The organism is Calidifontibacter indicus, assembly GCF_003386865.1.
Lineage (GTDB): Bacteria > Actinomycetota > Actinomycetes > Actinomycetales > Dermatophilaceae > Yimella > Yimella indica.
This window is the reverse complement of sequence record NZ_QTUA01000001.1, coordinates 1,301,845-1,359,515: the sequence shown is the minus strand read 5'-3', so window position 1 is coordinate 1,359,515 and position 57,671 is coordinate 1,301,845. Positions and strand designations below refer to the sequence as shown.

48 protein-coding genes, 1 tRNA gene and 3 rRNA genes (2 of these 52 only partly in view) are annotated in these 57,671 nt (G+C 67.6%); 16 read left to right on the top strand and 36 right to left on the bottom strand.

From position 1 onward, the window contains the following. Positions 1-704 carry the 3' portion of a glycoside hydrolase family 3 N-terminal domain-containing protein gene (locus DFJ65_RS06510; protein ID WP_245950059.1) on the top strand. It extends 322 nt beyond the left edge of the window, so only the last 704 of its 1,026 coding nucleotides appear in the window; its start codon lies beyond the left edge, outside the window; it ends in the stop codon at positions 702-704. A 5-nt stretch (positions 705-709) separates the two neighbouring features. Here DFJ65_RS06510 and tsaD read toward each other — a convergent pair whose 3' ends face one another. From tsaD to glmS, 9 genes are read right to left on the bottom strand one after another with little or no spacing between them, the layout of a single operon-like run. Then, a complete protein-coding gene (tsaD, locus tag DFJ65_RS06505; protein ID WP_115922324.1) occupies positions 710-1,762 on the bottom strand; it encodes a tRNA (adenosine(37)-N6)-threonylcarbamoyltransferase complex transferase subunit TsaD in 1,053 nt (350 codons plus the stop codon). Further along, complete coding sequence (gene rimI, locus DFJ65_RS06500) at positions 1,759-2,217, bottom strand: ribosomal protein S18-alanine N-acetyltransferase (protein ID WP_245950058.1); 459 nt, start codon at positions 2,215-2,217, stop codon at positions 1,759-1,761. The genes tsaD and rimI overlap by 4 nt, the downstream gene beginning before the upstream one ends. After that, the gene (gene tsaB / locus DFJ65_RS06495) at positions 2,214-2,906 is read right to left on the bottom strand and encodes a tRNA (adenosine(37)-N6)-threonylcarbamoyltransferase complex dimerization subunit type 1 TsaB (RefSeq protein ID WP_211308379.1); all 693 of its coding nucleotides are present in this window, start codon (positions 2,904-2,906) and stop codon (positions 2,214-2,216) included. Before tsaB ends, rimI begins: the two co-directional genes overlap by 4 nt. Continuing rightward, the gene (gene tsaE / locus DFJ65_RS06490) at positions 2,903-3,370 is read right to left on the bottom strand and encodes a tRNA (adenosine(37)-N6)-threonylcarbamoyltransferase complex ATPase subunit type 1 TsaE (RefSeq protein ID WP_115922323.1); all 468 of its coding nucleotides are present in this window, start codon (positions 3,368-3,370) and stop codon (positions 2,903-2,905) included. Before tsaE ends, tsaB begins: the two co-directional genes overlap by 4 nt. Then, positions 3,367-4,518, bottom strand: a complete 1,152-nt coding sequence (locus tag DFJ65_RS06485) for an alpha/beta fold hydrolase (protein WP_147301330.1) — start codon at positions 4,516-4,518, stop codon at positions 3,367-3,369. The genes tsaE and DFJ65_RS06485 overlap by 4 nt, the downstream gene beginning before the upstream one ends. Beyond that, the gene (gene alr, locus DFJ65_RS06480; RefSeq protein WP_115922321.1) at positions 4,508-5,668 is read right to left on the bottom strand and encodes an alanine racemase; all 1,161 of its coding nucleotides are present in this window, start codon (positions 5,666-5,668) and stop codon (positions 4,508-4,510) included. The genes DFJ65_RS06485 and alr overlap by 11 nt, the downstream gene beginning before the upstream one ends. A 32-nt stretch (positions 5,669-5,700) precedes the next feature. Further along, complete coding sequence (locus DFJ65_RS06475) at positions 5,701-7,185, bottom strand: bifunctional ADP-dependent NAD(P)H-hydrate dehydratase/NAD(P)H-hydrate epimerase (protein ID WP_115922319.1); 1,485 nt, start codon at positions 7,183-7,185, stop codon at positions 5,701-5,703. Positions 7,186-7,194: 9 nt separating this feature from the next. Beyond that, complete coding sequence (locus DFJ65_RS06470; RefSeq protein ID WP_115922318.1) at positions 7,195-7,605, bottom strand: holo-ACP synthase; 411 nt, start codon at positions 7,603-7,605, stop codon at positions 7,195-7,197. Positions 7,606-7,647: 42 nt separating this feature from the next. After that, on the bottom strand, positions 7,648-9,501 hold the full coding sequence (gene glmS, locus DFJ65_RS06465; protein WP_115922317.1) for a glutamine--fructose-6-phosphate transaminase (isomerizing): 1,854 nt from the start codon (positions 9,499-9,501) through the stop codon (positions 7,648-7,650). Between the two features lie 56 nt (positions 9,502-9,557). Between glmS and coaA the strand changes: the two genes are divergently transcribed. Beyond that, positions 9,558-10,520, top strand: a complete 963-nt coding sequence (coaA, locus tag DFJ65_RS06460) for a type I pantothenate kinase (protein WP_115922316.1) — start codon at positions 9,558-9,560, stop codon at positions 10,518-10,520. A gap of 18 nt (positions 10,521-10,538) precedes the next feature. Here coaA and DFJ65_RS06455 read toward each other — a convergent pair whose 3' ends face one another. The 4 genes from DFJ65_RS06455 to DFJ65_RS06440 form a co-directional block, all read right to left on the bottom strand. After that, positions 10,539-11,039 (bottom strand): hypothetical protein, encoded by a 501-nt coding sequence (locus DFJ65_RS06455; RefSeq protein ID WP_115922315.1) that lies wholly within the window; start codon positions 11,037-11,039, stop codon positions 10,539-10,541. Positions 11,040-11,107: 68 nt separating this feature from the next. Further along, positions 11,108-11,890, bottom strand: a complete 783-nt coding sequence (locus DFJ65_RS06450; protein ID WP_147301329.1) for an aggregation-promoting factor C-terminal-like domain-containing protein — start codon at positions 11,888-11,890, stop codon at positions 11,108-11,110. A 135-nt stretch (positions 11,891-12,025) separates the two neighbouring features. Further along, the gene (phoH2, locus tag DFJ65_RS06445) at positions 12,026-13,327 is read right to left on the bottom strand and encodes an RNA 5'-3' helicase PhoH2 (RefSeq protein WP_115922313.1); all 1,302 of its coding nucleotides are present in this window, start codon (positions 13,325-13,327) and stop codon (positions 12,026-12,028) included. A 287-nt stretch (positions 13,328-13,614) separates the two neighbouring features. Further along, positions 13,615-14,379 carry an isoprenyl transferase gene (locus DFJ65_RS06440; RefSeq protein WP_115922312.1) on the bottom strand — a complete coding sequence of 255 codons (765 nt, stop codon included), beginning with the start codon at positions 14,377-14,379 and terminating at the stop codon, positions 13,615-13,617. 179 nt (positions 14,380-14,558) lie between these two features. Here DFJ65_RS06440 and trhA point away from each other — a divergent pair, with 179 nt between their 5' ends. Further along, positions 14,559-15,260, top strand: coding sequence for a PAQR family membrane homeostasis protein TrhA (trhA, locus tag DFJ65_RS06435; RefSeq protein ID WP_115924146.1), 702 nt, complete (start codon positions 14,559-14,561; stop codon positions 15,258-15,260). 16 nt (positions 15,261-15,276) lie between these two features. Here trhA and DFJ65_RS06430 read toward each other — a convergent pair whose 3' ends face one another. Further along, positions 15,277-15,516: a hypothetical protein gene (locus tag DFJ65_RS06430; RefSeq protein ID WP_115922311.1), complete on the bottom strand. Its 240-nt coding sequence runs from the start codon at positions 15,514-15,516 to the stop codon at positions 15,277-15,279. After that, a complete protein-coding gene (gene mca, locus DFJ65_RS06425) occupies positions 15,513-16,457 on the bottom strand; it encodes a mycothiol conjugate amidase Mca (protein ID WP_115922310.1) in 945 nt (314 codons plus the stop codon). Before mca ends, DFJ65_RS06430 begins: the two co-directional genes overlap by 4 nt. Before the next feature lie 52 nt (positions 16,458-16,509). Here mca and DFJ65_RS06420 point away from each other — a divergent pair, with 52 nt between their 5' ends. Further along, a complete protein-coding gene (locus tag DFJ65_RS06420) occupies positions 16,510-16,947 on the top strand; it encodes a DUF4307 domain-containing protein (protein WP_115922309.1) in 438 nt (145 codons plus the stop codon). Positions 16,948-17,113: 166 nt separating this feature from the next. Then, positions 17,114-17,608, top strand: a complete 495-nt coding sequence (gene greA, locus DFJ65_RS06415) for a transcription elongation factor GreA (protein WP_115924145.1) — start codon at positions 17,114-17,116, stop codon at positions 17,606-17,608. 155 nt (positions 17,609-17,763) lie between these two features. Here the strand turns inward: greA and DFJ65_RS06410 are convergent, their stop codons facing one another. From DFJ65_RS06410 to DFJ65_RS06395, 4 genes are all read right to left on the bottom strand, one after another. Then, on the bottom strand, positions 17,764-18,597 hold the full coding sequence (locus DFJ65_RS06410) for an ABC transporter permease (RefSeq protein ID WP_115922308.1): 834 nt from the start codon (positions 18,595-18,597) through the stop codon (positions 17,764-17,766). Beyond that, the gene (locus DFJ65_RS06405) at positions 18,594-19,574 is read right to left on the bottom strand and encodes an ATP-binding cassette domain-containing protein (protein ID WP_115922307.1); all 981 of its coding nucleotides are present in this window, start codon (positions 19,572-19,574) and stop codon (positions 18,594-18,596) included. Before DFJ65_RS06405 ends, DFJ65_RS06410 begins: the two co-directional genes overlap by 4 nt. A 76-nt stretch (positions 19,575-19,650) precedes the next feature. Then, positions 19,651-19,965 carry a hypothetical protein gene (locus DFJ65_RS06400; RefSeq protein ID WP_115922306.1) on the bottom strand — a complete coding sequence of 105 codons (315 nt, stop codon included), beginning with the start codon at positions 19,963-19,965 and terminating at the stop codon, positions 19,651-19,653. Then, the gene (locus tag DFJ65_RS06395; protein WP_115922305.1) at positions 19,965-21,122 is read right to left on the bottom strand and encodes a cystathionine gamma-synthase; all 1,158 of its coding nucleotides are present in this window, start codon (positions 21,120-21,122) and stop codon (positions 19,965-19,967) included. Before DFJ65_RS06395 ends, DFJ65_RS06400 begins: the two co-directional genes overlap by 1 nt. A gap of 107 nt (positions 21,123-21,229) precedes the next feature. Between DFJ65_RS06395 and DFJ65_RS06390 the strand changes: the two genes are divergently transcribed. After that, positions 21,230-21,466, top strand: a complete 237-nt coding sequence (locus tag DFJ65_RS06390) for a hypothetical protein (RefSeq protein WP_147301328.1) — start codon at positions 21,230-21,232, stop codon at positions 21,464-21,466. Between the two features lie 69 nt (positions 21,467-21,535). Here DFJ65_RS06390 and DFJ65_RS06385 read toward each other — a convergent pair whose 3' ends face one another. Both DFJ65_RS06385 and DFJ65_RS06380 read right to left on the bottom strand, forming a co-directional pair. Next, entirely contained in the window at positions 21,536-24,556 is a 3,021-nt protein-coding gene (locus DFJ65_RS06385) for a glycine--tRNA ligase (protein ID WP_115922303.1), read from the bottom strand. 104 nt (positions 24,557-24,660) lie between these two features. Beyond that, complete coding sequence (locus tag DFJ65_RS06380) at positions 24,661-25,668, bottom strand: GNAT family N-acetyltransferase (RefSeq protein ID WP_115922302.1); 1,008 nt, start codon at positions 25,666-25,668, stop codon at positions 24,661-24,663. Positions 25,669-25,755: 87 nt separating this feature from the next. Between DFJ65_RS06380 and msrA the strand changes: the two genes are divergently transcribed. From msrA to DFJ65_RS06365, 3 genes are all read left to right on the top strand, one after another. Continuing rightward, positions 25,756-26,454 carry a peptide-methionine (S)-S-oxide reductase MsrA gene (msrA, locus tag DFJ65_RS06375; RefSeq protein ID WP_245950057.1) on the top strand — a complete coding sequence of 233 codons (699 nt, stop codon included), beginning with the start codon at positions 25,756-25,758 and terminating at the stop codon, positions 26,452-26,454. A gap of 171 nt (positions 26,455-26,625) precedes the next feature. Next, positions 26,626-27,186, top strand: a complete 561-nt coding sequence (locus DFJ65_RS06370) for an AMIN-like domain-containing (lipo)protein (protein ID WP_115922301.1) — start codon at positions 26,626-26,628, stop codon at positions 27,184-27,186. Positions 27,187-27,320: 134 nt separating this feature from the next. Beyond that, positions 27,321-27,830, top strand: coding sequence for a ferritin (locus DFJ65_RS06365; RefSeq protein ID WP_115922300.1), 510 nt, complete (start codon positions 27,321-27,323; stop codon positions 27,828-27,830). A 57-nt stretch (positions 27,831-27,887) separates the two neighbouring features. On the opposite strand, the gene DFJ65_RS06360 is transcribed toward DFJ65_RS06365, so the two are convergent. Next, the gene (locus DFJ65_RS06360; RefSeq protein WP_115924143.1) at positions 27,888-28,382 is read right to left on the bottom strand and encodes a phosphoribosyltransferase; all 495 of its coding nucleotides are present in this window, start codon (positions 28,380-28,382) and stop codon (positions 27,888-27,890) included. Between the two features lie 133 nt (positions 28,383-28,515). On the opposite strand from DFJ65_RS06360, the gene DFJ65_RS06355 reads away from it, so the two are divergent. From DFJ65_RS06355 to DFJ65_RS06345, 3 genes are read left to right on the top strand one after another with little or no spacing between them, the layout of a single operon-like run. After that, entirely contained in the window at positions 28,516-29,133 is a 618-nt protein-coding gene (locus DFJ65_RS06355; RefSeq protein ID WP_115922299.1) for a hypothetical protein, read from the top strand. A gap of 31 nt (positions 29,134-29,164) precedes the next feature. Beyond that, positions 29,165-30,751 (top strand): DNA polymerase Y family protein, encoded by a 1,587-nt coding sequence (locus tag DFJ65_RS06350; RefSeq protein ID WP_115922298.1) that lies wholly within the window; start codon positions 29,165-29,167, stop codon positions 30,749-30,751. Then, positions 30,751-34,164 (top strand): error-prone DNA polymerase, encoded by a 3,414-nt coding sequence (locus DFJ65_RS06345; protein ID WP_115922297.1) that lies wholly within the window; start codon positions 30,751-30,753, stop codon positions 34,162-34,164. Before DFJ65_RS06350 ends, DFJ65_RS06345 begins: the two co-directional genes overlap by 1 nt. Position 34,165: 1 nt before the next feature. On the opposite strand, the gene lysX is transcribed toward DFJ65_RS06345, so the two are convergent. The 5 genes from lysX to DFJ65_RS06320 all read right to left on the bottom strand — a co-directional run bounded on the left by lysX (position 34,166) and on the right by DFJ65_RS06320 (position 44,865). Next, positions 34,166-37,591: a bifunctional lysylphosphatidylglycerol synthetase/lysine--tRNA ligase LysX gene (lysX, locus tag DFJ65_RS06340; protein WP_245950056.1), complete on the bottom strand. Its 3,426-nt coding sequence runs from the start codon at positions 37,589-37,591 to the stop codon at positions 34,166-34,168. Positions 37,592-37,811: 220 nt separating this feature from the next. After that, positions 37,812-37,929: ribosomal RNA gene (rrf, locus tag DFJ65_RS06335) — 5S ribosomal RNA — on the bottom strand. 119 nt (positions 37,930-38,048) lie between these two features. Then, positions 38,049-41,161: ribosomal RNA gene (locus DFJ65_RS06330) — 23S ribosomal RNA — on the bottom strand. 335 nt (positions 41,162-41,496) lie between these two features. Continuing rightward, a 16S ribosomal RNA gene (locus DFJ65_RS06325) occupies positions 41,497-43,019 on the bottom strand. Together the 16S, 23S and 5S rRNA genes form the textbook arrangement of a ribosomal RNA operon. A 469-nt stretch (positions 43,020-43,488) precedes the next feature. Continuing rightward, positions 43,489-44,865: a cystathionine beta-synthase gene (locus tag DFJ65_RS06320; RefSeq protein ID WP_115922296.1), complete on the bottom strand. Its 1,377-nt coding sequence runs from the start codon at positions 44,863-44,865 to the stop codon at positions 43,489-43,491. A gap of 140 nt (positions 44,866-45,005) precedes the next feature. On the opposite strand from DFJ65_RS06320, the gene DFJ65_RS06315 reads away from it, so the two are divergent. From DFJ65_RS06315 to DFJ65_RS06300, 4 genes are all read left to right on the top strand, one after another. Then, positions 45,006-46,091, top strand: coding sequence for an SGNH/GDSL hydrolase family protein (locus DFJ65_RS06315; protein WP_115922295.1), 1,086 nt, complete (start codon positions 45,006-45,008; stop codon positions 46,089-46,091). A 66-nt stretch (positions 46,092-46,157) separates the two neighbouring features. Further along, a complete protein-coding gene (locus DFJ65_RS06310; RefSeq protein ID WP_115922294.1) occupies positions 46,158-47,381 on the top strand; it encodes an acetyl-CoA C-acetyltransferase in 1,224 nt (407 codons plus the stop codon). Between the two features lie 10 nt (positions 47,382-47,391). Beyond that, the gene (locus DFJ65_RS06305) at positions 47,392-47,676 is read left to right on the top strand and encodes a hypothetical protein (RefSeq protein ID WP_115922293.1); all 285 of its coding nucleotides are present in this window, start codon (positions 47,392-47,394) and stop codon (positions 47,674-47,676) included. 101 nt (positions 47,677-47,777) lie between these two features. Further along, positions 47,778-48,632, top strand: a complete 855-nt coding sequence (locus DFJ65_RS06300; protein ID WP_115922292.1) for an undecaprenyl-diphosphate phosphatase — start codon at positions 47,778-47,780, stop codon at positions 48,630-48,632. Between the two features lie 184 nt (positions 48,633-48,816). Here the strand turns inward: DFJ65_RS06300 and DFJ65_RS06295 are convergent, their stop codons facing one another. The 9 genes from DFJ65_RS06295 to mfd all read right to left on the bottom strand — a co-directional run. Beyond that, on the bottom strand, positions 48,817-49,743 hold the full coding sequence (locus tag DFJ65_RS06295; protein ID WP_115922291.1) for a Bax inhibitor-1/YccA family protein: 927 nt from the start codon (positions 49,741-49,743) through the stop codon (positions 48,817-48,819). A 95-nt stretch (positions 49,744-49,838) separates the two neighbouring features. Beyond that, positions 49,839-49,911, bottom strand: a tRNA-Leu gene (locus DFJ65_RS06290). 71 nt (positions 49,912-49,982) lie between these two features. Then, positions 49,983-50,939 carry a Ppx/GppA phosphatase family protein gene (locus DFJ65_RS06285; protein WP_115922290.1) on the bottom strand — a complete coding sequence of 319 codons (957 nt, stop codon included), beginning with the start codon at positions 50,937-50,939 and terminating at the stop codon, positions 49,983-49,985. Beyond that, positions 50,936-51,466: a DUF501 domain-containing protein gene (locus DFJ65_RS06280; RefSeq protein WP_115922289.1), complete on the bottom strand. Its 531-nt coding sequence runs from the start codon at positions 51,464-51,466 to the stop codon at positions 50,936-50,938. Before DFJ65_RS06280 ends, DFJ65_RS06285 begins: the two co-directional genes overlap by 4 nt. Continuing rightward, complete coding sequence (locus DFJ65_RS06275) at positions 51,463-52,008, bottom strand: FtsB family cell division protein (RefSeq protein WP_115922288.1); 546 nt, start codon at positions 52,006-52,008, stop codon at positions 51,463-51,465. Before DFJ65_RS06275 ends, DFJ65_RS06280 begins: the two co-directional genes overlap by 4 nt. Before the next feature lie 61 nt (positions 52,009-52,069). Further along, a complete protein-coding gene (gene eno, locus DFJ65_RS06270) occupies positions 52,070-53,353 on the bottom strand; it encodes a phosphopyruvate hydratase (protein ID WP_115922287.1) in 1,284 nt (427 codons plus the stop codon). Between the two features lie 114 nt (positions 53,354-53,467). Continuing rightward, positions 53,468-54,445, bottom strand: a complete 978-nt coding sequence (locus DFJ65_RS06265; RefSeq protein WP_115922286.1) for a nucleoside triphosphate pyrophosphohydrolase — start codon at positions 54,443-54,445, stop codon at positions 53,468-53,470. Positions 54,446-54,458: 13 nt separating this feature from the next. Then, positions 54,459-54,971 (bottom strand): hypothetical protein, encoded by a 513-nt coding sequence (locus DFJ65_RS06260; RefSeq protein WP_147301327.1) that lies wholly within the window; start codon positions 54,969-54,971, stop codon positions 54,459-54,461. A 68-nt stretch (positions 54,972-55,039) separates the two neighbouring features. Beyond that, a protein-coding gene (gene mfd / locus DFJ65_RS06255) for a transcription-repair coupling factor (protein WP_115922284.1) crosses the window boundary here: on the bottom strand, positions 55,040-57,671 show its 3' portion. 941 nt of this gene lie beyond the right edge of the window; only the last 2,632 of its 3,573 coding nucleotides appear in the window; its start codon lies beyond the right edge, outside the window — the gene reads right to left on this strand; its stop codon occupies positions 55,040-55,042.

The window sequence follows — 57,671 nt, the reverse complement described above, 5'->3', positions numbered from 1 at the left end:
TCGCCGCGACGATCGCCACCGAACTCAAGGCGGTCGGCGTCAACCTCGACCTCGCGCCGGTGGCCGACACGGTGCCGCCCGACAACCCCCGCTCCAACGAGCCGATCGGACGATGGGGCCGGCAGTACGCGAACGACCCGACCAAGGCGGCCACCGCGGTCTCCGAGGTCGTCCGCACCATGCAGGCCGGTGGCCTGCAGACCGCGCTGAAACACTTCCCGGGCCTCGGCCGGGTGACCGGCAACACCGACTTCACCTCCGCAGGCATCGTCGACTCGACGACGACCGCCGACGACCAGTACCTCGACCCGTTCGCTGCCGGCATCGCGTCCGGCAGCGGCGTGGTGATGATGTCGTCGGCGTACTACTCGCGGATGGACCCCGCGAACCAGGCCGTCTACTCCCCCACGATCATCGGCACCGTGCTGCGCGGCAAGCTCGGCTTCAGCGGTGTCGTCGTCAGTGACGACCTGAATGCCGTTGCGGTGCGGGGCGTCCCGGCCGGCGAGCGGGCGGTGCGTTTCGTGCGGGCGGGCGGCGACATCGCGCTCACCGGTCTCGCGTCGGCCGCACCCGTGATGGCCCGGGCTCTGGTCACGCAGGCCGCGAACGATCCCGCGTTCGCGGCGAAGGTCGACGCGTCGGTGAAGCGCGTGCTCACCATCAAGACCCGGGCCGGCCTGACGTCCTGCTCGGCGGGCTGACCGGGTCAGCGCGCCGGCACGTGCACCTGGGAGACCGGCAGTGAGGAGTCGGTGCCGAGCCGCAGGTCGGACGGCGCGAGGCCCCGGTCGACGACCTGCGCGCCGAGGGCGGCAACCATCGCACCGTTGTCGGTGCACAGTCGCACCTGCGGCACGCGCAGGCTGATTCCCGCTTCGGCACAACGCTCCCCAGCCATCTCGCGCAGCTGGGTGTTGGCCGTCACCCCGCCGCCGATCTGAAGGTCGTTGATGCCGTACTCCTGGCACGCGTCGATGGCCTTGGCGGTCAGCACGTCGGCCACGGCCGCCGAGAAGCTCGCCGCCACGTCGTTCAGCGGCACGTCGAGGCCGTCCTGCTGGCGCTGCTGCACCCAACGGACGACCGCCGTCTTCAGTCCGGAGAAGGAGAAGTCGAACCGGTGCTTGTCCATGTCCCGTGCCGAGGTGAGCCCGCGCGGGAAGCGGATGGCCGTCGGATCTCCTTGTTGGGCAAGCAGATCGAGGTGTTTGCCGCCCGGGTAGGGCAGACCGAGCACGCGGGCCACCTTGTCGTAGGCCTCACCCGCGGCGTCGTCGATGGTGCGGCCGAGGGCCGTGACATCGGTGGCGATGTCACGCACCAGCAACAGGTCGGTGTGTCCACCGGAGACGAGCAACGCGATGGTCGGCTCCGGCAACGGCCCGTGATCGAGCACGTCGGCGCACACGTGCGCGCACAGGTGGTTGACGCCGTACAGCGGCTTGTCGAGCGCCCACGCCACGGCCTTGGCGGCCGACACCCCGACCATCAGCGCTCCGGCGAGACCGGGCCCGCTGGTCACCGAGACCGCGTCGACGTCGCTCAGCCCGAGACCGGCGTCGTCGAGCGCGCGTTCGATGGTCGGGATGATCGCTTCGAGGTGGGCCCTGCTGGCCACCTCGGGCACCACCCCACCGAAGCGCACGTGCTCGTCGACGCTGCTGGCCAGGCTGTCGCCGAGCAGGGTCGTGCCACGCACCAGCGCCACACCGGTCTCGTCGCAGGAACTCTCGATGCCGAGCACCACGGGCTGGCTCATTGCGACTCCTCCTGCAACCTGGCACGCATGATCAGGGCGTCGACTCCCTCGGGTTGGTAGTAACCGCGACGCACACTAATCTGCTCGAAACCGTTGCGTTCGTAGAGTTTTCGGGCCGGGATGTTGTCGTCGCGCACCTCGAGCAGAAGCGCCTCCGCGCCCGCGTCGACGGCCTCCGCGCGCATCCAGCGCAGCAGTTGCCCGGCCAGTCCGGTGCCGCGCCCGCGGGGTTGGACGGCGATCGTCATGACGTCGGCGACGTCGCCCGGGCAGTCGACCCCGGCGTAGCCGAGGATGCCCTCGTCGTCGGTGACGACCCGGTAGCGGCGTTGTGGGCGCCCGGCGAGCTCGGACCACCAGGTGGCCTCGCTCCAGGCTTCGTGTCCGAACAGTTCGACATCGATGCGGGCCAACTCGGCGATATCGGTCCAGCGCATCTCGCGGGTCGCGCTCACGGGCGGCCCCGTCGCTTCCCCTGCAAGGACGTGAGGGCCGACTTCTGACCGGTCGACGGCACCGCGTCGGGCTGGCGCAGGTAGAGCGGTTGGAGCGGCAGCATCGCCTCGCCCGCGGTCAATCCGGCGGCGACGGCCAGACCGAGTTGGGCCGCGTCGACGTCGAGGGTGCCGAGAGCAGGCCCGAAGCTGTCCGGGTAGAGCTGCGCGCCACGTCCGGCGACGGGCAGGCCGCGCACCTCCTCGGGCAGGTCGGCGGGCTTGTGCACGGTGGGGCCGTCGATGCGGCGTCCGCCGGTGTAGCGCGCCCAGTAGACCTCCTTGCGCCGTGCATCCGTCGCAACGACGAAGTCGTCCGGGGCCTCGGCCCCTGCCATCACCTCGTGGGCGATGGCGTCCAGGCTGCACAGACCGTGGGCCGGCCGGCCGAGCACCAGTGCCAGGGTCTCGGCGGTGGCGATGCCGACCCGCAGCCCGGTGAAGGGGCCCGGCCCGACGCCGACCGCGAGGGCGTCGACATCGGAGCGGGCGGCGCCGGTCTCGTCGAAGAGCTCGGCGATGATCGGCATGAGGATCTCGGTGTGTCGGCGCGCATCGACCACCGAACGCGACGCCACCACCCGGTCACCGTCGACGAGGGCAGCCGTCACCGCGCTCGTGGCGGTGTCCATGGCGAGCAGCAGGCTCATCGAGTGACCTCACGGACGATCTCGTGCGCACGTGCTCCGTTGGCCATCAGGGTGATTCGACGCTCCTCGGTCTTCTGGTCGACGTCGATCAGGAGTTCCAGTCGGTCGTCGGTGAGTTCCTCGGCGAGCCCTGCACCCCACTCGACGATCGTCACGGCCGACTCGAGGTCGGAGTCGAGGTCGAGGTCGTCGAGCTCCAGGGCGCCGTCGAGCCGGTAGGCGTCGACGTGCACGAGTTCGGGACCCCCCACCAGCGAGGGATGCACCCGGGCGATGACGAACGTCGGCGAGGTGATCGGCCCGCGCACCTGCAGGCCGTCGGCGATGCCCTGGGTGAGCGTCGTCTTGCCCGCGCCGAGTCCACCGGTCAGGAGCAGCAGGTCACCCGCGCGCAGCAGCGAGCCGAGCCTGCGCCCCCAGTCCTGGGTCTCCTCGCGGGTGCGCAGCAGCACCGACTCGTTCACCGGGCCGCCTTCTGCCGCTCCAGCGGTCCACGCCTGCGCACCCGGAAGTCGGTGACCGTGCGCGGCACCGTCCGCCGCCGCTTCTTCGGCTCCTCGACCGCCCGGCAGGCGCGCTCGGCGAGCGCAACCACCTCGGTGTTGACGATCTCGGGGTGCTCGATCGGCAGCATGTGGCCGGCGTTCTCGACCACGAGGTACTCGGCGTGCGGCATCTTCGCGACCATCACGTCGGCGTGCTCACGCGGCACGATGCGGTCTTGCTCGCCGTGCATGACGAGGGTCTCGATGCCGTCGAAGTCGGCCAGCACGTCGGTGCGCTCGTGGCTGAGCAGGGTCGGCATGAAGGCCGAGATCACCGACATCGGCGTCTCGAAGATCATGTCGGCGGTGTAGCGCACGATCGACATCGGCACGTCGGAACCGAAGGAGTAGCGGTGCACCAGGTAGCTCTCGACGTCCTTGCCCGCTTTGAGGGCGCGGTCGACGACCGACTGACGCGTCGACAGCCTGGCGACCGTTCCGGGGCCGAGCCGGTGCACCGCGGCACCGACCTGCTTGCCCAACCCGAAGTCGATATTGCTGAGCGCACCGGAGCTGGTGCACAGGAAGCCGGCACCGACGACCCGATCCCGCACGAGTTCGGGGAACTGCTCGGCGAGCGCCATCATCGCCATGCCGCCCATCGAGTGGCCGATGAGCACGATCGAGCCTTCCGGCACGCAGTGCGAGATCACTTCGTGCAGGTCGCGGCCGAGCTTGGCGATCGTGTAGCTCGACTCGTCGGCCTGTTCCGACAGTCCGTGGCCGCGGTGGTCCCAGAGCACCACCCGAAAACCTGCTTCCCGCAAGGCTTTTCGCTGGAAGTGCCAGATTCCGTGGTTCTGGGTGTAACCGTGCGACAACACCACGGTGAGCCGCTCGCCGGCCTCGGCCCCCACCGGGTCGTCGATCTCGACGTGCAGCGGAATGGCGTCGCTGATCACGACGTCCTCGTGGTCGGCGACGTCGTCGTACTCGTCGTCCGATCCGAGCTCGATGGCAACCTGTCGGGCCCGCAGCAACCGGTCTGCGGTCACGCCGATGGCGGTGGCAGCACCGGCCGCCAGGATGCCGGCACCCAGGCCGAGCAGGCCTGCGTCATTCGCCATCGCGGTCACCTCCCAGGTAGACCCTCGGCAATCTCGAACTCATCCTGGCGATGATCTCGTAGCTGATCGTGCCGGCCGCCTCCGCCCAGTCCTGGGCGGTCGGGACCCCGGTGGCACTGTCGCCGAAAAGCACCACCTCGTCGCCTGCCGCCGCCTGCGCGTCGCCGATGTCCACGACGAACTGGTCCATGCAGACCCGTCCGGCCACCGCGTAGCGGGCGCCGTTCAGCTGCACCGGGCCGCTGTTCGACGCCGATCGAGGCACCCCGTCGACGTAACCGATCGGCACGTCGACCACCGTGGTGTCCTGCTGGGCGACGTACGTGTGGGCGTAGCTGACGCCCTGCCCGGCCGGGATGCGCTTGACGACCGTGGCGTCGGCCGAGACGGTCATGGCAGGGGTGAGGCCGAAGTCGGCCGGGCTGCCGAGGTCGGGCACCGGCGACAACCCGTAGACCGCGAGGCCCGGTCGCACCATGTCCCAGGCGGCCTGCGGCGTGGTGAGTGTCGCGGCGGAGTTGGACATGTGCCGCACCTCGAGGTCGAAACCGGCGCGCTCACAGTCGCGGACGGCGTCGGCAAAGATCTCCTGCTGCCGCAGCACAGTCGGGTGGGTCGGCGCGTCGGCGAACACGAAGTGGGTGAAGACGCCGGTCACCGCGACCGCGCCCTCGGCGACGTACGGCTTGGCCGCCTCGACCAGTGCGGTCCAGTCAGCGCCGTAGGCACCGTTGCGGGCCAGGCCGGTGTCGACCTTCAGTTGGATGCGGGCGGTGCGTCCGACCCGCCGGGCGGCCTCCGCGACCGCCTCGAGTTCCCAGATAGCCGGCACGCCGAGGTCGATCTGCTCGCGCACCGCCCGGTCGAAGTCGACCCCCGGCGCGTGCAACCAGGAGAGCACCGGCGCCTGCACACCCGCCGCGCGCAACTGGAAGGCCTCGTCGAGTTGGGCGACTCCGAGCCACGTGGCTCCCCCGCCGAGCGCGGCCTTCGCCGACGGCACCAGGCCGTGGCCGTAGGCGTCGCCCTTGACGACGGCCATCACCTGGGCGTTGCCGGCGAACCCCCTCAGCGCGTGGACGTTGGCGCCGATGGCGTCGAGATCGATGGTGACGCGCGCGGGTGCGGTGCCGGCTGAAGAAGAGTGCATAGGCTCCCCATCATCCCATTCCGGACGGTTGTTCAGGTGGAGGTGTCGCGCCGAGCCGCGCCGAGCAGGTCGGCGACCACCCGTCCGGCGCTGCGGGCGACGTCGAGCGCACGCACCGGACCGCCCGGGTTGGCAGCCTCGGCCGCGCCGCCGTGCACCAGCACGCCGAGCGCCGCGGCGATCGGGAGGTCGAGGCCGCCGGCCGCGACCGCCGCGATCAGGCCGGCGAGCACGTCGCCCGATCCGGCGGTGGCCAGCCACGCCGGGCCGGCCGTCTGGCTCACGATCGGAGCACCGCTGTGAGACGGCGGGACGATGACGGTGACCGCACCCTTGAGCAACACGTGCGCGTTCAGTTCGTCCGCGACCGCCCGCGCGCCGCTCACCCCGGTCGTGTCGTCCAGTTCGAGTCGCCGGGCCAGCCGCTGGAGTTCGCCGGCGTGCGGCGTCAGCAGGGTCGCTCCACTGCGAGGGTCGTCGAGCAGGTCGAGCGCACCCGCATCGAGCACGACCGGCAGGTCGCCGTCGAGGATCTCCCCCACCAGTTCCGGGGCCCCGCCGTGGCCGTCCCAGCCCGATCCGAGCAGCCACGCCTGCACCCGCCCGGGGCCGGTGACGATCTCCGGCACGTGCTGCAGCACCAGGTCGGTCGCCCGGGCCGGGCCGATGTAGCGCACCATGCCGACGCCGGCCGTGACCGCCGCGGTCACCCCGAGCACGGCGGCGCCGGGGTACGACTCGCTGCCGGTCACCACGCCCAGCACACCGCGGGAGTACTTGTCGTCGAACGGTCCGGGCACCGGCCACGACGCCGCGACATCGTCGCGCTCGTAGCGCACGACCGCCGGTGAATCGGGCTCGGGCACACCGATATCCACCACGGTCAGCAGTCCGCACGCAGCTTCGGCGGCGGGCAGCAGATGGCACGGTTTGAGCAGGCTGAAGGTCACGGTCTCGTCGGCGAACAGGCAGTCTGCGCCGACCTCCCCCGACGGGTCGACACCCGAGGGCAGGTCGACCGCGATGACGTAGGCGTCGGGTGCGATGAGGTCGGGCAGGTCGCGCAGATGGGCGGGCAGCCCGGGCTTGCCACCGATGCCGACGATGCCGTCGAGCACGAGGGACGCCTCGGCCAACGCTCCCACCGCCGCGTCGGGGGCTGCGCCGGTGCGCCACTCGACCGGCACCACGCCGTCCGCCAACGCCTGCTCGAGCCCGCCGGCGTGCGTGCGGGAGCCGACCAACAGTGCGATGACGTTCAGACCGGCGGACGCGAGCCGGGCGGCCGCGTAGAGCGCGTCACCGCCGTTGTCGCCCGATCCGGCCAGCACCACCACGCGTTCGGCGCCGTTGTCGTCCTCGTCGCCGGCGCCGTCCGCCGGCTGGGAACCCAGGCGCGCCTTGGCCACCTCGGCCAACCCGTACGCCGCCCGCTGCATGAGCTCACCGGGCTCCACCTGCTGCCTGACCGCGTCTTCGGCGGCGCGCACCTGCTCGATGGTGAATGCTCGGATCATGTCGTCCTCCTAGCGCAGTTGCTGCTCGTCCGGGTAAGGCGTCGGCACGTCGGGATGCGCCGGATGCTCCCCTTCGGCCACCACCATCGCAGTGACGAAGTCGCCGTCGTGCGAGATCGACAGGTGGAAGCGGTCCACCCCGAGCGCTTTCGCGCGGGCTGCAACGCTTCCGGTGACCTCGAAATACGGTTGTCCCGCAGCGGTATTGAGCACGCGAGCGTCGGTCCAGGCGAGGTTGCCGGGTGCGCCGAGCGCCTTCGCGATGGCTTCCTTCGCGGCGAACCGCGCGGCGACGGACGAGGGCGCGCCCTCGCGTTCGTCGACGTTGAACAACCGGCGGGCGAGCCCGGGCGTGCGTTCCATCGTGGCCGTGAACCGGCTCACGACCACCAGGTCGACCCCGACCCCGACGACGCTCACTGCCTCAGCCCCGTCCCCGCGCTCAACCCCATCCGTGGGTGGTCACTCGACCGTGACCGACTTCGCGAGGTTGCGCGGCTGGTCGACGTCGAGACCCTTCGCGGTCGACAGTTCGAGCGCGAACACCTGCAGCGGCACGACGGTGAGCAGCGGCTGCAGCAGCGGCGAGGTGTGCGGCACCCGGATGACCTCGTCGGCGAACGGCACGACCGCCTCGTCGCCCTCCTGCGCGATGACCAGGGTGCGCGCGCCGCGGGCCCGGATCTCCTGGATGTTGGAGACCACCTTGCCGTGCAGGCCGTGCGGGGTGTCGGGGCCGGGCACCACGATGAACACCGGCTGGCCGGCGTCGATCAGCGCGATCGGGCCGTGCTTGAGCTCGCCCGCGGCGAAGCCCTCGGCGTGGATGTACGCAAGCTCCTTGAGCTTCAGCGCACCCTCCATCGCGATCGGGAACCCGACCTGGCGGCCGAGGAAGAGCACCGAACGGGTGTCGGCCATGAACCGCGCGATCTCGCGGACGCGGTCCATGCTCCCGAGCAGCGCCTCGATCTTGGCCGGCACACCGTGCAGCTCCGACAGCACCGCCTTGGCGTCCTGCGCGTAGGTGCCGCCGCGCAACTGCGCGAGGTAGAGACCGAGCACGTAGCAGGCGGTGATCTGGGCGAGGAACGCCTTGGTCGACGCGACCGCGATCTCCGGGCCGGCGTGGGTGTAGAGCACGGCGTCCGACTCGCGCGGGATGGTCGATCCGTGCGTGTTGCAGATCGAGATCGTGCGCGCACCGAGTTCGCGGGCGTGCTTGACCGCCATGAGCGTGTCCATGGTCTCGCCCGACTGGCTGATCGAGACCACGAGTGTCTTGGCGTCGACGATCGGGTCGCAGTAACGGAACTCGTGGGCGAGGGCGACCTCGACCGGGATGCGGGTCCAGTGCTCGATCGCGTACTTCGCAACCATGCCGGCGTAGGCCGCGGTGCCGCAGGCGACGATCGTGATGCGGTCGATGCTCTTGAGCTCGTCCTCATCGATCCGCAGCTCGTCGAGCACCAGCTCACCGGCGTCGTTGGTGCGCCCGAGCAGGGTGTCGGCGACGGCGTGCGGCTGCTCGCTGATCTCCTTCTCCATGAAGGTGTCGTAGCCACCCTTCTCGGCGGCCGCGGCGTCCCAGGTGACCTCGAAACGCTTGCCCTCGGCGGCCGAGCCGTCGAAGTTGATGACCTCGACGGAGTCGGGGGTGATCGTGGCGATCTGGTCCTGCTCCATCTCCATCGCGTGCTTGGTGTGGCCGATGAACGCGGCGACGTCGGAACCGAGGAAGTTCTCGCCCTCACCCAGGCCGACGACGAGCGGGCTGTTGCGGCGGGCACCGACGACCACGCCGGGCTGGTCGGCGTGCACCGCGAGCAGGGTGAACGCACCCTCCAGCCGCTGCACGACGCGCCGCATCGACTCGGTGAGGTCGCCGTCGTACTCCTTGGCGAGCAGCTGCGCGACCACCTCGGTGTCGGTCTCGCTGGCGAACTCGACTCCCTCGCCGATGAGTTCGTTCTTCAGGCTGTGGAAGTTCTCGATGATGCCGTTGTGGATCAGTGCGAGCTTGCCGTCGGTGCCACCGCGGTGCGGGTGGGCGTTCTGGTCGGTCGGGCCGCCGTGGGTGGCCCAGCGGGTGTGCCCGATCGCGGTGCGGGACGGCGACATCGGGTGTGCCTCGATCTCGGCGAGCAGGTTGGCGAGCTTGCCCGAACGCTTGCGCACCTCGACCGACTCGCCACAGACCATCGCGACACCGGCGGAGTCGTAGCCGCGGTACTCCAGCCGGGCAAGGCCCTCGAGCGCGACATCGAGGGCCGTCCGGCCCTCGTTCTTACCGACGTATCCGACGATTCCACACATGGCCGACAGCCTAGAGCCTCCGGGCCGATGCCCAGGCCAACCACCGATCGGCCACAATGTCAGGCGTGTCACGCCCGACAGCTTCGGCAGAGTCGCCGTACCTCGAGTTCAGCCGCGCCCAATGGGCGCGGCTGCGCGATCAGCACCCGATGAGCCTCGGTCTGGACGACGTCCGCCGGTTGCGTGGCACCGGCGAGCGGTTGAACCTCGCGGAGGTCGAGGAGGTCTACCTGCCCCTCTCCCGCCTGCTCAACTTCTATGTCGGCGCGACCGCGCGGCTGCACCGGGTGACCTCCGACTTTCTCGGCGAACGCCCGGAGAAGACGCCGTTCATCATCGGGGTGGCCGGCTCGGTGGCTGTCGGGAAGTCGACGACGGCCCGCATCCTGCGCGAACTGCTCGCCCGGTGGGAGGGCACGCCCCGGGTCGAACTGGTGACGACCGACGGTTTCCTGTTCCCGAATGCCGAACTCGAACGGCGCGGCATCCTCAACCGCAAGGGCTTCCCCGAGTCGTACGACCGACGGTCCCTGGTGCGTTTCGTCTCCGAGGTGAAGTCGGGCAAGCCGGAGGTGACCGCCCCCGTCTACTCCCACCTCGTCTACGACATCGTGCCCGGCGACCGCATCGTGGTGCGCCAGCCCGACGTGTTGATCGTCGAGGGCCTCAACGTGCTGCAGCCCTCGCAGGCGTTGCCCGGACGCCGCAACACCCTGACCGTGTCCGACTTCTTCGACTTCTCGGTCTATGTCGACGCCCGCGAGCAGGACATCCGCAACTGGTACGTCGACCGGTTCCTCGGTCTACGCCGCACCGCGTTCGCCGACCCGGAGTCCTACTTCCACCGGTACGCCTCGCTCACCGACGACCAGGCGATCGAGCGGGCGAACCAGATCTGGGGCGACATCAACCGGCCGAACCTCGTGGAGAACGTCGCCCCCACGCGCAGCCGCGCCACCCTGGTTTTGACCAAGGACGCCGATCACAGCGTCAGCCGGGTGAGCCTGCGCAAGTTGTGACGTCAGGTTTGTGACGTCTCAGGGGTGCCGACGTCCGCCGACGGACTCGTCGCCGATGTCGGTCTCGTCGAACGCCTCGGCATCCTCGTAACCGTCGCCGTCGTAGTCGTCGGTGTCGTAACCGTCGTCGTAGGAGTCGTCGCCCGCACCGTCCTCGGCTGCGTCGCCGTGCTCGGCGTCCTCATCTTCGTCGTCTTCGTCATCGCCGAACTCGACGTGATCCATGAAGCCTGCGTCGGCCTCATAGTCGTCGTCGGTGCCGTGACCGCGCCGGCCGCGCAACCACAGCAGCATGAAGATGCCGGCGAACACGGCCAGCACCGCCGCCGCGGCGAGCAGCCCGCCGAACAGGCTGAACAGCAGCCGCGAAGCACCGGTCGCCGGGGTGCCACCGGTTTCGTCGTTGCCGAACGTCGGAGCCTGCGAGTTGCCCCACGAGGCACCCGCGACGCCGGCCAACACGGCCAGCACGAAGCCAATGACCCAATACAGCGCGGTCAGCGCGCGATTTCCCACCATGACCGGTCCAATCTATCGATTCGCCGGGCGGTCGGCACGCAGACCGCCACGCGCGGGTCGGACGGCGCTCAGTACCAGTTGGTTGCGACCGAGTGCGCCCAGGCGCCGCACGGCGAACCGTAGGATGCCTGGATGTAGCTGAGGCCCCAACGGATCTGGGTGGCCGGGTTGGTGCGCCAGTCGGCGCCGGCGCTGGCCATCTTGCCCGCCGGCAAGGACTGCGGGATGCCGTAGGCGCCGGACGAGGGGTTGGTGGCACCGACCTGCCAGCTCGACTCCTTGGTCCACAGGTTGTTGAGGCACCCGAACTGGCCCCGCCCCCAGCCGTAGGAGGCGAGCATGCTCTGGGCGATCGACCGCGGGTCGCCGCTGAACACCGGTGCCGGGTTGGCGGCCTTGGCCGTCCTGCCGGTGGACGCGGTCGAGGTGGTCCCCTGCTTCGAGTCGGACTTGGCAGCAGTGGGCTGCTGCGCGGGTGCTTCGCGCAGTTCGTTGGCCGACACCGAGGCCTGCAGGCGCTTCAACGCTGCGGCCGAGCGGGCCTGGGCCCGCAACGCCGCGGCTCGCTGGGCGTACCCGGTGCGCTGCGCCGAGCGGCTGGTGCTGCTCTGCGCCCGGTCGGCGATGGCTCGCTGCACGTCGGCCGGCGTGTCGCGCACGGCCGGGGCGAGTTCGAGTTGGTCGGTGGCGGCCTGCGGGCTGAGCCGCAGGGTTGCCGCGCCGACCGACTGGGCGCCGGCCATGTCGGTCGTGGCAACGGCGACAGCGCCGAGGGCGACGACGCCGGTTGCCGCGGCGGCAGGGCGCAACACGGGTTTACGGCGGGCGTAGTGACGTCCACGACGGGCCATCGAAGTTCCTTCCTCCGCGGCAACGGCCCCGACCTGAACTCACGCCCAGGTGGGGCCGTTACCGAAACGAGACACTTCGGGGCAGCCTGCCGCACTTCGGCCGATGTGACAAATCGGCCCTTTGTGCGCCGGGTCTCAGACCTCGCTGCCCTCCAGCAGATCGGTCACCAGCGCGGCGATCGGGCTGCGCTCCGAGCGAGTCAGCGTGACGTGCCCGAACAGCGGGTGCCCCTTCAACTTCTCGATCACCGCGGCGATGCCGTCGTGCCGTCCGACCCGCAGGTTGTCGCGCTGTGCGACGTCGTGCGTCAGCACGACCCGGGAGTTCTGCCCGATGCGCGACAGCACGGTCAGCAACACGTTGCGCTCGAGCGACTGCGCTTCGTCGACGATGACGAAGGCGTCGTGCAGCGAGCGTCCGCGGATGTGGGTCAGCGGCAGCACCTCGAGCAGTTCGCGGTCCATGACCTCCTCGACCACCTCACGCGAGACGACGGCGCTCAGGGTGTCGAAGACGGCCTGTGCCCATGGACCCATCTTTTCGTTCTCGGTGCCCGGCAGGTAGCCGAGTTCCTGACCGCCGACGGCATACAGCGGACGGAACACGATCACCTTGCGGTGCTGGCGCCGCTCCATCACGGCCTCGAGCCCGGCGCAGAGGGCGAGCGCCGACTTGCCGGTGCCGGCGCGGCCACCGAGGCTGACGATGCCCACGTCGGGGTCGAGCAGCAGGTCGAGCGCGATGCGCTGCTCGGCCGATCGCCCGTGGAGGCCGAACGCGTCGCGGTCGCCGCGCACGAGGCGCACGCTCTTGTCGGCCATCACCCGTCCGAGCGCGCTTCCCCGCGGGCCCAGCATGACGACGCCGGTGTTGCACGGCAGTTCGGCCGCGGTGACCGACTCCAGCCGCGACTCGTCGTAGAGGGTGTCCATCTCCTCGGCGGTGATGTCGAGTTCGCTGATGCCCGTCCACCCGCTCTCGACCGCGAGTTCGGCGCGGTACTCCTCGGCGTTCAGACCGACCGCGGACGCCTTGACCCGCATCGGGAGGTCTTTGCTGACGACGGTGACCACCCGGCCCTCGTTGGCCAGGTTGCGGGCCACCGCGAGGATGCGAGTGTCGTTGTCCCCCAGCCGGAATCCGGCCGGCAGCGAGTTGGGGTCGGTGTGGTTGAGCTCGACTCGCAGGGTGCCGCCGTCGCCCACCGGGACGGGCGAGTGGAGCGTGCCGTGAGCCACCCGCAGGTCGTCGAGGTAGCGCAGAGCCGAACGGGCGAAGTAGCCCAGCTCGGGGTGGTGCCGTTTTGCCTCCAGCTCGCTGATCACCACGACCGGAAGGACCACTTCGTGTTCGGCGAAGCGGTTCATCGCGCGCGGATCTGACAGCAACACCGACGTGTCCAGGACGTAGGTGCGAGGGCTGAGTTCAACGGTCATGCCGACTCCTCTTGCCGCGCGATCGGTATCGCGGCTAGTCGCGGATGGTGTTCCGGAACCGGGCCCAGAGTGGAGCCGGTGCCGGCCCCCTCCGCAGCGTGGGTCGCTGCATGAACTGGGCCTCCCGAACGACGAACGGGCGCTCGTCGTTGAGTGGAATCTACGTCCGGTTTCGAGCCGTTCCGGGGACACGCCGCGGCGTGTTCACGCATTTAACGAACTGTTCACACGACGCGTCGAAACGGGTGTGACTGGTGTGACGAACGGGTCGATTGGTGCCTGTGGGGCTACTTGCCCATCCTGCGATCACGGGTGGCGTAGTCGCGCAGGGCCCGCAGGAAGTCGACTCGTCGGAAATCGGGCCAGTACGCCTCGCAGAAGTAGAACTCCGAGTACGCGCTCTGCCACAACAGGAATCCGCCGAGCCGCTGCTCCCCCGAGGTGCGGATGACGAGGTCGGGGTCGGGTTGGCCCTTGGTGTAGAGGTGTTGGGCGATGTGTTCGGCGTCGATGATCTCGGCGAGTTCCTCGATCGACATGCCCTCGGCCGCCCGCGCACGCAGCAGCGACCGCACGGCCTCGGCGATCTCCTGCCGTCCGCCGTAGCCGACGGCGATGTTGACGATGAGCCCCTCGACGTCGGCGGTGTCGTCGGCTGCTTCGCGCAGCACCTGCTGGGTGCGCTCGGGCAGCATCGTCAGCGCTCCGACCGGGTTGATCCGCCAGCGTCGCCGTCCGGCGAGTTCGGCGACGACGCCCTCGATGATCGCGACCAACGGCTCGAGTTCGGCGGCGGGCCGGTTGAGGTTGTCGGTCGACAGCAGCCACAGGGTGACCACCTCGATGCCGGCCTCCTCGCACCACCCGAGGAAGGGGGCGATGTTGTCGGCGCCGGCCTTGTGACCCGACGCCGTGTCGGTGCCGCGCGCCTTGGCCCAGCGGCGGTTGCCGTCGAGCATCACGCCGACATGTCGCGGGAGGTTCTCGGTGTGCAGCGAACGCGCGAGGTGTCGCTCGTACGCCCCGTAGACGAGGTCACTCGGTCCGCGCATCGCACTCCGTTCCCGACTCAGTTTCCGGCTCCAGTTCCCGGTTCGGTCGCCACGTCCGTCGGTGCCGACCGTCCAACACTATGCCCACCGACAACGCGCGCGCCGGGCCGACCGTGGCCACGCTGCCCATCTGTCGGGAGCGGGTCGGGACGTTCAGGCCACCGTCCTACGATCGGTGCATGAGCCAGATCGGGCAGCGCGTCGAGGAACTCCAGGAGGACGCCGCTCGGATGCTGCGTCGGGTCAAGCCGAAGATGCGGGGCTGGCTGCACACCGGAATGTTCCCGGCGGCCATGGTGGCCGGACTCGCGCTCGTGGTGGTCGGACCGACACTGAAGGCGCGCATCGGCGCGGCGGTCTTCACCCTCACCGCCGGCCTGCTGTTCGGCATCTCCTCGCTCTACCACCGCGGCACCTGGTCACCAAACTACGAGGGGTTCCTCAAACGGTTCGACCACGCGAACATCTTCCTGATCATCGCCGGCACCTACACACCGTTCGCGCTGACGCTGCTGCCGCCGGATCAGGGCACGCAACTGCTCGTCATCGTCTGGACGGGTGCCATCGCCGGCGTGTTGTTCCGAGTGTTCTGGGTGGGCGCCCCGCGCTGGTTGTACGTGCCGATCTACATCGCACTCGGGTGGGTCGCGATCTTCTACCTCAACCCGATGTACGAGCACGGCGGACTGCTGATCGTGTCGCTCATCGGGCTCGGTGGCCTGCTCTACACGGCGGGCGCGGTGGTCTACGGCCTCAAGCGGCCCGACCCGTCACCGACCTGGTTCGGTTTCCACGAGATCTTCCACGCACTGACCCTGTTGGGGTTCGCGTCGCACTACACCGCGGCGATGCTCGCCGTGCTCCGGTTGCCCGCCGGCTGACCGCTGAGTCGTTCGGTCAGTCGTTCGGTCGGTCGTTGCCGGTGTCGGCACCGGCTGCGCTGTCTGCACCGTCCGCGCCGTTCGTGCGCTGCTCGGCCCGCTGGTTGCTGGTGAGGTCACCGGCCTGGTAGCGCACCTTGCGCAGGTGGCGATTCATGCTGCGGTAGAGGAACCAGCACGCCAGGGCGACGAAGAAGAGCACCAGGAAGCCGGGGAGTCCGGCGGTGACGTTGGTGGCAGGTTCGGCGGCGATCATGCCTTCAGTGTCCTCTCCCTGACGTCGTCGACGACCGGCGCCTGAGGCGGGTCGGTCGCGAGCGCATCGGCGGCGGCCAGGTCACCGATCCCGGCGAACAGATCGTCCTCGTCCGCCGGCACCGGCACGTACGACAACGCCAGCTCGAACTCCTCGGTGGGCCAGATGCTCTGCTGCTCCTGCGCCGACAGGGCGAAGAAGGAACCGTCTGGGTCGATCTGGGTGGCGTGCGCCAACAACGCACGCTCGCGGTGGCCGAAGAAGTCGCCGACGTCGACGCGGGTCGTGACCCGGTTGGGTTCGCGCTTCTCCCAGCGTTCGATCCAGTCGGCGAACGGCGACTCCTTGCCGAGCGCCAGCAGTCCCTCGTGCATCGCGGTGTACTTCTCCAGGGAGAACCCGCGGTCGTAGTACAGCTTCAGCGGCTGCCACGCCGGCCCGGCGTGCTCGAACCGGCTCGGGTCGGCAGCGGCCCGGAAAGCCGACATGGTGACGTCGTGACACATGATGTGGTCGGGGTGCGGGTAGCCGCCGTTCTCGTCGTACGTCGTGACGACGTGCGGGCGGAACGACCTGATCACCCGGACGAGCGCTTCGGTCGTGACCTCCAGCGGCTCGAGCGCGAAGCAGCCCTCGGGCAGCGGGGGCAGCGGATCCCCTTCGGGCAGACCGGAATCGACGAAGCCCAGCCAGGTGTGCTCGATGCCCAGAATCTCCTGCGCGGCGGCCATCTCGCGCCGACGGACCTCGGACAGGTTGCGCTTGATCTCGGGGTCGTCCCGCAGCCGGGGGTTGAGGATGTCGCCGCGCTCGCCACCGGTGCAGGTGGCGACCATCACGCGGTGGCCCTCCGCGACGTACTTCGCCATCGTCGCCGAACCCTTGCTCGACTCGTCGTCGGGGTGCGCGTGCACCGCCAGGAGTCGCAGCTGCCCTGTCACTGGTTCCACCTCGTCCTCGTCGTTCGTCGGCCGCGGAATAGTCTCTCATTCCATGAATGACCTCCCGGACGCGCCGCAGTCGCGCGAACCCGACCTCGACCTGAGCGACGAGGAAGAGGAAGCGGCCGGTTCGGACGGTTTCGCCCTGGGCGGGTCGCGCCGGTGGTGGTCGGTGGGCGGCGTGCTCATCGTCATCACCAGCCTGTTGGCCGTGTGGTGGGGCATCTCGGCCACCCGCGGCATTTCATGGAACGCCGCCGGGGTGAAGGTCGTGAGCGACCGTCAGATCGACGTGACCTTCGACGTGATCGATCAGAAGGACCGTCCGGTGCGCTGCACCCTGGTGGCCTACGACATCGATCACGCCACCGTCGGACGGGTCGATGTCGACCTGCCCGCGAGCACCTACCAGAGCACGCGATACACCCGTTCGGTGCGGACGGTGACGCAGGCCGTCACCGGCGAAGCGACCCACTGCGAGCTGCGCTGATCGGCGCGCCACCTGCGTCGATCGGTGTGACATTCGCCCCACGTCGGCGTAACATCGGTCTTTCACACATTCCGCAGGTCTGGGCCCCGCTGACGAGAGCGAGCCGCCCAGACCTCGGTTTTTGAACTACGCATGGTGGGACCGTCCCGCCACGAGGGAGATGACCGTGACCAGCACTGCCGACGCTTCGGCGACCTTCCTGACCCAGGAGTCGTTCGACCGCCTCAAGGCCGAGCGCGACCACCTTGTGGGCGCCGGCCGCACCGAGATCGCCAAGCGCATCGAAGAGGCCCGACTCGAGGGCGACCTGAAGGAGAACGGCGGCTACCACGCTGCCAAGGAGGAGCAGGGCAAGATGGAGGCCCGCATCCGCCAGCTCGACGCTCTCCTGCGCAACGCGGTCGTCGGCGAGAAGCCGGCCGACGACGGCATCGTCGAGCCCGGCATGGTCGTCACCGTCGAGATGTTCGGCGAGACCGAGAAGTTCCTGCTCGGCAACCGCGAGATCGGCGGAGACACCGACCTCGACGTCTACTCCGAGAAGTCCCCGCTCGGCGCCGCCCTGCTGGGCAAGGCCAAGGGCGACGAGGCGGAGTACGAGACCCCGAACGGCAAGGTCGTCAAGGTCAAGATCATCGACGCCGTGCCCTACGACGGATAACGCCTGCAGGCTCCTTCGGCGTTCTGCGTAAGCCTTCCAGCGTGGTGACCGAGGTGCCACCACCGGCTTTTGCGCAAGCGCCAGCCGCTCGTTTCCTCTCAGCACACACAAAACCGCCGTCCCGATCGGGGCGGCGGTTTTCGTTCTCGGTGGGCTTACTTCGCCACGGCCTTCTGATAGGCGCGGGTCGACAGCGGCACGAAGATCACGAGCAGCAGCACCGCCCAGATCGCGGTGTAGAGCACCGGGTGCTGCAGCGCCCAGGTGTACCGGGTGGCCTCGTCGACGACGGCGTGCCCCTGCCCGCCGCTGAGTGCGTACAGGTTGCCGAAGCCCTCACGGGCCGCCTGGGTGATGGTCGAGACCGGGTTCCATCCGGCGAAGGCCTTCAGCACGCTCGGCATGTTCTCGCTCGGCACGAAGGTGTTCGCGATGAAGGTCACCGGGAAGATCACCATGAACGAGGCGTTGTTGACCACCTCGGGTGAGCGAACCCGCAACCCGATGTAGGCGAAGACCCAGGACAGGGCGAAGGCGAAGGCGAGCATCAGCAGGTAGGCGACGGCCGCGTCCAGGAAACTGCCCCGGATGCGCCAACCGATGAGCAGGCCGGTCAACGACATGACGATCAACACCAGGACGTTGTTCAGCACGTCGGTGACGGTGCGACCGAACAGCACGGCGGACGGGTGCATCGGCAGGGTGCGGAACCGATCGATCACGCCCTTCTGCATGTCCTCGGCCATCATGTAACCGGTGATGGTGGCCCCGAAGATGATCGTCTGGGTGAAGATGCCGGCCATCATGAACTCGCGGTAGCCGCCCTGCACCGCGGCACCGGAGCCGGCCAACGAACCGAAGACGTACCCGAACAGCAGCACGAACATGATCGGTTGCAGGGTCGTGAAGACCAGCAGATCGGGCACCCGGCGAATCTTCAGCAGGTTGCGTTTGGCGACGGTCGCGGCGTCGCTGACGAACTCACTCATCTTGTGCTGGGCTCCAACTCGTCACTGGCTTCTTCTGTTCGGGTGTCTCGGCCGGTCAGCGACAGGAAGGCGTCGTCCAATGTCGGTCTGCGAATTCCGATGTCCTGCACCGCGATCGAATGCTCGTCGAATCGGCGCACCACCGCGAGCAGGGACTGGGTGCCACCGTCGACCGGCACGATCACGTGGCGTGCGGTCGCATCGACGGTCGGTTCGCCGCGTCCGACCTCGGCCATCAGCCGGGCCGCGTCCTGCAGTCGTGCCGGGTCGGCGACGGTGATCTCGAGGCGTTCACCGCCGACCTGGGCCTTGAGCTGGTCGGCGGTGCCCTCGGCGATGATCCGGCCGTGGTCGATGACGATGATGTTGTCGGCCAGCCGGTCGGCTTCTTCCAGGTACTGGGTGGTGAGCAACACCGAGGTTCCCTCGGCGACCAGCGAGACGATCACGTCCCACATGTCACCGCGGCTGCGCGGGTCGAGCCCGGTCGTCGGTTCGTCCAGAAAGATCACCGGAGGTCGAGCAACGAGCGAGCCGGCGAGGTCGAGGCGGCGACGCATACCACCGGAGTAGGTCTTGGCCGGACGGTCGGCGGCGTCGTCGAGCCGGAACTGAGCGAGCAGCTCGCGGGCCCGTGCCTTCGCCTCGGCCCTTCCGAGGTGGTAGAGCCGACCGACCATCTCGAGGTTCTCGTAGCCGGTGAGGTATTCGTCGACCGCGGCGTACTGCCCCGACACCCCGATCCTGCGGCGCACCTCCTGCGCCTGGCGAGCGACGTCGGCCCCGGCGACCGTGGCCCGCCCGGCATCGATCGGGATCAACGTGGTGAGCATGCGGACGGTGGTCGTCTTGCCGGCACCGTTCGGCCCGAGCACCCCGAGGACGCTCCCCTGCGGGACGGCGAGCGAGACACCGTCGACCGCTTTCACGTCCTTGAAGTGTTTGACCAGGCCATCTGCCTCAACCGCTAGCGACATGCTGCCCACTCTGCCAGCCGCAACCGACAACTCGAGCCCGCTCGGTCAGGATCTTGACCGAGTCTTGAAGGTTCGCCTATCCGAAGTGGGTCGCGAGGCCCGCCACGAGCACGAAGAGCGCGCACGCGCCGACCAATCCACCCCACAGGTACCGGGTCTGACCTGGCCGGTCCGGCAGGGGCGGCGGGTTGGGTCCCGTCGCGTACGGCGAGTCGACGTCCGGGCGCGGCTGCGCGGCCTGGTCGAAGGGGCGACCTGCTCGTGCCTGTTCCCAACGACGGACGAGCAGCACCTGTCGGCGGTGTTCCTCCCACGCGAGGATGTCGCGGCGGGCGGCGACGAACAGGTAGGCGGCGGCCCCGGCGAGCAGGGCCGCCACGACGAACAGCATCAGCGGAGCGCTTGGTCGAGGTCGGCGATCAGGTCGTCGACGTCCTCGATTCCCACCGAGAGTCGGATCAGGTCGGCCGGCACCTCGAGCTCGGTGCCGCGCACGCTGGCGTGGGTCATCCGGGCGGGGTGCTCGATGAGCGACTCGACGCCGCCGAGCGACTCGCCCAGGGTCCAGACCTTCGTGCGACCGATCGCGTCGACCGCATTCTGCTCCCCGCCGTCGAGCTGGAAACTGATCATGCCGCCGAACCGCTTCATCTGCTTCGCGGCGATGTCGTGACCCGGGTGGCTCTCCAGACCCGGGTAGTAGATGTTGGTGACGTCCTTGCGCGACTGCAGGTATTCGACGACCTTCTCGGCGTTGTTGCAGTGGGCTTCCATCCGCACGGCGAGGGTCTTCAGACCGCGCAGCACCAGCCACGAGTCCATCGGTCCGGCGACCGCGCCGAGCGAGTTCTGATGGAACGCAACGGTTTCGGCGAGTTCGTCCTTACCCTCACCGACGACGAGCGCGCCGCCGACGACGTCGCTGTGACCGCCCGCGTACTTCGTGGTGGAGTGCATGACGACGTCGGCGCCGAGCGCGAGGGGCTGCTGCAGGTAGGAGGAGGCGAAGGTGTTGTCGACGACCAGCAGCGCACCGACCTCGTGCGCCACCTGGGCCACCGCCGCGATGTCGGCGATGCCGAGCAACGGGTTGGTGGGGGTCTCGATCCAGATCAGCTTCGTGACGCCCGGACGGATCTCGCCGCGGATCGCGTCCGCCTGACCCACCTTGGCGAGCGAGTAGTCGACGCCCCACCGCTTGACCACCTTGTCGACGAGGCGGAAGGTGCCGCCGTATGCGTCGGTCGGGATGATCATGTGGTCACCGGGCTGCAGCACGGCCCGCATCAGGGTGTCCTCGGCGGCCAACCCCGAGGCGAACGCGAAGCCGCGCGAGCCGCCCTCGATCGCGGCGAGGCAGGTCTCGAGCGCGGTGCGGGTCGGGTTGGCGGAGCGGGAGTACTCGTACCCCTCGCGGAAGCCGCCCACACCGTCCTGCTTGTAGGTGGACGTCTGGTAGATCGCCGGGGTGACGGCGCCGGTGCGGGGGTCGGGTTCCGAACCGGCGTGGATGGCGCGGGTGGAGAAGCCGTGCTGCTCGTTGGTCATGGTCCCAACCCTACGACCGGAACTCGTGACAACCATCCGGCCCCGCTGTAGCGTCATTCCGACACAGGCAGGCCGCAATGGCCCGCCTCCGGCAAGGGGGTCAGACCATGTTCTGGATCATCGTTCTTTCGGTCATAGCCGTCGTCCTCATCGGCGCGGCCGTCTACGACCGGGTCAACTCCGGCAGCAACTGGAAGTCCCGCGGCTACCTGCGTCAGAACCTCCGTAGGGGCCCCCGCATCGACGGCGACCGTGACGGCGCACGGCTGGCGTCGGCCCACATGCACAAGGTGTATCAGAACAACACATTCGGCGGCTCCGGCTCGGGCGGCCCCGGCGTGTGATCGACACATGAGCAACAAAAGGCGGGCGGCCCGTTCGGGGCCGCCCGCTGTTCTTGCGTCCGGCGCGTCTCACAGCGCCGCGTGCAGCGCCTTCCAGTCGATGCCCTTCGGCGCACGGTCGACGATCGTCTGCAGCAGGCCGAGGCGGGCGGCCTTGAGCGCCTCGTCGTCGGCCATCACCAGGATCTCGTCGAAGAAGGTGTTCGCCGGGTCGACGATCGCCTTCGCATCGGCGAGCCAATCGACGAGGCCGTCGCCCGCGTGGTCGGGCAGGGCGTCGACCCGGTCGGCGAGCGCCTTCTCGGTGTCCTCGACGAGCACGGACCGGTCGTAGGCACCGGTGGTGCCGGCCGGCACGATCCGGGTGATGCGCTGGGTCACCTCGACCAGGGGCGCGAACCCGTCGGTCGCACGCACGGCCTCGATGTCCTTGAGCGCGAGCTCCGCCTTGCCGGGGGCGTCCGCGAGCGGTGCAACGGCGTCGACCAACCCGGCCGAGATGCCCTCGTCGCGCAACTGCTGGTGGAAGCGTCCTTCGACGAATTCCTGTGCTGCAGCGACCGATTCGTCACTGACGTCGACACCCTGGGTGCGCAGACGGGCAGCCGCGGCAGCGAGGCCGGCGCTGATCGTGATCGCACCGACGCCGTCGACTCCGCGCAGGATGCTCGCAACACCGAGTGCCGCACGACGCAACGCGAACGGGTCGGACGATCCGGTCGGCTTGGCGCCGATCGCGAACATGGCGGTGAGCAGGTCGAACCGGTCGGCGAGCGCCAGCAACGCTCCCGGCACCGAGGTGGGCAGCGGGCCGCCGGTGGTGCGCGGCAACTCCATCTCCCACAGCGCGGAGGCGACCTCGGGGGTCTCCCCTGCCTTCGCGGCGTACTCCTTGGCCATGAAGCCGGCGAGCGACGACAGCTCGACGACCATCTGCGACGAAAGGTCGAACTTCGCGAGTTCGCCTGCCCGGGAAAGCGTTTCGCGGCCCGAGGCGTCCAGGTCGATCGTCTCGGCGAGCGCCGCCGCGACGTCCTTGATGCGGTCGGAACGGTCGGCCATCGAGCCGAGGCGGTCTTCGAAGGTGAGCTTGGAGATGCCCGCGCGCAGTTCGGTGAGGTCGACCTGCAGGTCGGCGTCGTAGAAGAACGCCGCGTCTTCGTAGCGGGCCCGCAGCACCGACTCGTTACCGCCGCGCACCACGTCGTCGTCGCAGTCGCCGTTCGCCATCGTGATGAAGTACGGCATCAGGGCGCCCGACGCGTCCCGCACCGGCAGGTAGCGCTGGTGCTTGCGCATGACGGTGGTGAGGATCTGCTCGGGCACCCGCAGGTAGCGCTCCTCGAACCCACCGAGGATGCCGTGGGGCTGCTCGACCAGGTTGGTTATCTCGTCGACGAGCGCCGACTCCGCCTCGAAATCGACTGTTCCGCCGACAGATTCAGCAAGCCGGGTGGCCTGCTCGACGACCGACGCACGCCGGGCCTCCGGGTCGAGCACGATGCCCTTGTCGCCCAGCAGCGCGGTGAGTTCGTCGGCCGACGCGACCGGCACCAACGCATTGGGGTCGGTGCGGTGCACGTAGGTGGTGCGGCCGGTGCGCAGCTGCGAGATCTGTGCGGGCACCAGGTCGGCGCCCCACAGCGCGACGAGCCAACGCACCGGACGGCTGTAGGTGAGCTCCGGGTCGGCCCAGCGCATGTTCTTGTCGGCGCGCAGCGAGCCGACCACCGCCTCGACGATGCCGCCCAGCACCCCCAGCACGTCGCGTCCGGGCTGCTGCACCTTCACCGCGACGTGCTCGGCACCGTCGAACTCCGCGCGCACCAGGTCGGCGACGTCGACCTTCTGGCCACGCGCGAAGCCCTCGCAGGCCTTGGTCGGGTTGCCGTCCGCGTCGAACGCGGCGGCGACCTTCGGGCCCTTGCGCAGGGTCTCGGCGTCGGGCTCGTGCGCCGACACCGAGGCGACGGTGGCGACGATGCGGCGCGGGGTGCCGACGACGGTGATGTCGCCGTACTCCAGGCGGGAGGCTGCAAGACCGTCGGTGACACCGGTGCGCACCTGCTCGATCGCCTGGCCGACGACGTGCGGCGGGAGTTCCTCGACGCCGACCTCGAACGCGAAGGTCTGCGGCTGGTCGGAGCTGACCTTCGCCGCCGACGTCTCGCCCTCGCTCGGCGGCATCACTGCCTGGCCGATGACCATCTGCGGGGCCTCACCCTTCAGCAACGGGTGGCCGAGTTCGGCGCGGCGGTCGGTCCACAGGGCGCCGGCCTCGCGGGCGAGCTTGCGCATCAGCGAGAAGGAGCGGGCGCGCTCGGTGGTCGAGACGGCGCCGCGGCTGTCGAGCACGTTGAACGCGTGCGAACTCTTGAGCACGTATGTCCAGGCGGGCACGGGCAGCCGGGCCTCGATGAGCTTGCCGGCCTCGGCGGTGTAGCGCTCGAACAGGTCGCGATTGGTCTGCACGTCGGCGGTGTCGAGGTAGTACTTCGACATCTCGAACTCGTTCTGGCCGAACACCTCGCCGTAGCTGATGCCCGGGGCGTACTGCATGTCCTTGAAGTGGCTCACGCCTTGCAGCGCCATCATGATGCGCTCGATGCCGTAGGTCAGCTCGACGCTGATCGGCTCGAGGTTCTGGCCGACGACCTGCTGGAAGTAGGTGAACTGGGTGACCTCCATGCCGTCCAGCCACACCTCCCAGCCCAGACCCCAGGCGCCGATGGCCGGCTGCTGCCAGTTGTCCTCGACGAAGCGCACGTCGTGGGCGTCGAGGTCGATGCCCAGGGCACGCAGCGACTCCAGGTAGAGCTCCTGCGGGTTGCCCGGGTCGGGCTTGAGGATCACCTGGAACTGGGTGTGCGTCTGCAACCGGTTGGGGTTCTCGCCGTACCGGCTGTCGTCAGGGCGCACGGACGGCTCGACGTAGGCCACCCGCCACGGCTCGGGACCGAGCACCCGCATCACCGTGGCCGGGTTCATGGTTCCGGCGCCCACTTCGGTGTTGTAGGGCTGGACGACCATGCAGCCACGGTCGGTCCAGAACTTCTGCAGGGTGAGCAGGGCTTCTTGAACGGTCAGCACCGGGCAAGGTTATCGACTTCGGCGCGCCCGACCGAAACGCTCCACTCCCCCGCGAACGCTGCACCTCCCTCCGGTGGGCGGAGGGGGTGGCGTGACGGGGCGGCTCAGCCGAGCGTCTTCTCCCACACCTGGAGGACGCCGGTGCGCACGTAGCCGAGGTCGGCGTTCACCGCGAGCATGTGGCGATTGTCGTGGGCGTTCCAGGTGCGCACCGTCGTGACCTGAGGCAACTCGTCCATCAGCGCGAGCGCCGCGGTGGCCTTGAGCCGCAGGCCGAGGCCGTTGCCGCGCGCCTCGCGCAACACGAGGGTGTCCTGCTGGTAGCCGAGCGTCGGCGAGTTCGCGGACACCTCGATCTGGGTGAAGCCGACCAGCGCCTCACCCTCGAAGGCCACGGCCTGCACGATCCGCCGTCCGGCGTTGCGCGCCCAGTCGAGGTTCTCCTGCACCCGGTCGGCGGTCCAGTCCTCTTCTTCGACCGTCATGTCACCCTGCGGTGCGTCGGTGCTCATCCGCTGCTCCAGCACGGCCAGCCCGGGCAGCCACTCGTCCGGGATCTCGTCGAGGCGCCAATCGATGCGGAACGCCGCGGCATCCTCGACCCCCTCGCCCGCGGCGAAGCGTCGGAGCAGGTCGCGGTCGGCAGGGAGGGTCATGTCGCTGCGGAAAACGGTCTGGGCACATTTCGCACCGCACTTCATCGCGAACCTCGGACCCGCCGGTTCCTTTGCGGCAGCGGGAGTTTCGGTGTCGGCCTGCACGACGGTGCGCCCGCGTTCGCGAATGTGGCCGAGGGCGGCGTCCGCGAGCGCCGTCCCGACGCCTTGCCCTCGGTGATCCGGGTCGACGTGCAGCATCAGCAGCGCGAGGTGGGTGTTGTCGAGCAACGGCATCGCCACCGCGGCCATCCCGATCACCGAATCACCCTGCACCGCAGCGAGGTCGACGAAGGAGTAGCCCGTGCCCCGGCGCCGTCCCTGGATCTCCGCCAGCGCCCACGCGCAGTGGTCGTCGCCCCAGTCGGCCTCGCCGCTGCGCTTCTGCACCTCGATCCACTGCGTTGCGAGGTCTTCGTCGACGAGCGGATCAATGGGGATGATGTCGAAGGTCATGCACCCGATCCTTTCGGCTCGCTCTCGACCGCTTCAACCGCATTTCGTTTCGGGAAGGTTCCCGGCCGCGCGGACGTTGTGCAGGACATGGTCTTCGGATTCGGACGCACCCCCGAGATGGTCTCCCCCACCGACGCGCTGCCCGGGCGCGAGCAACCGCTGCCCGGCATTCCCGACACCCACGAGCTGCTCGGCACCTCGATGCACGGCCCCTGGCCCGAGGGCACCCAGGTGCTCTACGTCGCGATGGGATGTTTCTGGGGTTCGGAACGCATCTTCTGGAAGCTGCCCGGTGTGGTGACGACCGCCGTCGGTTACATGGGTGGTTACACACCCAACCCGACGTACGAGGAGACCTGCACCGGCCGCACCGGTCACGCCGAGGCCGTCCTCGTCGCCTACGACCCGACCCGCACCGCGCCCGACCTGCTGCTCAAGGCGTTCTGGGAGAACCACGACCCGACCACGGCGAACCGCCAGGGCAATGACGTCGGCACGCAGTACCGCTCGGCGATCTACTGGACCACCCCCGAGCAGCAGGAGTCGGCGGAGCGCACCCGTGATCTGTTCGCGAACGAGTTGCGCAGCAACGGTTACGGCGAGCCGACCACCGAGTTGCGATCGGCTGACGACGCCGGTCCGTTCTACTACGCCGAGGGCTACCACCAGCAGTACCTCCACAAGAACCCGATGGGCTACTGCAACCACGGGCCCAATGGGCTCACCTGCCCGGTCGGGGTCGCGAACCTGCCGGCCCAGATCGACATCCTTCCACCGTCCGAATGACCCACAGCGGCTCGGCGGCTGCATCCGTCCTGTGACGGGCGGCGACAGTCTGTACGAGGCCAATTGGCAGGCTTCCGACAGGGCAGATGTATCCATTCCCATCCGCCGACCACCGGCGCATCCTTGACTCAGCGACGAGATTTTCGCCGCTTGGTTCAGAGGGGGACAATCATGAAGAAGCAACTAGGTCTCGCCACAGCGGCGGCGACCTTGGCGGCGGGCATCGCGTTCGCGCCGCTGAACGGCGACTCCGCGCAGGCGGCCACCTGCTCCACGGTCTACTGGGGCTCGTCGGCGAAGACCTACTCGCCGATGAGCACGCGCACCGTGCAGAACCTCCGGGTCGGCAAGCACACCTGCTACGACCGGTTGGTCATCGACCTCTCGCGTGGCAGCAGGAACACCGGATACGACGTCCGGTACGTCTCGTCGGCGGTCGTCGACCCGAGCGGGCAGGTGCTGCGGCTGCGCGGCAACGCCGTGCTGCAGGTCGTCGCGAAGTCGCCGGCCTACACCAACAACGGCACCTCGACCTTCCGTCCGGCCAACCGGATGGAGGTCCGCAACGTCAGCGGTTTCAACAACTTCCGCCAGATCGCCTACGGCGCCTCGTTCGAGGGCCAGACGCAGTTCCTGGTGGGGGTGCGCAGCCGGCTGCCGATGCGGGTGTCCCTGCTCAACAACACCGACGGCGGGCAACGGCTGGTCGTCGACGTGTACAACCACTGGTGATCGGCCACGGGCCGAAAGCCACAGCGGACGGGTCGACCGGGCATTCCGGTCGACCCGTTCTCGGCGTCCGGAGGGTTGCTGAGGCAAGCCACTCCTGGGGTGTGAGCGCGGGCGAATCGGTCTAAAGTCGAAACATGAAGATGAGCGCAGCCCTGGAGAAGGCCTTCAACACACAGATCACCCTTGAGTTCGAGGCGTCCCTCGTCTACCGGCAGCTGGCCATCACGATGGACGAGATGGACCTCCCGGGCATGGCGGCGTGGTTGCGCCACCAGGCCGACGAGGAGATCGTCCACGCGAACAAGTTCATCGACCACGTGGCCGACCGTGACAACAAGGCGGTCATCGGCTCGATCCCGGCCCCGACGGTGATGGTGACATCGGTGCTCGACGCGTTCGAAGCGGCTTACGCCCACGAGCAGCGCGTGTCCGAGGCGATCCGCGAACTGTTCCGTGCGGCCGAGAAGGAAGGCGACCTCGACGCCCGTCCGCTGCTGAACTGGTTCCTGGAGGAGCAGATCGAAGAGGAAGCGACGGTCAGCGAGATCGTCGGACGCGTCAAGCTGATCAACGACGACGGTCCCGGCCTGCTGCGTCTCGACGACGAGCTCGCCCAGCGCCCGGCCCGCTCGACCGAGGCCTGAGCACGCACGTATGAAAGAAGCCGCCCGGGCAACCGGGCGGCTTCTTTCGCGTGTGGATCAGGCGATCTCGCCGGACGTCTGTGCGCGGGTGATCGGCGGCAGGCTCGACCACGGGAAGTCGATCCACTGGTCGGTGTACTTCCAGACGTAGTCGCAGTTGACGATCGTGCGCGACTTCTCGTAGATGCACGCGATCTTCGACTCGGCGACATGGTCGGCCAGGAACTCCTGCACCAACTTCAGGGTCTTGCCGGTGTCGGCGACGTCGTCGACCACCAACACCTTCATCCCGGACAGATCGACCGCGGCGGGAGTGGGCGGCAGCATGATCGGCACGTCGAGGCGTTCGTCGACGTCGGTGTAGAACTCCACGTTCACCACCGAGACGTTCTTCAGGTCGAGCGCGTAACCGAGGGCGCCGCCGAAGGGCAGTCCGCCGCGCGCGATCGACAACACGATGTCGGGCTCGAAGCCCGAGTCGACGACTTTCTGGGCCACCTCGCGCACCGCGCGTCCGAAATCGTCGTAAGTCAGTACTTCCCGTTCAGCCATGAGTCGATCCTGCCGCAGGTCGGCCGACGTGGATGCTCGGGGTCGAAGCCGCGTCATCGAGGCGCGTGCATCGAGGCCGACGATCCGATCGACCGCACTTGCAATCATCGAACGTTTGTTCGATTCTGGGTGAATGACGGCACTCGCTCCAGACGTCGCACTCGAGGAAAAGCTCGCCGGCCTGCGCGAGCTCGCCGACGCGGGCTCGCGCGCGAGCACGCTGCCCTCCCACCCGACCCTGCGCGACCTGCTCGCCCCCGGGCTGCGGCGCGGCAGCGTCCATGCCTTCATCGGCTCGACCACGCTCGGCATCGCACTGATGTCCGGAGCATCGACGGCTGGAAACTGGTGCGCCACAGTCGGATTACCCGATCTCGGAATCGAGAACATGAGCTCCTGGGGGGTCGACCTCGATCGCCTGGTGCTCGTCCCGCAGGTCACCGCCGAGCGGTGGCTCGACACGGTCTCCGCCCTTGCCGAGGCGATCGACATCATCCTCGCCTGCCCGCCGCCGACCCTCCCACCATCGCAGCGCAACAGGCTGCAGGCACGCCTTCGCCATCGCGGCGCCACCCTCCTGGTCGCCGGAGACTGGCCGCAGGCCGCGAGCACGCTGCGGGTCACCGAGGACCGCTGGATCGGACTCGAGCGCGGCGGCGGACATCTGCGTGGGCGAGAACTCACGATCACCCGCGAGGTCGGCCACCGGCGCCGCAGCACGACCCTGCACTGGCCACCACCACCGTCTTGATTTGTTCGTACACATGTTCGATCATTGAACAGTGGCCGCACCTCTCCCGCTCAGCTCCCGCCCTGCCCGGGCGCTGGTCGCGTGGTGCCCGAACTGGTCGATCGAGGCAGTCGGCAGAACGCTCGGCAGCAAGACCCCGGCGCTGCTCGCACTCACCCGTGCAGGACGAGTGGTCGCCGTCTCCCCGGCCGCCGCCGACGAGGCCGTGACGCCCGGTCTCCGCATTCGCGAAGCACAGGTGCGCTGCCCCGACCTGGTGGTGCTGCCGCACGACCCCGAGGTCGACGAACGCCACTTCGCACCGGTGCTGCGCGCGATCGAGAAGGTCGTACCCCATGTCCACGCGAGCCGGCCGGGCACGGCCGCACTGCGCATCACCGGCGCCGCCCGCTTCTACGGCGGCGAAGACGCCGTCGCAGAGGCGCTGTTCGACCAGTTGGGTGACGCGCAGGTGGCCGATGTCCGTATGGCGATCGCCGACGGACTCTTCGCCGCCGAGCAGGCGGCCTACGCGACGTCAGGCGGACGCCCCTACCTCAACCTGTCACCCCAACAGACGGCGCAGTTCCTGCGCACCCTTCCGGTCGATGCGGTCGCCACCTATGTCGAGCAACCAGAGCTGGCAAAGACTTTGCGCAGCATGGGAATTCGCCACCTCGGCAGCTTTGCCGAACTCCCCCGCGAACAGGTGCACGCCCGCTTCGGCCCGGCCGGACTGCGCGCCCACCGACTCGCCGGCGGCCACGACTCCCCGTTGTTGCGCTCGGCGCCGATCCCCGACGATCTGTCGGTGCGCGTCGCCTGCGACCCGACGTCCGACATCGGGTTGATCGCCCGAACCTGCCTGCGCGACTGCCGCGTGCTCACCGAAAGGCTGCGCCGCGCCGGTCAGGTGTGCCACGAGATCCGAGTCTCGATCCGCGCCGAGTCGGGCATGGTGCACGAACGTCGCTGGCGGCACACCTGGCCGTTCGGTGCGAGCGAGATGACCGAACGCGTCCGCTGGCAACTGGAAGACCTCGCCACCGAACACAGCGGCTCGGCCCACGACTTCGACGGCGTCACCTCGGTCACCATCTACGCCGAATCCCCCACAGCAGCAGGCGAACACGCGCAGGGCCTCTGGGGCGAGCGACCCGACGAACATATCGTCCACACCGTCACCGGGCTGCAGCACGAACTCGGGCATGCGGGCGTGTGCAGCGCGAGCCTGGTCGGCGGACGCCTGCTGCACGAACGCCAGGAGGTACGCCCGTGGGGCGAGGCGCCGCCCGAGCGCAGCCGGCTCGAACAGCCGTGGCCGGGCACCCTGCCGGGTCCGGCGCCGGCCACCGTCTTCAATCGCGCCCGACCGGCCGAGGTCTGCGCGCCGGACGGCGTACCGGTCACCGTCGATCCACGCGGCAACATCTCGGGCGTCCCGGCGCGCTGGCGACCGGCGCACGACAGGTCGCCGTGGCGGGCCATCACCCACTGGGGCGGCCCCTGGCCGGTGCGCCAGCACTGGTGGCAAAAGCCGTTGCAGGTCAACAGGTTCCAGGTTGTCGACGAGGCCGGTGAGGCATGGTTGCTCATCGTCTCGGCGCAGGGCTGGTGGATCGAAGCGCGGTACGACTGATGGGCTGGAACAACCCGCCGATCCCCTGGTCGCAACTGGAGCAGACGCTCTCGCGCGGCGTCCGGCCGCAGGTGCTCGGTGGCATGCCCGCCGACGGCGGCGACGGTCCGGCGTTCTCCCGCAAGCGGGCGAAGTTCCGCCCGGAGGAACTGGTGCGGCCCGAGCACACCGTGCCCTACGCCGAGTTGCACGCGCACTCCCACTACAGCTTCCTCGACGGCGCCTCCTCGCCGGAGGATCTCGTCACCGAGGCGGTGCGGCTCGGACTGCACGGGCTCGCGCTCACCGACCACGACGGTCTCTACGGCATCGTGCGGTTGGCCGAGGCGGCGGAGGGCTACGGCGACCTCATCACGATGTACGGCGCCGAGTTGTCGTTCGGGCTCTCCGCACCGCAGAACGGGGTGGCCGACCCGGAGGGTCACCACCTCTCGTTGATCGCCGACGGGGTCGACGGATACCGTCGGTTGGCGAGTGCGCTGACCGACGGACACCTCCATCCCGACGCGGAGAAGGGGCGTCCGGTGCACGACCTCGACAATGTCGCGGCGCTGACGAGCGGTTCGTGCTTCGTGCTCACCGGGTGTCGCAAAGGGCTTGTGCGCCAGGCCCTTTCCCGCGGTGACGAGCAGGCTGCGATGGCCGAGCTCGACCGGCTCGCGCACCTGTTCGGCGCCGACCGGGTGCTCGTCGAACTCACCGACCACGGCGACCCCGTCGACGGCCCCCGCAACGACCGACTCGCCGACCTCGCCGCGAGATCCGGGTTGGCGGTGGTGGCGACGAACGCCGTCCACTACGCCACCCCGCGCGACTACCCGCTCGCCACTGCGGTCGCGGCCGTGCGGGCGCGACGCAGCCTCGACGACCTCGACGGCTGGCTGCCCTCCACCGACCAGGCGCACCTGCGCAGCGGCGCGGAGATGCAGCAGCGGTTCGGCAGGTTTCCCGGCGCCCTGGAGCGCACGGTGGAGATCGCCGACCAGGCCGGCTTCCGGTTGCGTGCGGCCACTCCGCGACTGCCCAAGCAGGACGTGCCCGCCGGGCACACCTCGATGAGCTGGCTGCGCGAACTCGTGGAAACCGCTGCGGCACAGAAGTTCTCACCGATGTCGACGGAGGTTCGTCAGCGCCTCGACAAGGAGCTCGACGTCATCGAGGCCAAGGACTTCCCCGGCTACTTCCTCATCGTCCACGACATCGTCACCTTCGCCCGCGGTGAAGGCATCCTGTGCCAGGGGCGCGGATCGGCGGCTGCCTCACTGGTCTGTTACGTGCTCGGCATCACCGTGATCGATCCGATCTTCTACCGGCTCCCGTTCGAACGATTCCTGTCCGAACTGCGCGAGGAAGCACCCGACATCGACATCGACTTCGACTCCGGACGGCGCGAAGAGGTCATCCAGTACGTCTACCGCCGCTACGGTCGGCGCAACGCCGCCCAGGTCGCCAATGTCGTCACCTACCGGCCGAAGAACGCGGTCCGTGACATGGCAAAAGCGTTGGGGCACAGCCAGGGTCAGCAAGATGCGTGGTCGAAACAGGTCGAGCGGTGGGGCGCCGAGATCAGCAGCGCCGACCACGACATCCCCGCACCGGTGATCGACCTCGCCCAACAGGTGCTCACCTTCCCGCGGCACCTCGGCATCCACTCCGGCGGGATGGTGCTCACCGAGCGACCGGTCGGCGAGGTGTGTCCGATCGAGCCTGCGCGGATGGAGAACCGCACCGTGCTGCAGTGGGACAAGGACGACTGCGCGTGGATGGGGTTGGTGAAGTTCGACCTGCTCGGACTCGGCATGCTGGCCGCGTTGCAGTACACCTTCGACCTCACCCACGAGCACCTCGGCGAACAATGGCGCATCGAGACGCTCCCCAAAGGTGAGGCCGCGGTCTACGACATGCTCGGGCGGGCCGACTCGATCGGGGTCTTCCAGGTGGAGAGCCGGGCACAGATGGGCACTCTCCCCCGGCTGAAGCCGCGCAGTTTCTACGACCTCGCGGTCGAGATCGCGCTCATCCGGCCGGGCCCCATCCAGGGCGGCGCGGTGCACCCGTACATCCGCCGGCGGATGGGTCAGGAGGAGGTCACCTACGCTCACCCGCTGTTGGAGGACGTGCTCGAACGCACCCTCGGGGTGCCGTTGTTCCAGGAGCAACTCATGCAGATGGCGGTGAGCGTCGGCGGGTGCTCGCCGGCGGACGCCGATCTGCTGCGGCGCGCGATGGGTTCCAAGCGTGGGGTCGAACGGATCGACGCGCTGCGCGCCCGGCTGTACGAGGGCATGTACGCCAACGGCATCACCCCGCAGGTGGCCGACGAGATCTACAACAAGATCGAGGCGTTCGCGAACTTCGGGTTCGCCGAGTCGCACTCCCTCAGTTTCGCGGTGCTGGTCTATGCCAGTTCATGGCTGAAACTGCACTACCCGGCGGCTTTTCTCGCGGCACTGCTGCGTGCCCAGCCGATGGGGTTCTACTCCCCGCAGACGCTCGTCGGCGACGCGCGCCGGCACGGCGTGACCGTGCGTCCCCCACACCTGCACCTGTCAGGTGTGCATGCCGGTTTGGAGGCCGTCGACGAAAGCGGTTGTGTGACAGCCGAACCCACGGGTCTCTCCGAATGTCTTGCCGACCATGACGAACTCGACATCGGCGAGTTCGACCCGTCGGCCCCCGACGTGACCGCCGCGCACCGACGGGACGGTGCGTTCGCCGTCCGCCTCGGGTTGGACGAGATCAAGGGCTTGGGCGAAGCCGTTGCCGAGCGGATCGTGGTCGCTCGTGAACACGGCGGCCCGTTCAGCGATCTGGCCGATCTGTCCCGTCGAGCGACGCTCGACGCCGACGAACTGGAGGCACTCGCGCTCAGCGGCGCGCTCGACTGCATCGCCGGGTCGCGCCGGGAGGCGTTGTGGCGTTCGGCCGAGGCTGCTGCCGTCCGCGAGGGTCAGTTGGAGTTCACCGTGCCCTACCAGCCGCCACTGTTGCCGTTGCCCACCCCGGGCGAGATCCTGCAGCACGACCTGCGGTCGACCGGCATCAGCCCCGACGACCACCCGATCCGACACAACCGGGCTACGTTGAGCGCCAGGGGTGTTCGTCCGATCAGCAGTTGTCTGAGGGTCGAATCCGGACGCCGGGTGGAGGTGGCCGGTGTCGTGACCCACCGGCAGCGACCGGCGACGGCGAGCGGCATCACCTTCCTCAACCTGGAGGACGAGACCGGCCTGCTCAATGTCATCGTCAGCCGTGGTGTCTGGCATCGCTACCGGCGGATCGCCCGGTCGGCGCCGGCGATGGTGATCCGCGGCATTCTCGAGCGTTCGCCGGAGAACGTCGTCAACCTCCTCGCCGACCGGCTCGAACCGCTGGCGATCAGCGTGCGCACCGGGTCGCGCGACTTCCGCTGACCTACCGGCCAAGTTGTTCGTTGCCCGCTGGTCGCACGAACGGAAATGCCAACGTGCTGCGGATATTCGTGCCGAGCAGCATCATGATCAACCGGTCGACGCCGAACCCGAGACCGCCGGTGGGTGGCATGCCCAGCTCGAGCGCGGCGAGGAACGCTTCGTCGAGTTCCATCGCCTCCGGGTCGCCCGCCGCGGCCGCCAGCGACTGCCGGGTGAGGCGATCCCGCTGGTCGACCGGATCGATGAGTTCGCTGTAGGCGGTGCCGAGCTCGGTGCCGAAGGCGACGAGGTCCCACTGCTCGGCGACCAACGGATCGTTCCGGCCCGGGCGCGCCAGGGGCGATACCTCGACCGGGAAGTCCTGGTAGAAGGTCGGGAACGTCGTCTGCTTCTCCACGAGTGCTTCATAGAGCTCCATGACGAGCTTGCCCGAGCCGGCTCCGGCCGGCACACCGACCCCGTGGTCACGACAGATCCGCACCATCTCCGCCAGCGGCATGGAACTGGTGACCGTCTCCCCCACGGCCTTCGACACCGCGTCGTGCACGGTGACCACCGGCCACGGTCGGTCGAGGTCGATCTCGGTGCTGCCGCCCGAGCCGTCCGGACGGTAGGCGACGGGACGGCCGTTCACCGCGGTGGCGGTGCGCAGCACCACCTCACGCATGAGGTCACGCATCGTGTTGTAGTCGCCGTACGCCTGGTAGGCCTCGAGCGAGGTGAACTCGGGGTTGTGGGTGGCGTCGACGCCTTCGTTGCGGAAGTTGCGGTTGAGCTCGAACACCTTCTGCATGCCGCCGACGGCGAGCCGCTTCAGGTACAGCTCCGGTGCGATGCGCAGGTAGAGCCCCATGTTGTAAGCGTTGATGTGGGTCTTGAACGGACGGGCCGTGGCCCCGCCGTGCACCGACTGCAGCATCGGTGTCTCGACCTCGGTGAAGCCCTTCTCCGCGAACACCTCGCGCATCGTCCGCACCCCGACGAACCGGCGCTGCAACATCTGCAGCGACGTCGGATCGACAAGCAACTCCAGCGAACGACTACGTGCGCGCACCTCGTCGGACAGTTGCGACCCGGGGCCGGGCATCGGGCTGAGGCACTTGGAGGCCATCACCCACGACGCGACGAGCACCGACAACTCACCGTTCCGGGAGGTCGCAACACGCCCGGTCACGCTCACGAGGTCGCCGAGGTCGACGGCGCGGCGCCAGAGATCACGGGCCGGCGCGGGGGTGCCGTCGGCGGTGACCATCGACTGGATGCGGTGACCCTCGTCGTCCAACACCGCGAAGGTGACTCCGCCGAGGTCACGCCAGGCGTGGACGCGTCCGCTGACGGAAACCTCCTCGCCGGTCACCGTGTCGGCCGGCAGGTCGGGGTAGCGCTCGAGCAGTTCGCCGACGCGGTGGGTGCGCGGCACCGACACCGGGTAGCCCTCCTCCCCCGACGCGCGCAGCAGGTCGAGCTTCTCCCGGCGCACCCGCTGTTGGTCGCCGAGCACGACGCCGTCGGGCTCGGGCACGAGCAGCAACTCCTCCTGCGCCCGCACCGCCTCAACGAAACCCGGGTCGGTGCGCGGCGGCTGGATCTCCTCGGGGCGCGGCCCGATGAGGAAGCGCGGCCCGATCGGGCGCACGAAGCCCTCGGCGACCCCCATCGCAAGACCGGCGCGAGCAACCGTGAGCATCGGGTCGTAACACAGCATGCGCGGCACCCAGGTCGGGCGGTACTTGTCGTTGGACCGGTAAAGCGTCTCGAGTTGGTAGAACCGCGAGGCGAAGGAGAGCGCGGCATCGGTGAGCTTGGTGATCGGTCCCGCTCCAACCTGATCGGCCGTGCTGAACACATTGCGGAAGACCGCGAAGTTCAGCGACACGCGTCGGATTCCGAGTGCACCACCCAGCTCGAGCAACTTGGCGACCATGTACTCGTTCAGCCCGTTCTCGGCCGACCGGTCTCGACGCATCAGGTCGAGCGACACACCGCGCACACCCCAGGGGACGAAGGACAGAAACCCGCGAATGACACCGTGTGCATCACGCGCGGTGATCAGCACGCACCGGGCATCGGCGGGATCACCCAGTCGGTTGAGCGCCATCGAGAAACCACGCTCGGTCTCGTTGCCCCGCCATTCGGTGGCGAGCCGTTCGATCTCGGCGAGTTCATCCTGGTTCAGCTCGCCGTGCCGACGCACCTGCGCGGTGTATCCGGCGCGACTGATGCGGGTGACGGCTTGCCGCACCGGACGCATCGAGCGACCGCGCAGGCTGAACATCTCGGCGTCGATGATCGCTTCGTCACCCAGCGGAAAGGCGCGCAGTCCGGCAGCGACATACTGCTCCGTTGCTGCCTCACTGCTGGAAAGCACCGCACAGTACAGACCCCGCTCGCGGCTCTGCGCGCGCCACGCCTCGATGGCCGCCGGCCACGCGGCTCGATCACCGATCGGATCGGCGCTGGCCACGCTGACGCTGCCCTCGTTGCGGTAGGTCAGTACAGCCCGGCGGTCCGGGGAGAAGACGACTTCCTTGTCGCGTCGCGTCGCGAAGTAGCCGAGGGAGTCGTCCTCACCGTGCCGCAACAGCAGTTCACGGACGGCGAGTTCGTCGTCGGCACTCTGCCAGGCACCGGAGTGTCCGGCACGCCACATCGCAAGAAGCGCGAAGACCAGTGCGACCGCGGAGATCAGGCCGGCAATGACATAGACCCAGTGCGGACCGACATGACCGTGGAAACTGGGAGTGCCCGGCCCGGTCTCCACGCCGAATGCGGAGCGGATGCTCCACCGTGCCCGCTCGCCGATGCCCACCAGTCGGTGCGGGAAGGCCAATGTGAGGACGAACGCGACAGCCGCCGAGACGGCCAGGCCACCGACGAGCACACCGAAGGCAACGCGCAGGCTGCCCTTCTGCAGTTTCGCCGGGAAGGCGCGCCGACTCAGCAGGACGAGCACGAGCACCGCGACCTGCAGCACGAGTGCAACCACGTTGAACCGCACCCCGCTGCGGATCTCCAGGTAGTCCCGGGTCATTCCGTGCAGTCGGGCGCCGAGACCCGAGTCGGGGTCGTTCACTGCGGTGAGCGCCATTGCCGCGGATGACAACGCGGTCAGCGCCATGAAGATGACGACGACGGTATGTGCCGCCCGCAGCCGACGACGGACGGCGCCGGCCAGCACCAACGTCAGCACCGCAATGAACAAGCTGGGTTCGGCCGGCAGACCCAGCAACGACAGAACGTCGGACACGACGAGCCCGACAATCCGCAAGGGGAGGATGAGCGAGGCGAACGACCAGAGTGCGGCAATCAGCAGCAGCCGGCCGAGCCAGGTGGCCACGGCCTCCGGAAGGCCGACGCGCTCGCGCGTTGCGTCCGTGGGTCCGCCGTAGGAGTTGATCGACCCCTTGAGCAGCTTGCTCGCGATCACTCAGGTCGCCTTCCTTCGTTGGTCCCCGATTGGTCAGTTCCTCGAATCTATCGGTGCACTCTGGACGGTGCCGCGAAGCCGCGTCGCAGTTCGCTGCACGCCGGCTGAACGACTGCTGAAGTCGATTTCGCTCGACAACCATTCCAGGCCGCCCCATGGGCCACTCGTACGGAGAATGCACAAAGGGCCGCCCCGAAGGGCGACCCTTTGTTTAAAAGAAGTCCGGCGGTGTCCTACTCTCCCACACCCTACCGAGTGCAGTACCATCGGCGCTGAAGGGCTTAGCTTCCGGGTTCGGAATGTAACCGGGCGTTTCCCACTTCGCTATGACCGCCGTAACACTATGAAACTATCAGCCGACACCACCCACAACAGTGTGGTGTTGCGTGTTGTTTCAGATATTGCATAGTGAACGCGAAGACTCAAATTCTGCAGCACAAACCTGTAAGAAAGAGTTTTTGGTAAGTTATCGGTTTATTAGTACCGGTCAGCTACACACATTACTGTGCTTCCACATCCGGCCTATCAACCCAGTAGTCTACTGGGAACCTCCCCACCACAAAGGGTGATGGAAACCTCATCTTGAAGCGTGCTTCCCGCTTAGATGCTTTCAGCGGTTATCACTTCCGAACGTAGCTAATCAGCGGTGCCCTTGGCAGAACAACTGACACACCAGAGGTTCGTCCATCCCGGTCCTCTCGTACTAGGGACAGGTCTTCTCAAGTTTCCTACGCGCACAGCGGATAGGGACCGAACTGTCTCACGACGTTCTAAACCCAGCTCGCGTACCGCTTTAATGGGCGAACAGCCCAACCCTTGGGACCTACTCCAGCCCCAGGATGCGACGAGCCGACATCGAGGTGCCAAACCATGCCGTCGATATGAGCTCTTGGGCAAGATCAGCCTGTTATCCCCGGGGTACCTTTTATCCGTTGAGCGACGGCGCTTCCACAAGCCACCGCCGGGTCACTAGTCCCGACTTTCGTCTCTGCTCGACATGTCTGTCTCACAGTCAAGCTCCCTTGTGCACTTACACTCAAAACCTGATTGCCAACCAGGCTGAGGGAACCTTTGGGCGCCTCCGTTACCTTTTGGGAGGCAACCGCCCCAGTTAAACTACCCACCAGGCACTGTCCCTGATCCGGATCACGGACCGAGGTTAGGAGCCCAGAACGACCAGAGTGGTATTTCAACGATGACTCCACACACACTGGCGTGCATGCTTCACAGTCTCCCACCTATCCTACACAAGCCGTACCGAACACCAATACCAAGCTGTAGTAAAGGTCCCGGGGTCTTTCCGTCCTGCTGCGCGTAACGAGCATCTTTACTCGTAGTGCAATTTCGCCGAGTTCGCGGTTGAGACAGTGGAGAAGTCGTTACGCCATTCGTGCAGGTCGGAACTTACCCGACAAGGAATTTCGCTACCTTAGGATGGTTATAGTTACCACCGCCGTTTACTGGCGCTTAAGTTCTCAGCTTCGCCCAAAGGCTAACCGGTCCCCTTAACGTTCCAGCACCGGGCAGGCGTCAGTCCGTATACATCGAATTACTTCTTCGCACGGACCTGTGTTTTTAGTAAACAGTCGCTTCTCCCTGGTCTCTGCGGCCCTCACCCCTAGTGAGCAAGTCACTTCAAGGATTGGGCCCCCCTTCTCCCGAAGTTACGGGGGCATTTTGCCGAATTCCTTAACCACGATTCACTCGATCGCCTTAGTATTCTCTACCTAACCACCTGAGTCGGTTTAGGGTACGGGCGGCTCGAACCTCGCTAGAAGTTTTTCTCGGCAGCATAGGATCACCCTACTTCCCACATTCGTGGTCACCATCAACTCTCAGGCACATGACTGGCGGATTTGCCTACCAGTCGCCCTACAGTCTTGGACGGGGACAACCATCGCCCCGCGGAGGCTACCTTCCTGCGTCACTCCATCGCTTACCTACTACAAGATCGGGTCCCACGCTCCCCACAAACACGCCCACCCGAAGGTGAACAAACGTCATGGTTTGGGTGGTTAGCATCCCCTGATTCGATATGGGCGGTCCTTCGCCGGTTCCGGAATATCAACCGGATGTCCATCGACTACGCCTGTCGGCCTCGCCTTAGGTCCCGACTTACCCAGGGCAGATTAGCTTGACCCTGGAACCCTTGGTTATTCGGCGGACGGGTTTCTCACCCGTCATTCGCTACTCATGCCTGCATTCTCACTCGTGTGGCCTCCACGACTCGATCACTCGGCCGCTTCACCGCCCACACGACGCTCCCCTACCCAACCACACCCCTGGACACAAGGTCAGGGTGATGTGTGATTGCCACAGCTTCGGTGATGTGCTTGAGCCCCGCTACATTGTCGGCGCGGAATCACTTGACCAGTGAGCTATTACGCACTCTTTAAAGGGTGGCTGCTTCTAAGCCAACCTCCTGGTTGTCACAGCAACTCCACATCCTTTCCCACTTAGCACACGCTTAGGGACCTTAGCTGGTGATCTGGGCTGTTTCCCTCTCGACTATGAAGCTTATCCCCCACAGTCTCACTGCCACGCTCTCACGTACCGGCATTCGGAGTTTGGCTGACGTCAGTAACCTGGTGAGGCCCATCAGCCATCCAGTAGCTCTACCTCCGGCACGAAACACGCGACGCTGCACCTAAATGCATTTCGGGGAGAACCAGCTATCACGGAGTTTGATTGGCCTTTCACCCCTACCCACAGCTCATCCCCTCAGTTTTCAACCTAAGTGGGTTCGGTCCTCCACGACGTCTTACCGTCGCTTCAACCTGGCCATGGGTAGATCACTCCGCTTCGGGTCTAGACCCAGCGACTATAGGCGCCCTCTTCGGACTCGCTTTCGCTACGGCTACCCCACACGGGTTAACCTCGCCACTGAGCACTAACTCGCAGGCTCATTCTTCAAAAGGCACGCCATCACCCACCCAAAGGCAGGCTCTGACGGATTGTAAGCGCACGGTTTCAGGTACTATTTCACTCCCCTCCCGGGGTACTTTTCACCTTTCCCTCACGGTACTAGTCCGCTATCGGTCACCAGGGAATATTTAGGCTTAGCAGGTGGTCCTGCCAGATTCACACCGGATTTCACGGGCCCGGTGCTACTTGGGAACACATCCAAGACAGTGACACATGTTTCGACTACAGGACTTACACCCTCTACGGTCAACCATTCAAGATTGTTCGTCTACACGCGCCATTTCTAACTGCCCACCAGCATGTCAGCACTGGTAAGAACGGCCCCACAACCCCACGACTGCAACCCCTGACAGGTATCACACAACCGCGGTTTAGCCTCATCCGCTTTCGCTCGCCACTACTCACGGAATCACTGTTGTTTTCTCTTCCTGTGGGTACTGAGATGTTTCACTTTCCCACGTTCCCTCCACACACCCTATGAGTTCAGATGCGGGTCACACCACATGAATGGTGCGGGGTTCCCCCATTCGGAAATCCTCGGATCACAGTCTGGTTATCGACTCCCCGAGGCTTATCGCAGATTCCTACGTCCTTCATCGGTTCCTGGTGCCAAGGCATCCACCGTACGCTCTTAAAAACTTACACAAAATACTAAGAACAAATCTCAGAAATGCTACAGAGCACTACAGATGCTTCGCGTCCACTATGCAATTCTCAAACAACACACAGCAACCCCCACCAACCACACGAAACTCATGCAGCCGGCGCAAGGCCTGCCAACCCAGAAGAAACAAACCGTTCCCTCAGGACCCAACAACGTGCCGACACCCAACCAGACACCAACCCAACACTTTCCACAACCCCTTTCACAAGGTTCGTACTCACGCCGAGCCAGCACCCAACCAGGCACCATGATTGATGTTCCACCCTTGAGCAACCCCCACCACACACTCGGTGATGAAAAGGCATGCGCTCCTTAGAAAGGAGGTGATCCAGCCGCACCTTCCGGTACGGCTACCTTGTTACGACTTAGTCCCAATCGCCAATCCCACCTTCGACGGCTCCCCCCACAAGGGTTAGGCCACCGGCTTCGGGTGTTACCAACTTTCGTGACTTGACGGGCGGTGTGTACAAGGCCCGGGAACGTATTCACCGCAGCACTGCTGATCTGCGATTACTAGCGACTCCAACTTCATGGGGTCGAGTTGCAGACCCCAATCCGAACTGAGACCGGTTTTAAGGGATTCGCTCCACCTCACAGTATCGCTGCCCTCTGTACCGGCCATTGTAGCATGCGTGAAGCCCAAGACATAAGGGGCATGATGATTTGACGTCATCCCCACCTTCCTCCGAGTTGACCCCGGCAGTCTCCCATGAGTCCCCACCATCACGTGCTGGCAACATGGAACGAGGGTTGCGCTCGTTGCGGGACTTAACCCAACATCTCACGACACGAGCTGACGACAACCATGCACCACCTGTACACCAGCCAAAAGGCTGCACCATCTCTGGCACATTCCGGTGTATGTCAAGCCTTGGTAAGGTTCTTCGCGTTGCATCGAATTAATCCGCATGCTCCGCCGCTTGTGCGGGCCCCCGTCAATTCCTTTGAGTTTTAGCCTTGCGGCCGTACTCCCCAGGCGGGGCGCTTAATGCGTTAGCTGCGGCACGGAACTCGTGGAATGAGTCCCACACCTAGCGCCCAACGTTTACGGCATGGACTACCAGGGTATCTAATCCTGTTCGCTCCCCATGCTTTCGCTTCTCAGCGTCAGTAATGGCCCAGAGACCTGCCTTCGCCATCGGTGTTCCTCCTGATATCTGCGCATTTCACCGCTACACCAGGAATTCCAGTCTCCCCTACCATACTCTAGCCTGCCCGTACCCACTGCAGAACCGGAGTTAAGCCCCGGTCTTTCACAGCAGACGCGACAAACCGCCTACAAGCTCTTTACGCCCAATAATTCCGGACAACGCTCGCACCCTACGTATTACCGCGGCTGCTGGCACGTAGTTAGCCGGTGCTTCTTCTCCAGGTACCGTCACTTCCGCTTCGTCCCTGGTGAAAGAGGTTTACAACCCGAAGGCCGTCATCCCTCACGCGGCGTCGCTGCATCAGGCTTTCGCCCATTGTGCAATATTCCCCACTGCTGCCTCCCGTAGGAGTCTGGGCCGTGTCTCAGTCCCAGTGTGGCCGGTCACCCTCTCAGGCCGGCTACCCGTCAAAGCCTTGGTAAGCCACTACCTCACCAACAAGCTGATAGGCCGCGAGTCCATCCCCCACCAAAAAATCTTTCCACCCACAACCATGCGATCATGAATGAATATCCAGTATTAGACCTCGTTTCCAAGGCTTATCCCAGAGTGAAGGGCAGGTTACTCACGTGTTACTCACCCGTTCGCCACTAATCCACCACAGCAAGCTGCGGCTTCATCGTTCGACTTGCATGTGTTAAGCACGCCGCCAGCGTTCGTCCTGAGCCAGGATCAAACTCTCCGTAAAAAATCACAAAAACTATCCTGGCCAAAATCAACAAGAGCATTACTTGCTACATAGTCAATCTCAACCAAACAAACATTTGGCATCAATCACTCGACACGCTGTTGAGTTCTCAAGAAACGATCAGTCATCTCCACGACAGTTACCAAAGTAACCGCCACTTCGAGCTGTTCTAGGTTTTCCTCCGGCTCTTGGGCGTCAGATCCGCGTGGATCCTCGCGCACTTGGCTCCGGAAGGAGTTCCAGCTTAGCCTCACCCTTCGAGCGAGTCAAACTGGCCGGCCAGCCGTTCGGTGCGTCCCCACCTCTCGGTGTTTCCGCCTCCCTGTCGGGCTGACGTCGTAAACATTAGGTGACTCCTGCGCAAACTTCCAAATCCGCAGGTCAGAGGCGGTTTTGCCCGTTCGCGACCCTGTCCGTGCCCCGGCGCGAACCGGGGCACGGACACGGCTCAGGCAGGGTCCGCCACGGCTCAGACGGCCAGGATCGCGAGCAGGTCGGCCCTGGTCAGCACACCGATCGGCTTCCCGCCGTCCACGACCATCAGCGCGTCGTGCGTCGCCAGCTGTTCGCGCACCGACTCGACCGGCTCCCCCGCACCGACCAACGGCAGTCCCGGCTCCATGTGTTTCTCGACCGAGTCGGCCAGGTGGGCGTGACCGGTGTACAGCGCATCCAGCAGGGCACGCTCACTCACCGCGCCGGCGACCTCGCCGGCCATGATCGGGGGCTCGGCCTTCACGACCGGCATCTGCGAGACGCCGTACTCACGCAGGATCTCGATGGCGTCGCGCACCGTCTCGTTCGGGTGGGTGTGCACCAACGCGGGCATCGACCCACTCTTGGCGGCGAGCACGTCACCGACGGTGCGGGTCTCCTCCCCCCGCAGGAAGCCGTACGACGCCATCCAGGTGTCGTCGAAGATCTTGCTCATGTAGCCACGACCGGAGTCGGGCAGCAGGACGACCACTACCGCGTCGGCGGGCAAGGTACGTGCGTGCCGCAGCGCCGCGACCACGGCCATACCGCAGGAGCCACCGACGAGCAGTCCCTCCTCGCGGGCGAGCCGGCGTGTCATCTCGAACGACTCGGCGTCCGAAACGGCGATCACCTCGTCGACCACCTTCGGGTCGTAGGCACGCGGCCACATGTCCTCGCCCACACCTTCGACCAGGTAGGGACGACCGGTGCCTCCCGAGTAGACCGAACCCTCCGGGTCAGCCCCGATGATCTGCACCCGGCCGCCGTCGCGATCGGCCGAGATCTCCCGCAAGTAGCGTCCGGTGCCGGTGATGGTGCCGCCCGTGCCGATGCCGGCGACGAACGACGTGAGGCCGCCGTCGGTGTCCTGCCAGATCTCCGGTCCGGTGCTCTCGTAGTGCGAGGCGGGCCCGTTGGGGTTGGAGTACTGGTCGGGCTTCCAGCCACCCGGAGTCTCCCGGGCGATCCGGTCGGAGACCGAGTAGTAGGAGTCGGGGTGCTCGGGCGGCACCGACGTCGGCGTGACAACTACTTCGGCACCGTACGCGCGCAGCACGTTGCGCTTGTCCTCACTGACCTTGTCGGGGCACACGAAGATGCACTTGTAGCCCTTGCGCTGCGCGACCAGGGCGAGACCCACTCCGGTGTTGCCCGAGGTCGGCTCGACGATCGTGCCTCCCGGCTGCAACTCACCCGAGGCCTCGGCGGCCTCGATCATCTTCAGGGCGATGCGGTCCTTCACCGAGCCGCCCGGGTTGAGGTACTCGGCCTTGGCCAGCACCGTGCAGTCGATGCCTTCGGTGACTCGGTTCAGCTTGACCAACGGGGTGCCGCCGACGAGGTCGGCGATGTGCTCGGCGAACTTCATGCGCCGACTGTCTCACATCGTGAACGGACCGCGAAGTAGGAACGGGCTGACTCGTGCCCTGAGCGCCCACACCGGACGCACCGCGCCGACGGGTGAGAGGATTCGGGCACCAACGAACTCGAGGGACGAAGGTCGTAGCAATGCCGGGAGCACGCAAGATCGCATCGACGGCGGCTTACGCGGGATCGATCGGCGCCGCAGGACTCGCCGGCGTCGGCCTGGGCGCCTACGGCTTGTTGCGGATCGAAGCGTTGATCGCCCGCCGCGTCGTCGGCCAGCCGTTCGAAGGCGCACCCGAAGACTCCGGCACCTACGGGCACGCCCCCGGCCGGCCGATCGAGATGCTGGTCATCGGTGACTCGACGGCGAAGGGCATGGGCGCTGACCACGCCACCCAGACCGTCGGCGCGATCGTGGCCACCGCGGTCGCTGCCATCGCCGGACGCCCGGTGCACCTGACGAACGTGGCCGCGGTCGGCGCGATCTCCACCGACCTCGGCGATCAGGTCGAACGCGCCCTGGAACTCGTGGACAACCCGCAGGTCGCCGTGGTGATGGTGGGCGCGAACGACGTCACCAAGAGCGTCCAGCGCGCGACCTCCACCCGGCATCTCGCCGCCGCCGTCGCCGCCCTGCGGGCCGTCGGGTGCGAGGTCGTGGTCGGCACCTGCCCCGATCTCGGCGTCATCGAGCCGGTCCCCCAACCGCTGCGACTGCTGACCCGCAAGTGGTCCCGCGATCTTGCCGCGGCCCAGACCGTGGCCGTCGTCGAGCACGGCGGACGCACCGTGTCGCTGGGCGACCTGCTGGGTCACGAGTTCGAACAGACCCCGTCGGTGATGTTCAGCAAGGACCGCTTTCACCCGTCCGCCGCCGGCTATGCCCGCGCCGCCTCGGCGCTCATCCCGTCGGTGCTCGACGCACTCGGCATGACCTCGACCGACACCGGCCGCGCACCCGACCGGCGCCGCGGCGAGAGCATCGGCCCGGTGTCGGTCGCCGCCAACCGCGCCGTCCGCGACCCGGGCACCGAGGTGAGCGCGACCGAGATCGGCGGGCAGGAATCGGGCCATCGCGGACGCTGGGCCGTGCTGCTGCGGCGGCACCGCGAGCCCCTGCCCACCAGCGTCGAGCCGCCGGCTGCGCGCTCGGCGGAAACGGCCGTCCCGGACGGCGAGGGGTCCACGGACGTGACGCCCGGCACAGCCCGGAACAGCGACACGTAGACTCCGAAATCGACATCGGCCGGCCCATCGCACGGTGCCGGTCGACCACCGCACATCGGAGGATCCATGCCCGAAGCAGTCATCGTCTCCACCGCCCGTACGCCGATCGGCCGCGCCTTCAAGGGTTCGCTCAAGGACGTCCGCCCGGACGACCTCGCGACCCAGGTCGTCCAGGCCGCGCTGGCGAAGGTGCCGAACCTCGACCCGTCGCTCATCGACGACCTCTACCTCGGTTGCGCCGAGCCGTGGGGCGAGCACGGCAACAACATGGCCCGCGTCGTCGCGGTGCTCGCCGGTTTCGACAACCTGCCCGGTGCCACCGTCAACCGCTTCTGCGCGTCGTCGGTGCAGACCACCCGGATGGCCTACCACGCGATCAAGGCCGGTGAAGGTGACGTGTTCATCTCCGGTGGCGTCGAGTGCGTGAGCCGTTACCTCGACTTCGCCAGCGCCGGTTCCTCTCCCGAGGCGATCCAGAACCCGAAGTTCAAGGACGCCGTCGCCCGCACGGCGAAGATCGCAGCGGAGAACACCACCTGGACCGACCCGCGTGCCGAGGGCCTCCTGCCCGACGCCTACATCGCGATGGGCCAGACGGCCGAGAACGTCGCCACCTTCCGCGGCGTCAGCCGCGCCCGCCAGGACGAGTGGGGCGTCTCCAGCCAGAACCGCGCCGAGAAGGCGATCGCCGACGGCTTCTTCGCCCGTGAGATCGCGCCCGTCACCCTGGCCGACGGCACCGTCGTCTCCACCGACGACGGCCCGCGTCCCGGCGTCAGCCTGGAGAAGGTCTCGACCCTGCAGCCGGTCTTCCGCGAGAACGGCACCGTCACCGCCGGTAACTGCTGCCCACTGAACGACGGCGCCGCCGCTGTCGTCGTCATGAGCGACACGAAGGCCAAGGAGCTCGGCCTCACCCCGCTGGCCCGCGTCGTCTCGACCGGCGTGTCCGCGTTGTCGCCCGAGATCATGGGCCTCGGCCCGGTCGAGGCCTCGAAGCAGGCGCTCGCCCGCGCCGGCATGACCATCGACGACATGGACCTCTACGAGATCAACGAGGCCTTCGCCGCGCAGGTGCTGCCGTCGGCCGACGACCTCGGCATGGACTTCGAAAAGCTCAACAAGTTCGGCGGTGCGATCGCCCTCGGCCACCCCTTCGGTTCGACCGGCGCCCGCATCACCACCACGCTGCTCAACGGCCTGCAGACCGTCGACGGCACCTTCGGCCTCGAGACGATGTGCGTCGGTGGCGGCCAGGGCATGGCGATCATCTACGAGCGTCTGTCCTGACCCACTGCGGATGAACCTGATCGATCCTCGATCAGAGGCCGTACGCCTCGAACTCGGACGCGTGGTGCGCCGGTGGCAACAGCTGCCGCTGCACCACGCGTCCGCGCTCGTGCCGCAGGTGCGCGACAGCGCCACCCGGCTCGTCACGCTCACCGGGTGCACCGAGCCCCTGCCCGAGCTCTCCCCCGCCGCCACCATGGACCAATTGCGGGTGGCGGCGTACGACGCGTGTGCAGCCGGACACTGCGACACGACCGCCGCCGAGTTGACCGCCTTGCGTCGACTGATCGGCTGACGCACCCCGACGGCCACGACCACAGACACCCTCCAGGAATCATCCAGGAAGCTCGGTAATGCTGGACACGTCCACTACCCGACAGTGTCGAAAGCGAGCCGATGTCCGGCCTCAGTTACCTCGACTCGGTCATCCTCGGCGTCGTCGAGGGTCTCACCGAGTTCCTGCCCGTCTCCTCCACCGGCCACCTGACGATCGCCGAGAAGCTGCTCGGCTACGAGGTCGACAACAAGGCGATCACCTCGTTCACCGCCGTCATCCAGATCGGCGCGATCGTCGCCACCTTCGTGTACTTCTGGCGCAAGATCGTGACCCTGCTCGGCGCCTGGGTGCGCGGCCTTGCCAACAAGGACGCGCGCGCGAACCACGATTACCAACTCGCGTGGGCGGTCATCGTCGGGTCGATCCCGGTCGGCATCGTCGGCTTCCTCGCCAAAGACCTCGTCAGCGGCTCGCTCCGGTCACTGTGGGTCGTGGCCGGCGCCCTCATCCTCTGGTCGGGCGCCATGTGGTGGGCCGAGCGTGAGCACTCCCGTCGGGCCGCCGAAGGCACCGTGCGCGACGAGCACGACATCACGATCAAGGACGGCGTGATCATCGGCCTGGTGCAGTGTCTCGCGCTGATTCCAGGTGTTTCCCGCTCCGGCGCGACGATCTCCGCCGGACTCGTCCGCGGCCTCGACCGGGTCACCGCGACGAACCTGTCGTTCTTCATGGCGATCCCCGCGCTCACCGCCGCGGGCCTCTACGAGCTCAAGGACGTCGACACCAAGGTGGTCGGCTGGGGCCAGCTCGGGGTCGGCACGCTGGTGAGCTTCGTCGTCGCCTTCGCCTCCATCGCGTGGCTGTTGCGGTTCGTGCGCAACCACCCGATCACCGTGTTCGTGTCGTACCGCGTGGTGCTCGGCGTCGCGCTGATCGTGGCGTTGGGTGCCGGCTGGCTCTCGGCCACCTGATTCCGCGAAAGCTTGCACGATCGGGCACCTGTGTCGCGTGTCGCGCAAACTTTCGGGGAGGGTGCAAACGAGGCGGCCCGTACCTGGACTCCAGGTACGGGCCGCTTTGTCGGCTGCACCGCCGGTGGTGGCGCTCACCGGACCACAGCGGAAGGTCACGCAGGCGGGAGGCCTGCAGAAGACATCAGTCGCGGGAAATCGCGAACATGCGCAGCAGCTCGAGGTAGAGCCATGCGACCGAGACGATGAGGCCGTGCGCGAGCAGCCACGACGTCTTCTCCGGCACACCGACGTTGGCGGCGTACTGGATGGTGTCGAACGCAATCGCGAGCGAGTAGGACGCGAGCGCGACCGCGAACAGGCACAGGATCATGCCGAAGGTGCCCATGCTGAAGAAGCCGAAGTCACCGAGCACACCGGTCATCTGCAGCACGAGGTTGGCCATCGCGAACAGGAAGTAGCCGAGCGCGGCGAAACCGAAGATCTTGCGGGAGCGGTCGGTGACCTTGATCAGGCCGAACTTCCACCCGGCGAACATGCCGGCGAAAACGCACAGCGTGGCCAGCACGGCCTGCGCAACGATGCCGTTGAACTGGGTGTTGAAGAACTGGCTGATCGCGCCGAGGAACGCACCCTCGATGACCGAGTAGGCAACGATCAACGGCACCGAGATCGTTTTCTTGAAGCTGATCACGAAGCCGAGCACGATGCCGGCGATCATGCCGCCCATCCAGATCGCGAGACCCGCGGACTGGTTGTTCGCAGCGATCGCCCAGCCGGCTGCCGCGCTGATCAGCAGCACCGCGAACAGGCCGAGGGTCTTGGCGACGACGTCGTCGAGAGACATCCGGCGGCCGGTGTCCTGCGGCGCCATCGGCGCGCCGTAGTTCGGGTCTGCGAAGCCGGGCACCTGCTGGCCCTGGTAGGGGCCGGCCTGGCCCCACTGACCCTGCTGGCCGGCGCCGTACGCCTGCTGGTTGGTCTGCGGCGGCTGGTAGGGCTGTCCCTGCCCGTACTGGCCGTACTGCGGCTGCTGGCGGTTGCCGAAACCGGCATACTCACCGCGCTGCAGATCCTTCTCGAACCGGTCGAATACCGGGTTGGTTGCCATCGCTCTCCTCCGTCACGATCGGCGGCCCACGGGGTGCGGGCATGAGTTCACTACACAAGTAAAGCGTTCAACTCGGGGAAATCATCCCCGCGGCGTGCCCTCGACGGGATTCGAACCCGCACTTGGGCGCTTTTAAGGCGCCTGCCTCTGCCATTGGGCTACGAGGGCAGAGTCAGGGTAGGCGATCATGCGGGAGACGTGCCGTCGGTGGTGGCACCTCGGTGAGCACAGCGGAAGGCTCACGAAGGCGGGACGGCTCGCTCTGCGGACAACGCAATTCCGTCGAGGATGTCCTTTTCGCTGCTGACCGTCTGCTCGATGCCGGCTTCGGCGGTGACCCGCTGGACAATGGTGCGCCACACCAGCGCGCCGGCGCCGATCACGTCGACCCGGCCCGGGTGCATGAACGGCAGGGCGGCGCGCTGCGCACGGGTGGCGAGCAGCAGTTCGTCGCAGGAGTCGACGACGCGTTGCACGGGAAGTCGTGCGCCGTGGATGGCGTCCTTGTCGTAGTCGGTGAGGTGCAGGGCGTTGGCGGTGATGGTCGTGACAGAGCCGGCGAGGCCGACCAGGCTGCCGATGCCGGTGAAGTCGACGGTGCGCCCCGCCTCGTCGATCGCCGCGTTGATGTCGGCCAGTGCGGCGTCGATCTCCTGCGGCGTGGGCGGGTCGGAGCGCAGGTGTCGCTCGGTCATCCGCACGCAGCCGATGTTCATCGAGATCGCGGCCTCGACGGTGTCGGTGCCGCGCACGAACTCGGTGGAGCCGCCGCCGAGGTCGACGACCAGGTAGGGCTGCGGCGTGTCGGAACCGCGCAGGTCGATGGTGGCGCCGCGGAAGCTGAGTTGGGCCTCCTCGTCGCCGGAGATCACCTCGGGTGCGATGCCCCAGTGGGCGAACGCCTCGGCGACACCGTCGATGAAGGTATGTGCGTTGGAGGCATCGCGCGAAGCCGAGGTGGCGACGAATCGCACTGCCTCACAACCAAGTTGCTGACAGGTCGCCGCGTAGTCACGGGCCGCCTCGAGGGTGCGTGTCATCGCTTCGTCGGCGATGCGTCCGGTGACGTCGACCCCTTGCCCGAGACGCACGATGCGCATCGTGCGCTCGACGTCGGTCAACCGTCCCGCGTCGTCGACATCGGCGACCAGCAGACGGATCGAGTTCGTGCCACAGTCGACGGCGCCGACCCTCATGCCTGCCCCTCCTCGCCGGCGTCGAGCGCCGCACAGCAACCGTTCTCCCACCACTTCGGCAGCGCCGCGAGCGCGCGGTCACCGAGCGGGTTGATGCCGGGTCCGACCGCGATGGAGTGGGCGACCAGCACGTGCAGGCATTTCACCCGGTCGGGCATTCCGCCGGCGGAGATGCCGGCGATCTCCGCCACGTCACCGAGTTCGGCGCGCCGACGCAGGTAGTCGTCGTGGGCGGCCCGGTAGGCCGCGGCCAACTCCGGGTCGGACTTTAGCTCGGCGGTCATCTCGCGCATCATTCCGCCGGCCTCGAGGGTGCTGATCGCGCCGGTGAGACGCGGGCAGGTGGCGTAGAACGAGGTGGGGAACGGCGTGCCGTCGGGCAACCGCGGCAGGGTGCGGACGACGGTGGGGCAGCCGCACGGGCAGCGTCCGGCGATCTCCACGACACCGCGCGGGAGGCGTCCGAGCTGTCGTTCGACCGCGGCCAGGTCGGCCGGATCGATGTCCGGCGCGTTCACCTCGGTCACTTCTTGTCGCCCCGGTTCGCCGCGACGACCGACTGCCACACCTGGCCGTACCAGGGGTTGGTCGAGATCTTCTTGCCGGCGGGGTCGACGGTGCCGACCGCCTTTCCGTTCTCGTCGACGAGCACGGTGAGGGTCTGACCGGGCGTGACGAAACCGAGCCGGTCACGCGCCTGCTGCTTGACGAACGCAGAGTCGCTGTTCCACTTCTTCAGCTCGGTCTGCTTGGTGCTGACGTCGCCCTGCTGCTGCTTGACCTGGGCGCCGAGCTGCCCGATCTGGTGCTTCTGCTGCAGGTAGCTGTTCAGGGTCGGGGTGATGATCACCGCGAGGAAGATCAGCAGCACACCGAGGATCGTCATCCGCTTCATCGACTGCGGACGGCGCCGGCTGTGCGCGCGCAGCGCGGCGAGGCGTCCGGTGGCCGACTCGCGGGTCGAGCTCTCCCCCGCCGCCCGCGGACGCGTCGAGCCACGGCGCGCGGCCGCCGGGCGGGATGCCGCCTGAGCCTTGCTGCGTCCTGCAGGTCGCGAATCGCGAGTCATACCAACAACTTTCGATCGGGTTGTTCCGGCCCGGGCGCCGTGCGGCGCCCGGGCCGAGGGGTTACTTCTTGCCGAAGCGCGGGAAGGCCGACGCGCCGGCGTAGGCGGCGGCGTCGTCGAGCTCCTCCTCGATGCGCAGCAGCTGGTTGTACTTCGCGACCCGGTCGGAGCGGGCCGGTGCGCCGGTCTTGATCTGGCCGCAGTTCGTGGCGACGGCGAGGTCGGCGATCGTGACGTCCTCGGTCTCACCCGAACGGTGGCTCATCATGCAGCGGTAACCGTTGCGGTGGGCGAGGTCGACGGCGTCAAGGGTCTCGGTGAGCGAGCCGATCTGGTTGACCTTCACCAGCAGCGCGTTGGCGGTGCCGGAGTCGATGCCGCGCTGCAGCCGCTCGGGGTTGGTGACGAACAGGTCGTCGCCGACCAGCTGCACCTTGTCGCCCAGCTGTTCGGTCATCGCCTTCCAGCCGTCCCAGTCCTCCTCGTCCAGCGGGTCTTCGATGGAGACCAGCGGGTAGTTGGCGACCAGGTCGGCGTAGTAGTCGACCATCTCTGCAGACGACTTCGTCTTGCCCTCGAAGGTGTAACCCGACTTGTCGCCGAACTCGCTGGCCGCGACGTCGAGCGCCAGCGCGATGTCCTTGCCCGGCTCGTAACCGGCGGCCTTGATGGCCTCGAGGATGAGGTCGAGGGCGGCGCGGTTCGACTCCAGGTTGGGCGCGAACCCGCCCTCGTCGCCGAGGCCGGTGGCCAGCCCCTTGTCGTGCAGCACCTTCTTCAGCGCGTGGTAGACCTCTGCGCCCCAGCGCAGCGCCTCACGGAACGACTCGGCGCCGATCGGCGCGATCATGAACTCCTGGATGTCGACGTTGGAGTCGGCGTGCGCCCCACCGTTGAGGATGTTCATCATCGGCACCGGCAGCACGTGGGCGTTGGGTCCGCCGACGTAGCGGAACAGCGGCAGACCGGCGGAGTCGGCGGCGGCCTTGGCCACCGCGAGCGACACACCGAGGATCGCGTTGGCGCCGATCTTGCCCTTGTTGGCGGTGCCGTCGACGTCGATCATCTCCGTGTCGATGAGGCGTTGCTCGTCGGCGTCGTAGCCCAGCAGGGCCGGGGCGAGCTCCTCCATCACCGAGTCGACGGCGTCTTCGACCCCCTTGCCGAGGTAGCGCAACTTGTCGCCGTCGCGGCGCTCGACCGCCTCGAACTGACCGGTGGACGCGCCGGAGGGGACGGCCGCGCGGCCGACGGTGCCGTCGTCGAGCAGCACCTCCACCTCGACGGTCGGGTTGCCTCGGGAATCAAGGATCTCGCGGGCGATGATGGCGTCGATGCTGGCCACTGCAGGCTCCTGCTCAAGAGAAAACATGGATGGTTCCGGATACGGGCACCACCCTAACGGCGGCCGCAGCTACCTACAGGTAGCGACAGGCGATGCGAGACAGTGCGCGCTCGGTCAGGCCGAGGCGAGCCGGCGCACGGCGTCGCGCAGGGCCGCGTCGGCGTCGACGCCGGTGCGGCGTCCCTCGGCCACCAGCGCGAGCAGCCGGTCGCCGAGATCGGCGCCCGAGTTGTCGGCGTCCGTCTTGTCGTCGGGGAGCTCGGTGAGTCCGGAACGTTCACGCCGCGCCAACACCTTGTCGGCGATCAGCAGGGTCGACAGCGAGCGCGGAATGCCCTCGAGCAGTGGCGTCGCGCTCTCGGCGCGGTCGGCCTTCTCCGCGGCCTTGATCTGCTCCCAGCTCGCTTCGACCTCCTCGGGGGTCGAGGCGTCACCGTCGCCGAACACGTGCGGGTGGCGGCGCAGCAGCTTGTCGACCAACCCACCGGCGACGTCGTCGATGTCCCACGGGTCGTCCGGGTCGTCGGCTGCGACCCGGGCGTGGAACAGCACCTGGAGCAGCACGTCGCCGAGCTCTTCGCGCAGGTGGTCGCGGTCGCCGTTGTCGATCGCCTCGACCGTCTCGTGCGCCTCCTCGAGCAGATACTTCGCCAGCGACTCGTGAGTCTGCTTCGCGTCCCAGGGGCAGCCGCCCGGTGACCGCAACACATCCATCACGTTGACCGCGTCGGCGAGACGGGCGCCCGGGAGGTCCCAGCTGCCGACCAGCATCTCGACCGGCGCCGGGTCGGCCGCCCGAGTGAGTTCGGCGGCGAGGGCGTCGGTGAGTCCGGGGTCGCCGTCCGGCGAGACGATCCAGACGACGTGCCGGTCGGCCGCCGCCTCGGCGAGCGAACGCCCCAGCAGGGGCATCGACGAAGGATCCGAGATCTCCACCGCCACACCGGAACCGGCGATCGCCGCCGGGGTCGGGTGGTCGGCGTCCGCCGCCAGCACGAGGTCGGCGGTGTCGAGTGCGCGCCAGGCGTCGCGGGTGAGCACGCCCGCGGGCGTGCGAGGGCTGGTGACCAGCAGGGTCAGCGAACCGGCCATGGGCGCGGGGCGCTCAGTTCAGCGCCGGCTCCGCAGAGCCCTTGATCCAGTTGCTGGCGTTGTCGACCGGGCCCTTGCCCTTTTCCCACGTGCCGTAGCGCGGATTGAGTATGACGTCGGCGTCCTTGAACAGCTTCTGCAGGTCGGGGTTGCCCGCCGCGGAGTCGCGCAGCGAGGTGAAGTTGAAGCTGCCCTGCACCGACCGCACCGCGGCGTCGGTGGGGTTGGTGACCTTCTTGAAGGCCTGGCGGGCGACGTCGGCCGAGGTGTAGACCCGGTGCTTCTTCGCGAGGCTCTCCAGGTCGTTGCCGAGCACCATGAAGATCGCCGCGGACGTCGGGTCGAACTGGGACGTCGGCTGCTCGGTGGTGATGTCGCGGACGGCATCCTGCACCTGCTCGGTGCTGATCTTCTCGCCCTTGTAGGAAGCAGCGGTGCCACCGCTGGTGTCGCCGCAGCCGGACAGTGCGGTCGCGGCCACCAGGGCCGCAGCAACGGTGGTGACGCGCAGAGCGGGACGAGACATGGGTTCCTCTCGGGAGCTGTTGAGCGGGTTCATCTTGCCACGACCGGCTGTGCCATCGACGGCGGCCGTCACGCCGCGGCCGCGTCGTCGAGCAGGATGCTGCGGATCAGCTGGGCCGCCCACGTCAACACCTCGGTGTTGCGCACCGGCTTGCCGCCGACCGGGCTGGTCATCGGGGCCGGCACCAGGATGGTCTTGAGCGCCGGGTTGAGCTTGGCGCCCTTGTAGAGCCGCTCAAGTCGCAGCTGGCGGCTCTCGGGCAGCGACTCGACCGGACCGAAGCGGACGAACTTGCCCTGCGTGCCGATGTCGCCGATGCCGGCCTGGCGGGCGAGCACCCGCAGCCGGGCCACCTCGAGTAGGTGTTGCACCGGCTCCGGCGGCGCGCCGTAACGGTCGTTCAGCTCGTCGGCGATCTCTGCGAGCTCGTGCTCGGTCGCCACGGTGGCGAGCTTCTTGTAGGCCTCCAGGCGCAACCGCTCCCCCGGCACGTAGTCGTGCGGCAGGTGCGCGTCGACCGGCAGCTCGATCTTGATCTCGGCCGGCCCGCGGTCGGGCTCGTCGCCGCGGAAGTCGGCGACGGCCTCTCCCACCATGCGCACGTAGAGGTCGAACCCGACGCCTGCGATGTGGCCCGATTGCTCGCCGCCGAGCAGGTTGCCGGCGCCGCGGATCTCGAGGTCCTTCATCGCCACCTGCATGCCGGCACCGAGGTCGGTGTGCTGGGCGATGGTCTGCAACCGGTCGTGCGCGGTCTCGGTGAGCGGCTTCTCGGACGGGTACAGGAAGTAGGCGTACGCGCGCTCGCGGCCGCGTCCGACGCGTCCGCGCAGCTGGTGCAGCTGCGACAGACCGAGCACGTCGGAGCGCTCCACGATGAGCGTGTTGGCGTTGGAGATGTCGAGACCGGTCTCGACGATCGTGGTGCAGACGAGCACGTCGAGCCGCCGTTCCCAGAAGTCGACGACGACCTCCTCCAGGCGGTGTTCGCCCATCTTTCCGTGGGCGGTGCCGATGCGCGCCTCGGGCACGAGCTCACGCAACCTTGAGGCCGCCTTCTCGATGGTCTGCACCTTGTTGTGCACCAGGAAGACCTGGCCCTCACGCATCAGCTCGCGCCGGATCGCCGCCACGATCTGCTTCTCGTCGTAGGCACCGACGAAGGTGAGCACCGGGTGGCGCTCCTCGGGCGGCGTTGCGAGAGTCGACATTTCGCGAATGCCGGTGACCGCCATCTCCAGGGTGCGCGGGATCGGCGTCGCCGACATCGCGAGCACGTCGACCGCCGTGCGCATCTGCTTGAGCTGTTCCTTGTGCTCGACACCGAACCGCTGCTCCTCGTCGACGACGACCAATCCGAGGTCCTTGAACTGCACCTCCTTCGACAGCAGCCGGTGGGTGCCGATCACCAGATCGACCGCGCCGGTCGCGAGGCCGTCGATCACCTCGCGGGCCTCCTTGTCGCTCTGGAACCGGGACAACGCCTTCACCACCACCGGGAATCCGGCGTAGCGCTCGGAGAAGGTGCTGAAGTGCTGCTTGACCAGCAACGTCGTCGGCACCAGCACGGCGACCTGCTTGCCGTCCTGGATCGCCTTGAACGCGGCCCGGACCGCGATCTCGGTCTTGCCGTAACCGACGTCGCCACAGATGAGGCGGTCCATCGGCACCGTCTTCTCCATGTCGGCCTTGACCTCGTCGATCGACGACAGCTGGTCGGGAGTCTCGATGTAGGCGAACGCGTCCTCGAGCTCGCGCTGCCAGGGTGTGTCGGGCCCGAAGGCGTGGCCCGGGGTGGCCATGCGCGCCGAGTAGAGGCGGATGAGTTCGCCGGCGATCTGGCGCACGTGGCGGCGCGCCCGCGATTTGGTCGTCTGCCAGTCGGATCCGCCCATCTTGTTGAGTGACGGCGCTTCACCGCCGACATAGCGGGTGATCTGGTCGAGCTGATCGGTCGGCACGAACAGGCGGTCGCCCGGTTGGCCCCGCTTCGAGGCGGCGTACTCCAGCACGAGGTACTCGCGGGTGGCCCCGCCGACGGTGCGCTGCATCATCTCGACGAACTTGCCGACACCGTGCTGCTCGTGCACGACGAAGTCGCCCGGACGCAGTTCGAGCGGGTCGACCTGCTTGCGACGCCGCGACGGCATCTTGCGCATGTCCTTGGTCGAACCGCCGCCCGGCTGGTTGGAGCCGATCAGGTCTGACTCGGTGACGAGCACGAATTCACTTGTCGGCAGGGCGAATCCGTTGCCGAGCGTGCCGACGGCGGTGGTCACGCGGCCGGCGGTCAGCTGCTCGTCGAGCGGCACCTCGTGCTCGATGAGCAACTCCCGCACCCGCTTGGCGAGGCCTGGTCCGTCGGTGAGGATCAGCGTCCGCAGGCCGGCGGCCGTCCAGGCCCGGATGTCGGCGACGGCCGACTCGGTGTCGCTGCGGTACTGCGGCACCTCCTCGGTGCGGATCGTCACCCGCTCGCCCGGAAGCTCGTCCTCGCTGAACTCGGTGAGTTCCTCGTCGGTCGCGAACGACGACAACGACCACCACGGCAGCCCCTGATCGAGGGCGTGGTCGCGCAGCTCGAGCAGCGACCAGTAGGAGGCCGTGCCGAGCACGCCCCGCAGGTCGACCGGGATCGCGTTGCCGGCGGCGGCGTTCGACCAGCTCGCGTCGAGGAACTCGGCGCTGGTGGCGACCAGG

Bases quoted from the DNA above. Each gene is read 5' to 3' on its own strand.
- tsaD (WP_115922324.1), bottom strand. From the start codon at position 1,762: ATGAGCCAGCCCGTGGTGCTCGGCATCGAGAGTTCCTGCGACGAGACC.
- tsaB (WP_211308379.1), bottom strand. From the start codon at position 2,906: ATGAGCCTGCTGCTCGCCATGGACACCGCCACGAGCGCGGTGACGGCT.
- DFJ65_RS06485 (WP_147301330.1), bottom strand. From the start codon at position 4,518: ATGGCGAATGACGCAGGCCTGCTCGGCCTGGGTGCCGGCATCCTGGCG.
- alr (WP_115922321.1), bottom strand. From the start codon at position 5,668: ATGCACTCTTCTTCAGCCGGCACCGCACCCGCGCGCGTCACCATCGAT.
- DFJ65_RS06475 (WP_115922319.1), bottom strand. From the start codon at position 7,185: ATGATCCGAGCATTCACCATCGAGCAGGTGCGCGCCGCCGAAGACGCG.
- glmS (WP_115922317.1), bottom strand. From the start codon at position 9,501: ATGTGTGGAATCGTCGGATACGTCGGTAAGAACGAGGGCCGGACGGCC.
- coaA (WP_115922316.1), top strand. From the start codon at position 9,558: ATGTCAGGCGTGTCACGCCCGACAGCTTCGGCAGAGTCGCCGTACCTC.
- DFJ65_RS06455 (WP_115922315.1), bottom strand. From the start codon at position 11,039: ATGGTGGGAAATCGCGCGCTGACCGCGCTGTATTGGGTCATTGGCTTC.
- DFJ65_RS06450 (WP_147301329.1), bottom strand. From the start codon at position 11,890: ATGGCCCGTCGTGGACGTCACTACGCCCGCCGTAAACCCGTGTTGCGC.
- phoH2 (WP_115922313.1), bottom strand. From the start codon at position 13,327: ATGACCGTTGAACTCAGCCCTCGCACCTACGTCCTGGACACGTCGGTG.
- DFJ65_RS06440 (WP_115922312.1), bottom strand. From the start codon at position 14,379: ATGCGCGGACCGAGTGACCTCGTCTACGGGGCGTACGAGCGACACCTC.
- trhA (WP_115924146.1), top strand. From the start codon at position 14,559: ATGAGCCAGATCGGGCAGCGCGTCGAGGAACTCCAGGAGGACGCCGCT.
- DFJ65_RS06430 (WP_115922311.1), bottom strand. From the start codon at position 15,516: ATGATCGCCGCCGAACCTGCCACCAACGTCACCGCCGGACTCCCCGGC.
- DFJ65_RS06420 (WP_115922309.1), top strand. From the start codon at position 16,510: ATGAATGACCTCCCGGACGCGCCGCAGTCGCGCGAACCCGACCTCGAC.
- DFJ65_RS06410 (WP_115922308.1), bottom strand. From the start codon at position 18,597: ATGAGTGAGTTCGTCAGCGACGCCGCGACCGTCGCCAAACGCAACCTG.
- DFJ65_RS06405 (WP_115922307.1), bottom strand. From the start codon at position 19,574: ATGTCGCTAGCGGTTGAGGCAGATGGCCTGGTCAAACACTTCAAGGAC.
- DFJ65_RS06400 (WP_115922306.1), bottom strand. From the start codon at position 19,965: ATGCTGTTCGTCGTGGCGGCCCTGCTCGCCGGGGCCGCCGCCTACCTG.
- DFJ65_RS06395 (WP_115922305.1), bottom strand. From the start codon at position 21,122: ATGACCAACGAGCAGCACGGCTTCTCCACCCGCGCCATCCACGCCGGT.
- DFJ65_RS06390 (WP_147301328.1), top strand. From the start codon at position 21,230: ATGTTCTGGATCATCGTTCTTTCGGTCATAGCCGTCGTCCTCATCGGC.
- DFJ65_RS06380 (WP_115922302.1), bottom strand. From the start codon at position 25,668: ATGACCTTCGACATCATCCCCATTGATCCGCTCGTCGACGAAGACCTC.
- msrA (WP_245950057.1), top strand. From the start codon at position 25,756: ATGGTCTTCGGATTCGGACGCACCCCCGAGATGGTCTCCCCCACCGAC.
- DFJ65_RS06370 (WP_115922301.1), top strand. From the start codon at position 26,626: ATGAAGAAGCAACTAGGTCTCGCCACAGCGGCGGCGACCTTGGCGGCG.
- DFJ65_RS06365 (WP_115922300.1), top strand. From the start codon at position 27,321: ATGAAGATGAGCGCAGCCCTGGAGAAGGCCTTCAACACACAGATCACC.
- DFJ65_RS06360 (WP_115924143.1), bottom strand. From the start codon at position 28,382: ATGGCTGAACGGGAAGTACTGACTTACGACGATTTCGGACGCGCGGTG.
- DFJ65_RS06355 (WP_115922299.1), top strand. From the start codon at position 28,516: ATGACGGCACTCGCTCCAGACGTCGCACTCGAGGAAAAGCTCGCCGGC.
- DFJ65_RS06345 (WP_115922297.1), top strand. From the start codon at position 30,751: ATGGGCTGGAACAACCCGCCGATCCCCTGGTCGCAACTGGAGCAGACG.
- DFJ65_RS06320 (WP_115922296.1), bottom strand. From the start codon at position 44,865: ATGAAGTTCGCCGAGCACATCGCCGACCTCGTCGGCGGCACCCCGTTG.
- DFJ65_RS06315 (WP_115922295.1), top strand. From the start codon at position 45,006: ATGCCGGGAGCACGCAAGATCGCATCGACGGCGGCTTACGCGGGATCG.
- DFJ65_RS06310 (WP_115922294.1), top strand. From the start codon at position 46,158: ATGCCCGAAGCAGTCATCGTCTCCACCGCCCGTACGCCGATCGGCCGC.
- DFJ65_RS06305 (WP_115922293.1), top strand. From the start codon at position 47,392: ATGAACCTGATCGATCCTCGATCAGAGGCCGTACGCCTCGAACTCGGA.
- DFJ65_RS06300 (WP_115922292.1), top strand. From the start codon at position 47,778: ATGTCCGGCCTCAGTTACCTCGACTCGGTCATCCTCGGCGTCGTCGAG.
- DFJ65_RS06295 (WP_115922291.1), bottom strand. From the start codon at position 49,743: ATGGCAACCAACCCGGTATTCGACCGGTTCGAGAAGGATCTGCAGCGC.
- DFJ65_RS06285 (WP_115922290.1), bottom strand. From the start codon at position 50,939: ATGAGGGTCGGCGCCGTCGACTGTGGCACGAACTCGATCCGTCTGCTG.
- DFJ65_RS06275 (WP_115922288.1), bottom strand. From the start codon at position 52,008: ATGACTCGCGATTCGCGACCTGCAGGACGCAGCAAGGCTCAGGCGGCA.
- DFJ65_RS06265 (WP_115922286.1), bottom strand. From the start codon at position 54,445: ATGGCCGGTTCGCTGACCCTGCTGGTCACCAGCCCTCGCACGCCCGCG.
- DFJ65_RS06260 (WP_147301327.1), bottom strand. From the start codon at position 54,971: ATGTCTCGTCCCGCTCTGCGCGTCACCACCGTTGCTGCGGCCCTGGTG.